The sequence below is a fragment of the Aliinostoc maniaoense genome (assembly GCF_058172895.1).
Map to the genome: position 1 here is coordinate 4,381,416 of NZ_CP187952.1, position 57,671 is coordinate 4,439,086.

43 protein-coding genes (2 of these 43 cut by a window edge) are annotated in these 57,671 nt (G+C 39.8%); 17 read left to right on the forward strand and 26 right to left on the reverse strand.

What is annotated here, in order from left to right; translation table 11 throughout:
• From ACPZ3T_RS18955 to ACPZ3T_RS18980, 6 genes are all read right to left on the reverse strand, one after another.
• Positions 1-3,015, reverse strand: the 5' portion of a protein-coding gene (locus ACPZ3T_RS18955) for a GAF domain-containing sensor histidine kinase (RefSeq protein ID WP_490271012.1). The gene continues 171 nt to the left of window position 1, outside the view; the window shows 3,015 of its 3,186 coding nt (coding positions 1-3,015); its start codon is at positions 3,013-3,015; the stop codon falls past the left edge of the window.
• A gap of 74 nt (positions 3,016-3,089) precedes the next feature.
• Positions 3,090-3,650: a molybdenum cofactor biosynthesis protein MoaE gene (locus tag ACPZ3T_RS18960; protein WP_490271013.1), complete on the reverse strand. Its 561-nt coding sequence runs from the start codon at positions 3,648-3,650 to the stop codon at positions 3,090-3,092.
• A gap of 213 nt (positions 3,651-3,863) precedes the next feature.
• Positions 3,864-5,768, reverse strand: coding sequence for a hybrid sensor histidine kinase/response regulator (locus ACPZ3T_RS18965; protein ID WP_490271014.1), 1,905 nt, complete (start codon positions 5,766-5,768; stop codon positions 3,864-3,866).
• 544 nt (positions 5,769-6,312) lie between these two features.
• Complete coding sequence (gene pyrR, locus ACPZ3T_RS18970) at positions 6,313-6,855, reverse strand: bifunctional pyr operon transcriptional regulator/uracil phosphoribosyltransferase PyrR (RefSeq protein ID WP_490271015.1); 543 nt, start codon at positions 6,853-6,855, stop codon at positions 6,313-6,315.
• A 106-nt stretch (positions 6,856-6,961) separates the two neighbouring features.
• The gene (gene cbiB / locus ACPZ3T_RS18975) at positions 6,962-7,918 is read right to left on the reverse strand and encodes an adenosylcobinamide-phosphate synthase CbiB (RefSeq protein ID WP_490277278.1); all 957 of its coding nucleotides are present in this window, start codon (positions 7,916-7,918) and stop codon (positions 6,962-6,964) included.
• Between the two features lie 247 nt (positions 7,919-8,165).
• Entirely contained in the window at positions 8,166-8,609 is a 444-nt protein-coding gene (locus ACPZ3T_RS18980; RefSeq protein WP_490271016.1) for an Rrf2 family transcriptional regulator, read from the reverse strand.
• A gap of 315 nt (positions 8,610-8,924) precedes the next feature.
• Here ACPZ3T_RS18980 and ACPZ3T_RS18985 point away from each other — a divergent pair, with 315 nt between their 5' ends.
• Complete coding sequence (locus tag ACPZ3T_RS18985; RefSeq protein ID WP_490271017.1) at positions 8,925-9,338, forward strand: AbrB family transcriptional regulator; 414 nt, start codon at positions 8,925-8,927, stop codon at positions 9,336-9,338.
• Between the two features lie 95 nt (positions 9,339-9,433).
• Here the strand turns inward: ACPZ3T_RS18985 and ACPZ3T_RS18990 are convergent, their stop codons facing one another.
• On the reverse strand, positions 9,434-11,311 hold the full coding sequence (locus ACPZ3T_RS18990) for a chloride channel protein (RefSeq protein WP_490271018.1): 1,878 nt from the start codon (positions 11,309-11,311) through the stop codon (positions 9,434-9,436).
• Positions 11,312-11,796: 485 nt separating this feature from the next.
• Between ACPZ3T_RS18990 and ACPZ3T_RS18995 the strand changes: the two genes are divergently transcribed.
• Complete coding sequence (locus tag ACPZ3T_RS18995) at positions 11,797-12,222, forward strand: hypothetical protein (RefSeq protein WP_490271019.1); 426 nt, start codon at positions 11,797-11,799, stop codon at positions 12,220-12,222.
• 68 nt (positions 12,223-12,290) lie between these two features.
• Here ACPZ3T_RS18995 and ACPZ3T_RS19000 read toward each other — a convergent pair whose 3' ends face one another.
• Positions 12,291-13,907 carry an ArnT family glycosyltransferase gene (locus ACPZ3T_RS19000; protein ID WP_490271020.1) on the reverse strand — a complete coding sequence of 539 codons (1,617 nt, stop codon included), beginning with the start codon at positions 13,905-13,907 and terminating at the stop codon, positions 12,291-12,293.
• A gap of 360 nt (positions 13,908-14,267) precedes the next feature.
• Here ACPZ3T_RS19000 and ACPZ3T_RS19005 point away from each other — a divergent pair, with 360 nt between their 5' ends.
• Positions 14,268-15,815, forward strand: coding sequence for a hypothetical protein (locus tag ACPZ3T_RS19005; protein WP_490271021.1), 1,548 nt, complete (start codon positions 14,268-14,270; stop codon positions 15,813-15,815).
• 146 nt (positions 15,816-15,961) lie between these two features.
• Here ACPZ3T_RS19005 and ACPZ3T_RS19010 read toward each other — a convergent pair whose 3' ends face one another.
• The 4 genes from ACPZ3T_RS19010 to ACPZ3T_RS19025 form a co-directional block, all read right to left on the reverse strand.
• On the reverse strand, positions 15,962-17,251 hold the full coding sequence (locus ACPZ3T_RS19010; protein WP_490271022.1) for a recombinase family protein: 1,290 nt from the start codon (positions 17,249-17,251) through the stop codon (positions 15,962-15,964).
• A gap of 150 nt (positions 17,252-17,401) precedes the next feature.
• Positions 17,402-17,761, reverse strand: a complete 360-nt coding sequence (locus ACPZ3T_RS19015; RefSeq protein WP_490271023.1) for a VOC family protein — start codon at positions 17,759-17,761, stop codon at positions 17,402-17,404.
• A gap of 128 nt (positions 17,762-17,889) precedes the next feature.
• A complete protein-coding gene (locus ACPZ3T_RS19020; RefSeq protein ID WP_490271024.1) occupies positions 17,890-19,479 on the reverse strand; it encodes a B12-binding domain-containing radical SAM protein in 1,590 nt (529 codons plus the stop codon).
• An 865-nt stretch (positions 19,480-20,344) separates the two neighbouring features.
• Positions 20,345-20,710: an ArsR/SmtB family transcription factor gene (locus ACPZ3T_RS19025; RefSeq protein WP_490271025.1), complete on the reverse strand. Its 366-nt coding sequence runs from the start codon at positions 20,708-20,710 to the stop codon at positions 20,345-20,347.
• A gap of 120 nt (positions 20,711-20,830) precedes the next feature.
• Between ACPZ3T_RS19025 and ACPZ3T_RS19030 the strand changes: the two genes are divergently transcribed.
• From ACPZ3T_RS19030 to ACPZ3T_RS19045, 4 genes are all read left to right on the forward strand, one after another.
• The gene (locus tag ACPZ3T_RS19030; protein WP_490271026.1) at positions 20,831-21,520 is read left to right on the forward strand and encodes an MBL fold metallo-hydrolase; all 690 of its coding nucleotides are present in this window, start codon (positions 20,831-20,833) and stop codon (positions 21,518-21,520) included.
• 150 nt (positions 21,521-21,670) lie between these two features.
• On the forward strand, positions 21,671-22,198 hold the full coding sequence (locus ACPZ3T_RS19035; RefSeq protein ID WP_490271027.1) for a rhodanese-like domain-containing protein: 528 nt from the start codon (positions 21,671-21,673) through the stop codon (positions 22,196-22,198).
• 190 nt (positions 22,199-22,388) lie between these two features.
• Positions 22,389-23,237 carry a sulfite exporter TauE/SafE family protein gene (locus ACPZ3T_RS19040; protein WP_490271028.1) on the forward strand — a complete coding sequence of 283 codons (849 nt, stop codon included), beginning with the start codon at positions 22,389-22,391 and terminating at the stop codon, positions 23,235-23,237.
• A complete protein-coding gene (locus ACPZ3T_RS19045; protein ID WP_490271029.1) occupies positions 23,191-23,544 on the forward strand; it encodes a hypothetical protein in 354 nt (117 codons plus the stop codon). The genes ACPZ3T_RS19040 and ACPZ3T_RS19045 overlap by 47 nt, the downstream gene beginning before the upstream one ends.
• On the opposite strand, the gene ACPZ3T_RS19050 is transcribed toward ACPZ3T_RS19045, so the two are convergent.
• Positions 23,541-25,700, reverse strand: a complete 2,160-nt coding sequence (locus ACPZ3T_RS19050) for an AAA-like domain-containing protein (RefSeq protein WP_490271030.1) — start codon at positions 25,698-25,700, stop codon at positions 23,541-23,543. The two genes, ACPZ3T_RS19045 and ACPZ3T_RS19050, sit on opposite strands and share 4 nt — an antisense overlap.
• Before the next feature lie 254 nt (positions 25,701-25,954).
• On the opposite strand from ACPZ3T_RS19050, the gene ACPZ3T_RS19055 reads away from it, so the two are divergent.
• On the forward strand, positions 25,955-26,362 hold the full coding sequence (locus tag ACPZ3T_RS19055; RefSeq protein ID WP_490271031.1) for a hypothetical protein: 408 nt from the start codon (positions 25,955-25,957) through the stop codon (positions 26,360-26,362).
• Positions 26,363-26,635: 273 nt separating this feature from the next.
• On the opposite strand, the gene ACPZ3T_RS19060 is transcribed toward ACPZ3T_RS19055, so the two are convergent.
• Entirely contained in the window at positions 26,636-28,030 is a 1,395-nt protein-coding gene (locus ACPZ3T_RS19060) for an AAA-like domain-containing protein (RefSeq protein ID WP_490271032.1), read from the reverse strand.
• Between the two features lie 52 nt (positions 28,031-28,082).
• On the opposite strand from ACPZ3T_RS19060, the gene ACPZ3T_RS19065 reads away from it, so the two are divergent.
• Positions 28,083-28,235: a hypothetical protein gene (locus ACPZ3T_RS19065; RefSeq protein ID WP_490271033.1), complete on the forward strand. Its 153-nt coding sequence runs from the start codon at positions 28,083-28,085 to the stop codon at positions 28,233-28,235.
• Positions 28,236-28,330: 95 nt separating this feature from the next.
• Here the strand turns inward: ACPZ3T_RS19065 and ACPZ3T_RS19070 are convergent, their stop codons facing one another.
• From ACPZ3T_RS19070 to hemE, 4 genes are all read right to left on the reverse strand, one after another.
• Positions 28,331-34,117 (reverse strand): AAA family ATPase, encoded by a 5,787-nt coding sequence (locus ACPZ3T_RS19070; RefSeq protein ID WP_490271034.1) that lies wholly within the window; start codon positions 34,115-34,117, stop codon positions 28,331-28,333.
• A gap of 552 nt (positions 34,118-34,669) precedes the next feature.
• Positions 34,670-35,641 carry an NAD-dependent epimerase/dehydratase family protein gene (locus ACPZ3T_RS19075; protein ID WP_490277279.1) on the reverse strand — a complete coding sequence of 324 codons (972 nt, stop codon included), beginning with the start codon at positions 35,639-35,641 and terminating at the stop codon, positions 34,670-34,672.
• Positions 35,595-35,807: a hypothetical protein gene (locus ACPZ3T_RS19080; protein WP_490271035.1), complete on the reverse strand. Its 213-nt coding sequence runs from the start codon at positions 35,805-35,807 to the stop codon at positions 35,595-35,597. The genes ACPZ3T_RS19075 and ACPZ3T_RS19080 overlap by 47 nt, the downstream gene beginning before the upstream one ends.
• A gap of 6 nt (positions 35,808-35,813) precedes the next feature.
• Positions 35,814-36,866, reverse strand: coding sequence for a uroporphyrinogen decarboxylase (gene hemE / locus ACPZ3T_RS19085; RefSeq protein WP_490271036.1), 1,053 nt, complete (start codon positions 36,864-36,866; stop codon positions 35,814-35,816).
• A 77-nt stretch (positions 36,867-36,943) separates the two neighbouring features.
• On the opposite strand from hemE, the gene ACPZ3T_RS19090 reads away from it, so the two are divergent.
• From ACPZ3T_RS19090 to ACPZ3T_RS19110, 5 genes are all read left to right on the forward strand, one after another.
• Positions 36,944-37,093 (forward strand): histidine kinase, encoded by a 150-nt coding sequence (locus ACPZ3T_RS19090; RefSeq protein WP_490271037.1) that lies wholly within the window; start codon positions 36,944-36,946, stop codon positions 37,091-37,093.
• A 59-nt stretch (positions 37,094-37,152) separates the two neighbouring features.
• Positions 37,153-37,899, forward strand: coding sequence for a hypothetical protein (locus tag ACPZ3T_RS19095; RefSeq protein WP_490271038.1), 747 nt, complete (start codon positions 37,153-37,155; stop codon positions 37,897-37,899).
• 47 nt (positions 37,900-37,946) lie between these two features.
• Positions 37,947-40,022: a S9 family peptidase gene (locus ACPZ3T_RS19100; RefSeq protein WP_490271039.1), complete on the forward strand. Its 2,076-nt coding sequence runs from the start codon at positions 37,947-37,949 to the stop codon at positions 40,020-40,022.
• A gap of 370 nt (positions 40,023-40,392) precedes the next feature.
• Positions 40,393-41,232 carry an Rpn family recombination-promoting nuclease/putative transposase gene (locus tag ACPZ3T_RS19105; RefSeq protein WP_490271040.1) on the forward strand — a complete coding sequence of 280 codons (840 nt, stop codon included), beginning with the start codon at positions 40,393-40,395 and terminating at the stop codon, positions 41,230-41,232.
• Between the two features lie 132 nt (positions 41,233-41,364).
• Entirely contained in the window at positions 41,365-42,264 is a 900-nt protein-coding gene (locus ACPZ3T_RS19110) for an aspartoacylase (RefSeq protein ID WP_490271041.1), read from the forward strand.
• Here ACPZ3T_RS19110 and ACPZ3T_RS19115 read toward each other — a convergent pair.
• Together ACPZ3T_RS19115 and ACPZ3T_RS19120 are read right to left on the reverse strand one after the other, a co-directional pair.
• Positions 42,261-43,142 (reverse strand): succinate--CoA ligase subunit alpha, encoded by an 882-nt coding sequence (locus ACPZ3T_RS19115; RefSeq protein WP_490277280.1) that lies wholly within the window; start codon positions 43,140-43,142, stop codon positions 42,261-42,263. The genes ACPZ3T_RS19110 and ACPZ3T_RS19115 overlap by 4 nt on opposite strands.
• 134 nt (positions 43,143-43,276) lie before the next feature.
• The gene (locus ACPZ3T_RS19120; RefSeq protein WP_490271042.1) at positions 43,277-44,653 is read right to left on the reverse strand and encodes an ATP-grasp domain-containing protein; all 1,377 of its coding nucleotides are present in this window, start codon (positions 44,651-44,653) and stop codon (positions 43,277-43,279) included.
• Positions 44,654-45,432: 779 nt separating this feature from the next.
• Here ACPZ3T_RS19120 and ACPZ3T_RS19125 point away from each other — a divergent pair.
• Together ACPZ3T_RS19125 and ACPZ3T_RS19130 are read left to right on the forward strand one after the other, a co-directional pair.
• Positions 45,433-47,217 carry an AAA family ATPase gene (locus tag ACPZ3T_RS19125; protein ID WP_490271043.1) on the forward strand — a complete coding sequence of 595 codons (1,785 nt, stop codon included), beginning with the start codon at positions 45,433-45,435 and terminating at the stop codon, positions 47,215-47,217.
• Between the two features lie 595 nt (positions 47,218-47,812).
• Complete coding sequence (locus tag ACPZ3T_RS19130) at positions 47,813-48,010, forward strand: NblA/ycf18 family protein (RefSeq protein ID WP_490271044.1); 198 nt, start codon at positions 47,813-47,815, stop codon at positions 48,008-48,010.
• 450 nt (positions 48,011-48,460) lie between these two features.
• Here ACPZ3T_RS19130 and ACPZ3T_RS19135 read toward each other — a convergent pair whose 3' ends face one another.
• The 4 genes from ACPZ3T_RS19135 to mnmG all read right to left on the reverse strand — a co-directional run bounded on the left by ACPZ3T_RS19135 (position 48,461) and on the right by mnmG (position 54,637).
• Positions 48,461-50,020 carry a serine/threonine-protein kinase gene (locus ACPZ3T_RS19135; protein WP_490271045.1) on the reverse strand — a complete coding sequence of 520 codons (1,560 nt, stop codon included), beginning with the start codon at positions 50,018-50,020 and terminating at the stop codon, positions 48,461-48,463.
• A 396-nt stretch (positions 50,021-50,416) separates the two neighbouring features.
• Positions 50,417-50,869 carry a hypothetical protein gene (locus ACPZ3T_RS19140; RefSeq protein ID WP_490271046.1) on the reverse strand — a complete coding sequence of 151 codons (453 nt, stop codon included), beginning with the start codon at positions 50,867-50,869 and terminating at the stop codon, positions 50,417-50,419.
• 231 nt (positions 50,870-51,100) lie between these two features.
• Positions 51,101-52,414 carry a hypothetical protein gene (locus ACPZ3T_RS19145; protein WP_490271047.1) on the reverse strand — a complete coding sequence of 438 codons (1,314 nt, stop codon included), beginning with the start codon at positions 52,412-52,414 and terminating at the stop codon, positions 51,101-51,103.
• Positions 52,415-52,717: 303 nt separating this feature from the next.
• Positions 52,718-54,637: a tRNA uridine-5-carboxymethylaminomethyl(34) synthesis enzyme MnmG gene (mnmG, locus tag ACPZ3T_RS19150; RefSeq protein ID WP_490271048.1), complete on the reverse strand. Its 1,920-nt coding sequence runs from the start codon at positions 54,635-54,637 to the stop codon at positions 52,718-52,720.
• A 174-nt stretch (positions 54,638-54,811) separates the two neighbouring features.
• Here mnmG and ACPZ3T_RS19155 point away from each other — a divergent pair, with 174 nt between their 5' ends.
• Positions 54,812-55,648, forward strand: a complete 837-nt coding sequence (locus tag ACPZ3T_RS19155; RefSeq protein ID WP_490271049.1) for a D-alanyl-D-alanine carboxypeptidase family protein — start codon at positions 54,812-54,814, stop codon at positions 55,646-55,648.
• A 206-nt stretch (positions 55,649-55,854) separates the two neighbouring features.
• On the opposite strand, the gene ACPZ3T_RS19160 is transcribed toward ACPZ3T_RS19155, so the two are convergent.
• Entirely contained in the window at positions 55,855-57,150 is a 1,296-nt protein-coding gene (locus ACPZ3T_RS19160) for a hybrid sensor histidine kinase/response regulator (protein ID WP_490271050.1), read from the reverse strand.
• On the reverse strand, positions 57,147-57,671 hold the final stretch of the coding sequence (locus ACPZ3T_RS19165) for a hybrid sensor histidine kinase/response regulator (RefSeq protein WP_490277281.1). It continues 1,911 nt past the right edge of the window; the window shows 525 of its 2,436 coding nt (coding positions 1,912-2,436); its start codon lies beyond the right edge, outside the window; its stop codon occupies positions 57,147-57,149. The genes ACPZ3T_RS19160 and ACPZ3T_RS19165 overlap by 4 nt, the downstream gene beginning before the upstream one ends.

Sequence of the window (57,671 nt, forward strand, 5' to 3'; positions counted from 1 at the left end):
GGTAGTAAAAAATGGATCAAATAGTCGGGAAAGTAACTTTTCATCCATGCCGATACCATTATCAGCAATGCGAATGCTAATCCAATCATGATTGAGCATAGAGGTAGAAATGCAGATTTCGTTGGGGTTAGCAGCGATTGCTTCTGGAGTATCTTGTGCATTACGCTCTTCTAAAGCATCAATAGCATTAGATAGCAGATTCATAAATACTTGATTCAGTTGACCAGGATAGCATTCTATTGGAGGTAACTGGTCATAATTTTTCTTTAAATGAATAGCGGGACGATCAGATGAAGACTTGAAACGATGTTCCAAAATCATCAATGTACTATCAATACCTTCGTGAATGTTGGCGACTTTAAAGTCTGCTTCATCTAGGCGCGAAAAGTTCCGCAATGATGTGACAATTTCACAAACACGCTCCGTACCAACTTTCATAGACTGGAATAATTTGGGTAAGTCGTCAAAGAGAAACTCGATTTCGGCTTGTTTGAGAAACTCTTGTATCTCAGGTACAGTATCAGGATAATAGTGGCCATAAAGTTCTACGCAACGCAGCAAATCTTGTGTGTATTTGTGGGCGTGTTCCAAGTTACCGTGAATAAAATTAATCGGGTTATTAATTTCGTGGGCAACACCCGCTACCAGTTGTCCCAAGCTAGCCATTTTTTCAGCTTGGATGATTTGCATTTGGGCAGTGCGTAGTTCTGTCAAAGCCTGTGCTAGTTGATTTGCTTCTGCACGAGTTTGACCCAGCAAACTAGATTGCTGGAATAAGTTAGCTTGATGTAGTGCTACGCTGAGTTGAGCCGCTATTTGGGTAACAAATTCCAATTCATCTTCTTCCCAATGACGGGGATGGGTGCATTGATGAATACACAATAAGCCCCACATTTTATCACCTTCCATCAACGGGACAACAATCTGGGCTGTAATATGAAATCGTTCAATCACTTCCAGATGAGGCACTTTCGAGCCAATGCTGTTGATATCAGAGATGACTTGCACTTGCCCTTGCCGATATTGTGGTGCGAAATTTTCACCAAAACAATAATCTTGCACCTTAACAGCCAGAGCAGAATCGAAATTGGGTATGACATCTTCTGCGATAAACTCACCACTGCACAAACCAGCATCAGAATCAAATTGGAATATACCAACTCGATCAGCTTGTAGCGATCGCCTAACTTCCTGTACTGTAGTCTGAAAAATTGTCTCTAAATCTAAAGATTCGCGGATTTTAACGACTAAATCAAATAAAATGCGGCGTTGTTCTGCTGCTTGATGCAGTTCATCCGCACGAGTTTGAATTTGCGCCATCATTTCGGAACTTTGCAATGCTACTCCTAATTGGCTGGCAACTTGTCCCAAAAATTCTACTTCTACACTATCCCATTGACGGGGTGCAGAATGTTGATAAGCCGCCAGCAATCCCCACAGCTTTCGACCAACGAAAATGGGTGTCAACACATAGGCGCGAATCTTAAACTGTTTCAAAATATCTAAGTGACAGCGTGAGTGTCCAGCTTGGTAGATGTCATTAACAGCAAAAGTTTCATTGTTGCGGTAGCGTCCGCCTTTGGTTTCTTGTAGATGAGTATCTTCCCAAACGAGATTTTTGCCAAAAGGATTAATACTGTCCCACTGCGCTTCCACCATACCGAAATGACTGACAAATTCACCACTCCAGTCTTCATTGAAGCGATAAACACCAACTCGCTCCACGCGGAGTAATTTGCAGACTTCCTGACAGGTGGTTTTCAAAATTAAATCAATATCTAGAGAGGAGCGAATTTTACCGACAACCTCTGTGAGCGCGCATTGCCTAGCGATCGCATCTTTGAGAGCAATCTCCTGTTGTTTGGATTGATACAAATTCTCGGCTTGCTGAATTGCTACCCCCAGTTGCGCCCCCACCTGTCCCAAAAACTCAACTTCGTAATTTGCCCATTGACGAGATCCAGAGTGTTGATAAGCTGCAATCAGTCCCCACAGTTTTGAACCGATGAAAATCGGTGCTATGGTATAAGCCCGAATTTTAAATTGCTCTAGAATATCAATGTGGCAGCGTGAGTGACCAACTTCATAAATGTCATTGACAGCAAAACTTTCATTATTACGATAGCGTCCACCTTTGGTTTCTTGTAGATGAGTATCTTCCCAAACGAGATTTTTACCAAATGGATTGATTCTATCCCACATTGGCTCTACCATGCCGAACTGGCTCACAAATTCGCCGCTCCAGTCTTCATGGAAACGATAAATCGCCGTCCGTTCTAGCTTCAGTAGTTGACAAAGTTCCTGACAGGCAGTGTCTAAAATAATTTGGGTTTCCACAGACGAGCGAATCTTTCCCACTACTTCTGTTAAAGCTCGTTGTCTAGCAATGGCATTTTGTAGTTCTACTGTACGTTGTTTAGTTTGTTCTAAGTTTTCTGCTTGCTGCATAGCTATGCCAATATAGGTGGCGGCTTGCGCTATAAATTCAACTTCATGAGGATGCCAGTATCGCGGTGCAGAATGTTGATAGGCAGCCAGTAAACCCCAAAGTTTTGCACCAACAAAAATCGGAGCGATCGCATATGCCTGAATCTGGAATTGTTCTAATACTTCAATATGACAACGAGCGTGTCCAGCTTTGTAAATGTCTGCCACAGCAAACGGCTCATTTTGGCGATATCGCCCTCCCTGAGTTTCTTGCAAATGGGAATCTTGCCATACTAAGTCTTGACCAAAGGCGGTTAAGGTATTCCAAGGTGCTTCTGCAAAGCCAAGACGATTCATGAAACTACCACTCCAGTCAGCATTGAAGCGATAGATTGCCATTCGCTCAATCTTCAATTGCCGACAAATATCTTGACAAGAAGTAGAACACAAGGATTCTAGGCTAACAGATGCACGAACCCTAGCCATAATCCTCGCCAAGATTTTTTGGTGCTGCTGGAAAAGCTGTAGCTGTTGATGACATTCTTGCCAGTCCAAATGGTTTAGCGTTTCATAATCGTTTGTTGTCATATTTTTCAGGGAAACTGAATTACTTAGTTGTAGTATTCCCTGATTTATATTTTGATTATAAGTTTAAGCACAAACTACAAAGAATCATTAGTATTATGGTGTGAACCAGTCTTCAAACTTGACGCATTATGTTGTGGGGTATGACTGATTTCGCTTGACTGTTCACAAGCTCCAATACTTACCCAGGTGCTAGAACCATCTGCCCAATGTTCCTTTTTCCAAATAGGGGCATTATGTTTAAGGGTATCAATAGCATAACGGCAAGCGGCAAACGCCTCACTCCGATGAGGACAACCCACCGCCACTAACACGCTAATTTCTCCAACTTGTAACCGTCCAATGCGATGATGAATTACTACCCGATTCACATCAGGCCAGTCAACACGAATATCAGCCGCAATTTGATAAAACACCTGTAACGCCATTGGTTCGTATGCTTGATATTCTAGAGAAACTACAGGCTTACCATCAGTTTGATTCCGAACCATTCCACTCATAACCACCACTGCGCCATTCGCTGGGTCATTGGCTTTACTATAAATCTCATCAATAGATAATGGCGCAAAGCTGATAGCAAAGCTATCTTCAATTCTGGGTTTAATAACGACAGGTGTAGTTGTCAACACTGATTTCATCAAAATATATTAATTTACTCATTAAGTAGAACGGCGTGAATAATTCAAGGTTTGTAGTAGGGACTTTAGTCCTCTCTTAAGGGCTAAAGCCCTTACTACAAGCTAATTTAATTAAATTTTACATTACTTAATGTAGTTTGTTTTTTTCTCGCCGACTTACTTACTCATTACTTATTACTCATTACTTATTACTCATTACTTATGCTCCCCTACTCATTTGCTCAAAAGTTTTTCACTTTTAACTGTACTGATTGTTTGTAATAATTGCTTGGCGGTGTAAGGTTTGGGTAAAAAGGCTTGGATACCTATATTATGGGCTGCACTCACTTTATCATTAGTAGCTAGCCCACTAACAGCAATAATTTTGACTTGGGGATTAATTTTCTGTAATGTGCGAATTGTAGTCAGTCCATCCATTGAGGGCATGACCATATCTGTCAAAACAATAGATATTTTTTCGTGGTATTCTGCATATAAAGCTATAGCCTCAATCCCATCACTGGCTGTAATCGCTTTGTAGTTATGGCTTTCTAGAGACGCTTTGGTAATGTCTCTAATTGTCTCTTCATCATCTACAACTAAAATTAATTCTCCATTCCCTGGCGATAATTGTATTTCTGCTTCTTCTACAATTTCTTTAGCTTCTTGTGCTGGTAGATAGACTTTAAATTGAGTACCTTTGCCTAGTTGTGTATTCACATTAATAAAACCGCCATGACTTTTAATAATACCAAGCACAGTGGAAAGACCAAGACCTGTACCTTGACTAATTTCTTTAGTGGTAAAAAATGGCTCGAAGATCCGATCTAAGTTTTCTGGACTAATACCAGTACCAGTATCTGTAACTGTCAAGACTACATAGGGGCCTACTTTCGCATCTAGATTCATGCTGGTGTAGTTTTCATCTATTAAAAAATTATCGGCTAAAATGTGCAAATTACCACCATTTGGCATGGCATCACGGGCATTGACACACAAATTCATTAGCACTTGATGTATTTGGGTGGCATCACTAAAAACAGTCCAAAGATTGGGGGAAATTTTGGTGACAACTTCAATGGATTTAGGAAAGGTTTCTTGAATTATTTGTTTAATTTCTAGAATTAAATGCTTTAGTTGCAATAGGGTACGCTCACCTTCCAAACCACGAGTAAAAGAAAGTACCTGTTTAACTAAATTTGCTCCCCGTTTAGCATTGCTAATTAATATCGGTAATAATCTTAAAGAACGTTGATCTTGAATTTGGGTTTCTAAAAGTTGTGCTGTCATCAAGATGGGAGCTAAGACATTATTCAGGTCATGAGCAATACCACTAGCAAGAGTGCCGATACTTTCTAATCTTTGAGCGCGGAGAAATTGAGCTTCTAGGAGCTTTTTTTGAGTAATTTCTGTATTAACAACTAAAATAGAGTGAGATTGCTGATTGAATTGATTGACTAGCGTCCACTTGCTTTCGACAATAATATCTTTACCAGTCTTAGTTTTTTGCTGTAATTCTCCTTCCCAAGCCTGATTTTTTTGCAGATATGCAAATGCGGTTTGTAAGATTTGTAAATTTTTGTCTTGCCAAAGTTCTTGGGTTTTCTTGCCAATAGCGGCTGCTTTATTCCATCCGTAGAGTAACTCGGCGGCTTGATTCCAAAATAAAATTTCTCCGTCTAAGTTTTGGACAAAAATAGCATCTGTGGCTATATCGAGTAAAGCTGCTTGTTGCTGAATTTGCTGTTGTTTTTGTTGGTTCTCAATGGCATAACGGATAGAACGTTCTAGTAAAGCCGAGTTTAACAGACTTTTTTCGAGATAGTCTGCTGCACCTACTTGTATAGCTTGCAAGTGAAGTTCTCTGTCTGGTTGACCTGTCAGCAGAATCATCGGCGCATTGCAACCATTAGCAATTGTCTCACGGATTAATTCTAGTCCACTAACTGTCCCTAGATGGTAGTCTACAAGATATATATCATGTTCAGCTTGAGCGATCGCTGTTTGAGCCGCCTGATAATTATCCACCCATGCCAACTCACAACCAGGGAGTTGAAATTCACTCAACCAACTGCAAGTTAATATATAATCGTTTTCATTATCATCAATCAACAAAACCTTAATGGGATTTCTGTTCATTGCTGCCTCCCATTCTTTTTAGTGGCAGTTTTGCGACTGCAACCCTGTATTTTGTTGCTAAGTTTTTCATCACCTCAACAGGATCTGAAAGGTTTTAGTTTGATGTTGGAGGAATTTAGATTCCAATTGTAACTATGATATCTATCTTCCTTAAGCTTTGATGCTGTCAGGACGATAACAGTAATTTATCATAAACATCTGATTATACAATAATAGATATCAATAGTTATGAGTTATCAGTGATCAGTTAATACGCGCTTAATCATTTCACCCTGCCCCCTGCCTGACAGGTGTAGGTTTTTTAATCTATGTACCAAAAACCTTGGTTTTGGGGTGTAGGGGTGTAGGGGTGTAAGGGTGTAGGGGTTAATAAAACGATGATTCTTTCGTTAGTCTGAGAGTCATTACTCACTGCTTGGTAAAAAACCTACACTTGTGAGGGGGAGTGTGGAGGGTAATTTTTTGGATACTTAGCTAAAAATCCCACACAAAATTTCGTTCACCCCTGCCCCCTGCCCCCTGCCCCCTGCCCCCTGCCTCTTGCCTAATAACCAATTAACTCTACTGCATCCTTACTATCCCAATCTTGCAAATAAACTTTCACAACTTCTTCTTTCGCGGTGGGTAACTGTTTACCTACAAAATCAGGATGAATTGGTACTTCTCGATGGCCTCTGTCAACTAATACAGCTAAACGAATGACTTCTGGTCTACCATATTCATTGACGGCATTTAAGGCAGCGCGAATTGTCCGCCCTTTAAAAATCACATCATCTACTAATACAACCGTCTTATCTGTTAAATCAAAAGAGATGTGAGTTTTTGCTGGAGTTCGCAAACCAATTTGGTCGAGATCATCCCGATAGAAGGTAATATCTAATGCTCCCACAGCTACATTAATACCTTCCATTGCTTCAATTTGACGTGCTAATAGTTCCGCTAAAGGTACTCCACGAGTATAAATGCCAATTAGTACCAATTGGGATAAATCACGGGTTCTTTCAATAATCTGGGAAGCCAAACGATTGACAGTCCGGCGTAAGTCTTCGGAGGAAAGGATTTCAACGACTTTAGTGGGTGTGGGCATGATAGGGATTTAGGGAAAGTGGAGGAGGGGTGCAGGGGGCAGGGGGCAGGGGGCAGGGGTGCAGGGGGCAGGGAGATGAGGGAGATAAGGTCAAGAGAACTAATAACTAGTTTATGAGTATAGCGATCGCAATTCCCAACCATAGTAAAAAACAATATCTTGTTAGTTGTAAGGCCTGATTAATGTGAGTTGGTTGGATGGGATAAATGGGATCTCCTAACAGTGGTTTCGGTTTGGGAACTCCCCGATACCAATTTGTACCTCCCATTTGTACACCTAAAATGGCTGCATAAACACACTCACTCCAACCAGAGTTGGGACTAGGATCAGCAATTGCATCCCGGCGACAAATTCGCCAGACATCCACAGGTTTTTTTGAGATTAAGCCTAAAGTTAGCACCATGAGGCGACAAGGCAACCAAGTTAAGCCATCTTCTAACCGCGCACTACACCATCCTATATATGTATAAGGTAGTTCTCGATAACCTACCATTGAATCAAGGGTACTGCTAGCTTTGTATGCCAATGCTAAAGGTACTGCCCCCACCCCAGGAATGCAAGCACCAACAATGGCATAAAAAAGTGGTGCGAGAACTCCATCGGTAGCATTTTCTGTGACTGTTTCTAAAATAGCCCGTAAAATTTCTGATTCTGAGAGGTTTTCGGTATCTCTACCGACATATTGACTTAAAGTTTGCCGAGCTAAGGGTAAATCTCCGGCTGTTAATGGTTTTAAAACATCAACGGCAGCATTTTGCAAACTTGTCAAAGCAAAACAACTAGCGACAAGAATACCTTCAATGGCGATCGCTAATAGTGGATGTAACCATCTGGCTAGGTAAACTATTAACCAACCTACACCACCACTACCAATAATTAACACCAAAGCTAGTATAATTCCAGCTATTCTTTGTGTGAGAGGTTGGCTACTCACTTGCAGCAAAAATTTACTCAAGCGAGAAATCGCCCATCCCATCACTTGCACTGGATGAGGCCAACCCCAAGGATCGCCTATTAAATAATCTAAAGTTGCCGCAATTAGGAGAACAATAGCTGATAACACTTTTGTATCGAGACAAGGGAGACAAGGGAGACAAGGTAGTCCAGTAGGGTGTGTTAGGCGTAAGCCGTAACGCACCAAAGGCCTTAGTGCTAGTAGATGTAGGTTGGGTTGAGGAACGAAACCCAACATAAATATTGAAAACTTAACATAGATGCTGGTGTTGGGTTTCCTCGCGTCAACCCAACCTACAATTTTTTTGCAAGATTTTAGGCTTGTGAGTCCACTACGCTAGTAATTTCAATAATAGTTAAACTACAAAACTCGCTTCTTCTCCTAGAGATGCTTGCCAACTCCGAGCATCATAATATAAATCTGCCAGAGTAATGCTGTACAAAGCCTCTTTGAGTTTTTGATTGAGTCTTTGCCAAAGGCTAAATGTTACCCAATCTTCTGTTTGGGTGGGGGTGGGGGTATGATGGGGTACATTAGTAATGGTTTCACCCACTGCTTCCAAAATTTGTCCTATAGAAATCTGGACTGGTTTCTTTGCTAGTTGGTAGCCGCCAACACTACCACGAATTGATTTTACAAGTCCAGCACGACGCATTTCAATTAGTAATTTTTCTAGATATGGAGCGGGGATATCTTGGCGTTTAGATATCACTTTCACTGATGCCGGGCCGTAACCTGGTTGTAAACTCAAGTCAAGTAAAGCCTTAACGCTGTAATGGCCTTTAGTAGTTAGTTTCATGTCTCCAAGGATCAGTTTTGCTTATCACTTTATGCTCCAATGATCAACCTCAGTAAATAGACAAGTCGTTTGCACCACTTTAGAAAACTTAAATAAATATAGTTTACCAGTAATCAACAAACTAAATATAGTTATCACCATTATCAAAAATAGATTGTTTGATCAATATTGAAAATTTTGCCACATTTTTACCTGTGAATGTAATATACTTGGCTAGGCTGAGATAAAAACTAAAGGATATTGTTCCTATTAGCTCAAGTCAGCTAAAATAAAATCGATTCAACTACCTTAAACCTTGATTTTTGACCTAAGTTGATGCCTAAACAGAAAAAAATTGAACCCCTAGTCGGTGAAGAACTGCTCAAAAAAGTTAAAGAGCTAGAGAGCCTCAGTAAAGAAGAAAAGGCAAAGCAGTGTGGCTACTATACCGTTACTAAAAATGGTGTAGAGCGTGTCAATATGATGAAATTCTTGAATGCTTTAATTGATGCTGAAGGCATTCAGTTAGATACTTCATCCAATGCCAATGGCCGTGGTGGACGCAGTGCTAGCTATAGAATTAGTGTGCAGTCAAATGGTAACTTGTTAATTGGTTCAGCTTACACCAAGCAGATGAACCTCAAACCAGGCGATGAGTTTCTGATTACTCTAGGTAAGAAGCACATTCGTCTACGACAAGTAGATGAAGATGAAAAGTTAGGCGTAGAAGCGGAAGAAGCTACAGCATAAATAATCAACAAGTTCAAAGTCAATAGTCAAAAGTCCACAGTCTGAAGATGGGATATGAAAGTTATCCGATCACTGAATGAGCTAATGACCATTGACTATTGACTGTTGATTAACCCATAAATTGCTTTGCGTGTAACTGCCAAGTCACAGGTTAGTGCTATTTGCTCTCGATCTAACAAACCTAAAATCAGATCATGGTTATCTTTTGCTACTACTGGTAATTGATGCAAACCTCTGAGAGTCATTCGAGCAAAAGCTTCTGATAAAGGTTCATCACGCCAAGCGTAAAGGATTTCAGTGGTACAGATATCTATAATGGTTTGAGTTGCTAAATTACTCTGGCTTTCTGTGGAGGAATTAGTGTAGCTTTGCCATAGAGAAAGAGTCCGATTGAGGTCTTCGAGAGAGAGGATACCAACTAATTTTTCGGCTTCATTAACTACTAAAGCACTACGGGTGCGATCGCGCGTCATTTCTTTTGCTGCTTCTAACACGCCTAAATTAGCAGGCAGTTTCTTGGGGCAAGAAAGCATTGCATCCTCTACTAAAATTTGCTGCAAAATTTCGATTTTTTCGTCTTTGAGTTCTGAAAGACCAATTTGTTGCAGATTGGAATTAGAGTTAGCATTTGGTTTGATGCGCTCCACTAACCATACACTTAAACTCACAGCCGCCATCAAAGGTAAAACAATTCTGTAGTCGCGGGTGAGTTCAAACAGCATTAAAATCGAAGTTAATGGCGCGCGCGCACTACCAGCCAACACGGCAGCCATCCCCACCATTGCATAAGCTGGGGGTGCAGCCATGTATTCACCAATCCCAGGAGCAATCAAGGGTAAAATTTTAGCGTATGCTGAACCCAAAGAAGCACCGAGAAACATTGCTGGTGCAAACAAACCCCCCACAAAACCACTACCTGCACTAACAGCAGTCATCAGCAACTTTGCTACTAGTAAGGCTAGGAGTAAATCTACAGAAAATTCCACATCTTGCAGCATGGCTTGGATAGTGCCGTAACTAGTACCCAAAATTTGGGGAAACTGCAAAGCCACTGCACCGATAATCACACCACCAATAATAGGATGTATTGGCCGAGGAATTTTAGCTAAAAATTTCACCCCAGGAATTGAGCCAGCAAAACCAGCTTTGGCTAGACGAATTAATTGTGTATAAATCAAAGAAACTACACTTGCGCCCAAACCCAAACCTAAATAAATAGGTAACTCCAAAGGGCTACGGACTTGGTATACAGGTAAAGCAAAAGCAGGTTGCGCCCCCAAGCCAATTTGAGCAATTAAAGCTGCAACTACTGCTGCTAGTAAAACAATACTCACCGCAGAAGTAGCAAAAGATGTTGCCCCCATCACCACTTCTAAAGCAAAAAATACCCCAGCAATGGGGGCATTAAAGCCAGCCGCTAACCCCGCCGCCGCCCCAGCCCCCAACAACAAACGCCGTCTTTCTTGTGATACTTGCAAAATTAAAGACAGCAACATCCCAAAATTAGCACCAATTTCCACACTTGGCCCCTCTGGCCCCAAAGAAGCACCACTGCCTAAAGAAACCGATGCTGCTATCATTTTAGTGACTGGGCGTAGTTGCCGCTTGATTTCCGTACCATCAGCAGCAGCAATCAAAGATGATAATCCAGGGCCAAAATCTTGAGTCCGCCAGCGCATTAATCCTACAACGAATCCGCCTAAAATCGGCACACCAGCTAGAGTCCAAGCACCCCAACCCGCGATCGCACCCATGAAGTTCTCTAATAATAGATCATGAATTAACTCGATCAAATAGTGAAACGTTACCACCCCCATCCCAGTACTACCGCCAATAAATAAAGCTAAAAACAGTACAACGGTTTCTGGAGACAGTTGAAAACGGTTAACGAAATTTAATAAACGGCTAGAAGGTGTGGCGAAGGCGAATTGTTCCTTTGCCTTGCCCACCTCAACAGGAGGCAATAAAGTCATGGGAAAAAACAGGTAAATCTAGAAGTTAATTTAAATTTTTATCTGTTGCTCTTATTGTGAGACATTATTTATCAACCAGACAAGTAGATTGGTTTTGACAAACTACTCACCCCAGTTTCCCTTGTAAAACTTTCGTGTAAAGTTAAAAAAAAATTTTGCTACTCCAAATGTTTCTGGAGATAATGGTTAAATAAGAGAGAACTAATGGTTAATGAGCAATGCTCAATAGCAAGGTATGAGTAATTACTATTTTTACTGTTTAAACCATCAGGTATTGTCCAAACAAAAAGTCGGTAAGAGTAAGCATCCTTGCCTGAGCATAGCTATCCCCCTGTGGCAGCCATTGAGTCATTCTCAGTATCGATAGCTAAGTGTGTAATTAATGTTTGTCATTATACATACTTCCCCAGGTTATGCGCCATGATTTGGGAATGGAACATAAGTATATTAGTACAGTGCATAAATGGACTAAGCGGACAGGGTAGATGAATACACACATCTTTGATCATCATTATGTTACTTGCCCTATTTGCCAAAGACATACTAAGGCAAAAGCAATTAAAACTTATATTGGTTTATTTAGTTGTCCCTATTGTCAAGAACGATTAGTAGTATGTCAAAGTGGACATTATGTGCGTGATCCGTTTGTTCTGAATCAAATCATGATTTGTTCAGCACTACGTCGTCAAAGCAGTCCTTTAGCCAGAATTATCCGTGACTTTGTTGTATTTAAGCGTCCTTTATTAGCTTTGGCAATCGGTAGTGCCATTGTCTTCGGGATGATTGCCATTACTCAAAAAGCGGCAAGTTATGAAGCAGAAAGCATAACTGTGGAATTGTCAAATGGAAGGGAGACGGGGGAGATGGGGGCAGGGAGCAGGGGGCAGGGGGAGACAAGGGAGACAAGGTAGACAAGGTAGTTAAATTGGTGGTGGGTTAGTTAATAAATGACTGATAACTGATAACTGATAACTGAATACTATAGCCGCTTGGTGTCTTTCGTGATTAGTTTCCAGCCTTCGGCTTCGCCAAGGGTTTTGACGGCATCTAAGCGTAGGCTTTTGATGGTAGAGGTGTTGAGGAGTAAGTAGGGTTGTTGGTGATATTGCCAATGGTGTTGTAGTTGATAATTGGAAACGGGAATGATGGTGCGATCGCTATAAAAGTTTAATGATGGGCGATGCTGGGGAAAAGATGTATAAATATCTGTGACGCGGGGATTGACACGGTTAATCATTGCGGCTACTGGTTTGACTGGATAAGCTTCCCATAACTCCCATACCCAGTAATTAGATTTCATTAACAATAATAGGGAAATATAAGTTCCCCAAAATAACACTCTCAGGAATTGTCCATCACCCCGTTCCGCTAAAATTGCCGCTAGTGTCATCGTCAAAGCCACTGCGGCAAAAATTAGCTGTAAGTCAGTTTTCGGATGTGTCCCCCAACTAAAATAAATGCTACCAAAGGAGGCAACAACAGCCAGCATTGATAAACCAGCTACCCAAGTCCGGGGATAATTGGAAAATAAAGGTAAGTTTTCTATTTCGGCTAATTGATTACCGAAGGCTAATGCTAAACAGGGGTAAATCGGTAAGATGTACCAAGAATATTTAGCACCTATTAGGGAAATTAACAGTAAGTAAACTCCACACCATACTAGTATGAGTCTAGCCCAACTCAGGTTACGATTTTCCCAGACTAAATTAGCAGTTTGTGGTAAAAAAATTAACCAAGGCCAAGTCCATTTGAACAGTTCTACAAGATAAAACCAAGGTGGTTGAGAAGTTTCTGGGGTAAGGTGACTGGGGTTAACGGATTGATTTAACCAACCATATTGGATAAATTCTTGACCATAATGGAGTATTTGGGCTGTGTACCAACCCGCTACAGGTAACATTCCCAAGCCAATAGCTATCCACAGATAGCGACTATTGAGTAAACGGGGTGTGTCCCAAAATAAAAATGCGATCGCCACAGCACCGAATAAAATACCTGTAAGTCCTTGCGTGAGGCAAATTAAGCCAAAACTTAAGCCTATACCTAAGCAGTAGCGTAAATCTCGGCGCGATCGCAAGATACACAACATCATTACCAATAAAAAACTTACCACTACGCCATCTAACATAGCCAATCTGCCATGCCGCACCACAGGCAGCATTGTCAGATAAACTAAGGCACTATAAATTGCTGCCCAGCGATGGCGAAAGATTTCTCTACTCAGACAATACAGTAAAGGTACTGATAAGGCTGTAATCATTGCTCCCGGTAAGCGGGTTGTCCACTCGCTTACGCCACCTAGAGAATAAGCCAGAGCAATCAAGTTATGCAGCAAAGGCGGCTTGTTATGGTAAGCTTCCCCGCCTAAAGTCGGGTATAACCAACGCATTTCCTCGGCTGGGGCGCGCCAAATTTCCTTAGCAACCTGTGCTACAGTCCCTTCATTCCAATCCCGTAGAGGTAAGTCCCCCAAATTAACACTAAACAATAGTACTGCTGCAATCAGCAACACTACTAGCCATAACCAGTCAATCCATTTTTCAGCAGTGCGGTGCTGTTTTTCTAGATGACCCCAAATAAAGCTTCCTTCTCGCATATTCTATAGATCATCATTTTACTAAACTCCAGACTGAGTAATGAGTCAGGGTACACTCACTCATTGTTGATGTACTTCCTACAAGTCCCGCTTTGACAGTGGTTTGTCTTTTAACTCTCTACTCAACACTTTTGATCTGCTTTAGAGACTAAAGATCATCTCTAAAATTCCCACCCAGTTCTAACCTTTGTGCTGAACAAATACTAAATTTCAAGGTTAGCTCAATTTTTCCTGGACAGCGATAATTTTTGAGAAAATTCCCAGAAATTTTGTTCAATTTAATTAACAATTATTTTTTGCTAAAAATGATACAAATATTCCCAACCAGGATTTGCTGTTTACCAGTCGAGGAATTTGTCAATGACACTACCATTTATACTTGATATCACCATTGGATTAGTCTTTATTTACTTAATTTTAAGTTTATTAGCCTCGGAAATTCAGGAACTAATTACTACTGTATTACAATGGCGTGCTGTTCATTTAAAAAAATCAATTGAAATTTTGATTGCAGGGGATGCCAAGCATTCAGAAGACGAAAGCATTATCGAGTTTGTCAATAACTTATACAATCATCCGTTAATTAAAAGTGTTAATCAAGAATCCAAAGGATTTCTCAGCATTTTACCTCGGAAGTTGATTTGGTTTATATCTAATCTTCCGGTGAAGTTATCCCTATCTGGAAAAAATCAGCAATTAGCATTACAAACAACACAACATAGTGCGCCTTCATACATTCCTGCTGATACCTTTGCTACTACGCTCATGGAAACTTTAGGCATTCCGAAGCTGGTACAAAAATTAACTGAGTCCAGATTAATAAACTTTGCTCATCAGCAATTACATCATATGCAGAGTATATTAATTAAATTACAGGAATGCTCATATAATGAAGATGAGGAATTACGTAAATTTTCAGATAATATTATTCAAGATTTCCGAGAAAAAGTAGAATATCAATTTGCCATTATCATCAGTGACTACCAAAAACAGAAAACTGACTTAATTACTAGTATCAATCGCATGGCTAAAAGTTTCGATAGATTTATCGAATTATTTGCCTTAGAAATGCCAGAACATGAATTAACTCAAAAATCCCTCCAGCGATTAAAACTATTCAGAACAGACATTTTTGACGATGTTGAGCAAACTATTTGTTTGCAAGGATTAAAACCGAATATTAATGAAGTTGTACAATTAATTAATGTCGGTAGTGAAATCCAGCAAGAATTTATCAAGGAATTTCAAGACAAAGATAGTGAAGCTTATCAAACATTTCAATCTTTGTGTGAAAAACTAGAAAATTTCAGTAAACAACTACCGCCATCTGTCATAGATAATATCTCAACCTTGGCAGCACGCGCTCAATTAAAAGCGAAAACCACAGAGGAAGGTATTCATATACTCCGCCAAGAAATTGCCGAAACCTTTGATAATTCAATGGAAAGAGCCTCTGGCGTTTATAGAAGAAATGCCAAAGGTGTAGCACTGTTAATTGGTCTTAGTCTGGCTGTAATAGCCAATGCCGATACATTTCATATTGTGAGTATTTTATCTAAAGATGCAGCTATTCGTACCGCAATTGTTAATAATGCTGGGCAAGTAGTGCAGACAAATAGTGTTAATTCACCTGAAGAAGTTAAAATTTTGCGAGAAGATACAAAGAATATTTTAGAAGAACTTACTTTACCAATTGGGTGGAACAAGGTAAATTTAGAGCAGCAACTTGGCTTAACACCAGATAATAAAAATCCGGTGTTAATTAATAATTATTTAACAATGGTTGTTGGTTGGTTAGTCAGTGGTGTAGCGATTTCAATGGGTGCGCCTTTTTGGTTTGAGTTAATTGGTAGAGTTGTCAATGTGAGAAATTCTGGTAAACGTCCTAAACCTGCCGATAATTCGTAATTCGTAATTCGTAATTCGTAATTCGTAATTCGTAATTCGTAATTCGTAATTCGTAATTCGTAATTCGTAATACCGCTACGCGGAAGCAAGCTACGTAATTCGTAATGATTAAAGGACTAAAGTCCTTACTACGAACGTTTAATTGATTAGAAAATAAAAATTACCTGTAAATCCCAATCTGGATTTTGGCGTATGATCTCTACTTGTTTGATGAACTCTCGAAAGTAAAATCTGCGTTCTGCTTCTGATAAGTCTAACCAAAATTGGGGAATTGACACTGCTTGAGCTACAGATAACAAGTTGACTGGGGGGAGAGTTGCTAACTTGGCTTGGAGTCTAGATATTTCTGTACGGAGTTTGTACGCTCTTAATTTTGCGGTTTCTGTATCTAGTACCCCAGTTTCTATCAATGTGGGTAATTGTTGGAGAATTTCTTGCTGATGAGCGATCGCATCTCCTAAACTATTTTTAACTGCATCTAACTGCGGCGAACTTAACCCGGCGACGGCTGGAGCTAAATCACAACAGACTTTGTCAATGGTGCGTTGTAAAATTTCTTGGTAAGCAATAGCCCGACACTTGGGAGTTTGGAGACAACTAATAGGACGTAAATACAGATATTCTTTATCTTGACGGGGTTGAGTTACACGGGTAATTGTCATGTGTGACTGACACTGCTGACAGACAACCAGCCCCGCCAAAGAACGAGGCGCACTAGCAGCACGAGGGGATAAACGACTATTACGCCGTAAAAGTCTATCAACTTGGGCAGCTTCTTCTCTAGAAATAATCCCCATGTGGGTATCAGAAATAATTTCCCCATGTTGATAGGCAGTATCACCCCGATAAACCGGATTAGTCAACCACCGCCTACCCGTAGTTACAGAAATTTTCTTACCATACTTTTTAACTAGGTGACGCACAGCACCCCGCAGAGAACCGTAAAGTAAAAAATGGTCGAAAAAATCCTTAACTACTGGCGATGTACTGCGGTCTATAATGTATTTACCCTTACCTCGACGATAACCGTAGGGAGTTTTACCTGGAGGTGGTGCAGCTTCCAGACGGTTACGGGCATGACCTTGACGGATGCGCCGACTACGTTGTTCAATTTGAATTTCATGCAGTAACTTCAGTAAATCTGCACGCAGATGAGCAGTTTGGGAATTATAGCCTTGTTCTGTAGCAATGACAGTCACACCTAAAGATGTTAGTTGATTGAGGCGATCGCTAACTTCCTCTACATTATCCCCCAATTCTTCCAAACGACGCACCAGCAAACAATCTATAGATTTATTTTCACAGTCTACTAATAATTGTTGCATCTGCGATCGCATCCCCAAATCCGCATACACAAAATCCACCTCCCGCCCCCAATCAATTGACACAGGAGCAGTTTCTAATAAAGGATCAGTGTAGATGTAGGCTATGGGCATTGGGAATGGGGCTAATCAATTCAAAATTCAAAATTCAAAATTCAAAAATTTTGGGCATGGGGAATTGGGCATTGGGCATTGGGCATGAGTTATTCTCTACCTTGTCTCCCCTACACCCCCACACCCCTACACCCCCACACCCCCACACCCTCACCCTTGGCTAATTTCAATCACATTGCCATCTGGATCTTTAACAAAGAGAGCAGCCCGACCGGAGGCACTAGCTTGTATGGGATAATTTTGATTGAGTAATTGTTGCTTGGCTGCATCTAAGTCTACAACAGAAAAAGCAACATGGGGATTGCGTCCCCATTTGTCGTTCAGTTTTTCTGTGGGTACATCTGATGCAACTATCAAGTGAAGTTGATAGTTACCCACTTGATACCATGCACCAGGATATTTTAGAGTACGGTCGATTTTCGATAATCCTAAAACTTGGCTGTAGAACTTTTCCGCCCGTTCTAAATCAGTTACAAGAATAGCAGTGTGAAGACTTTGAGTAATCTGCATGGGAATAGGGAATGGGGAATGGGGAATGGGGCATTGGGCATAAAAAAGTCAAAATTCCAAAGGCAAAAGTTCTTTAATTTTGAATTTTGAATTTTGAATTTTGAATTAGTTTGCCCCCTGCCCTAATCTTAACTAACCACCGCTTCCGCCTTAGTCTCTACAACAGGTACATAGGGTTTTTCTGCACCTTGGGCTAGGTAGTCGGCTACTTGTTTTTCAATTTGGTCGCGCACAATTTGGCGATATTCTAGAAAATGCTCGTTGTGAGCGCACACGGAAATGTAATGTTCTAACACTCCTGGGTTACGCTTGAGAATACTAAATAGATGATGCCAGAATTTCCAACGGGTTTCGCGTTTAATACCTTGCCGCCAAATGACAATTAGTAAGGCTCTGACTACTAACCACTCTGGCATTTTAAAGGGGGTTTTGTAAGGTGGCGCACCCAACATCAGAAAACACCGATAGGTGCGATCTAAGTATTTCACAGGGTCATATAAACTACAAAATGCCTCAATATATTCTCTGGCAATATCTTCTAAGGGACGGGTGGGAATAAAGTTCATCAGTGTGGTTTGGTTGATGTTCCCGTCTTGATTTTCCCGGAGTCTGCCTTCTTTCTTCAGACGATGCCACAATGCTGTGTTAGGTAAAGCTTGTAACATGGCGAAGGTAGTAGAAGGAATCCCGGCTTGTTCGGCAAATCTGACAATGCGATCGCCTGCTCCGGCTTTTTCACCATCAAATCCAATGATAAACCCAGCCATTGGACGCAAACCCGCTTTAATGATGGTTTGCACTGCATCGGTTAAAGAACTCCGAGTATTTTGGAATTTTTTCGTCAGTTGTAAGCTATCTTCGTCTGGGGTTTCAATTCCCAAAAATACTGCCGAGAAACCAGACTCCACCATTAAAGTTAACAGTTCTGGGTCTTGTGCTAAATCTACTGAAGCCTCAGTATCAAATTTGAATGGATACTGATGCTCTTGCATCCAAACTTTCAACTCTTTCAGTAACAATTTGACGTTGCGTTTGTTACCGATGAAGTTGTCATCCACCATAAACACCGCTCGCCGCCAACCCAAATTGTAGAGGTACTCTAACTCAGCTATTAATTGGGCTGGGGTTTTGGTGCGGGGTTTACGTCCATATAATACAATGATGTCGCAGAACTCACACTGGAAAGGACAACCACGGGAAAACTGCACCGACATCATGTCATAGGCATCAAATTCTAGTAAGTCAAAGCGGGGTATGGGTGTAGTTGTGACATCTGGTTTTTCGGCAGTGCGGAATGTTCCAGAAGTTTCCCCTCGTTGAATAGCTTCTACAAACATGGGCAAGGTGATTTCCCCTTCATCCAAAATCAGGAAATCTGCGCCAACGTTCTGCACTTCATGAGGTGTAGAGGTGGGATAAGGGCCACCCACAGCTACTAATTTACCGCGCTGTTTCGCTTCTTGAATTTGCTCTAGTAAATCTTGTTTTTGAACAATCATCGCTGAGAAAATCACGAGATCAGCCCAAGCCCATTCTTCCTCTGTAGCTGGGCGGATGTTGCGATCTACCAGCTTAAATTCCCATTCTTGGGGCAGAATCGCCGCCACTGTGACTAAACCCAATGGTGGTAATAGCACTTTGCGATCGACTAAAGCCAGAATCTTTTCGTATGACCAAAAGGTTTTGGGAAATATTGGATATACCAGTAGAACACGCATTTCGTATCATTCCTCACGGTGTGATTGTGATCCCAATTTAACGAAAATAATTACTTATTGACTTTTAAACGGTATGCAATTATCACAACAATACATCAACCGTACTGATTTGGAAAAGATGTATGGGGGATAATGATACCAAGTTGCAGTCAAAGATAGTAACCTGGGGTGGGGAGTGTGGGAGGTGTGGGGAGTGTGGGGTGTAGGAATACTATTTCGGAAAGCAACTTAGTATGAGATGTACTCCGGTTTTTGGCTTGATGCGCGGATGGGCAGGTGTCAAAAATCGCTGTTCAACAAAAATGGCTGTATGCTTTACTGTACAAGCTTTTGCAAAAAAAATAAATTTAAAATAACCGCGCACCTTACCCAGTCTATGTTTCAGCAATTTGATGTAAATCAACTGACATTTTCGCGTGTTATAGTTATAATCAACCCATCCGCTTAAATTTTTTCAAAAATCAATAGGATTCCTATATATGGAATTTCCTAGTATACTGAAGTAAAAATCTCTGCGTACCTCTCTCTTGAAAAGTTTCCTACGGAGGGAAACCCTCCTCCAGAACTTTTCGCTGCGCTTTACTTTGCGTACCTCTGCGTTTTAAAATATCATCCATAACTCACTTAATTGGTAATCGCTATAGTTCCTATTAACCAAGCTGTTTCAAGTGATATAAAAATACTAAAATTCAGTTAGTAGTAAGGACTTTAGTCCTTATTTGAGAACTAAAGTTCTCACTACAAACCTTGAATTATTTACCCTATTCTATTTACAGATCAACGTTGATGAGAAACTTTGCAATTTAAAGTTTCTCATCCCGTGATGATTTTGACGAATTATCTTATAGATTTTATCTTCTCAAAATTAGCGACGTAAGCCATCACTTAAAGCTAATGCACTATTTTCTAACTGCTTGAGTTGTTGGGACTGTTGAGTTAATCGGACTGATAAACTCTGACAGACTAACTCACACAAATCAAAAATAATCGGATCAGCAATTTCATAATACACGCTCACACCCTGGGGTTGTCGCTTGATAATGCCTGTCTGTGCCAAAATTTGCAGGTGCTTGGAAACATTAGCTTGTTTGAGTTGGGTAATTTCCATAATTTCACTGACATTTTTTGCACCTGTTTTCAGCGCACATAAAACTTGTAGGCGACTCACCTCAGATAAAACTTTGAAGTACTCTGCAATGGGTATAAGTGTCGTAGGAGAGGATTCGAGCATAGTGCAATAATTTCAGTAAATTTTTTCTTGACACTTTCTAGTTTACCATGTTTATATTATATTACTATATAGTAGTATAGTAAATATAAAGTCATTGAAGATTGCTAGGGAGTTAAAATTATGCTTTTTCGGCAACTATTTGATCCAGAAACCAGCACGTACACCTATTTAATTGCAGATGAGACAAGCAACACAGCAATTTTAGTTGATCCAGTGCTAGAACAAGCCGAACGCGATCAAAAGCTAATTGAGGAACTGGGTTTGAAACTTGGTTACTGTTTAGAAACCCATATCCATGCTGATCATATTACTGGTTCAGGAAGACTGCGCGAGTTAACAGGATGTCAGACGATTGTACCGATGGGTGCAAATGCAGTGTGTGCTGACAGAAAAATTCAACATGGTGAAGTCTTGGAAATTGGATCAGTTGTGATAGAAGCGATCGCTACTCCTGGACACACTGACAGTCATATGACTTATTTAGTCAACAAAACCCATTTACTCACCGGAGATTCCCTATTAATTCGGGGGTGTGGACGCACAGATTTTCAAAGTGGTAATGCAGGCGCGCTCTATGACTGTATCACCCAAAATTTATTTACTCTACCTGATACCACACTAGTTTACCCAGGACACGATTATCGGGGACATATGGTTTCTACCATCGGCGAAGAAAAAAAATTTAATCCCCGATTTGCAGGACGCGATCGCACAGAATTTATCCAATTGATGGGTAATTTAAACCTACCCAATCCGAAAAAAATTATGGAAGCAGTACCAGCTAATCAACGGTGTGGACAGGCGGCTTAGAGTTGTAGGGGGCAGGGTGCAGGGGGCAGGGTGCAGGGAGACAAATATTATCTGAATAAATTGGGGAATTTATTCTCTGGACGTTTCTTAAAACTTCAAAATTCACGCATACCCTAGGGTATTTTACTAGAAAATTCACAAGGAAAAATTATGGTTCAAGCTACAAAAATCTCTGAAATTGATGCACTCACACTCAAACAGTGGCTCGACTACAACACCATCTTATTAATTGATGTGCGTGAACCTTCAGAATACGCCGAAGAACATATTCCAGAAGCCAAATTACTTCCTCTTTCTACTTTGCAACCTCAGCAAGTTGCCGCAGAAGAAAAACCCATAGTTTTATATTGTCGTTCCGGGAATCGTTCCGCCCAAGCTGGTAAAAAATTGATTGCAGGTGGAATTGACAAGGTTTATCATTTGCAGGGTGGATTACCAACCTGGAAAGCGGCAGGTTTACCAACTCAAATTAATCCCCGTGCGCCAATTAGCATTATGCGGCAAGTGCAAATGGTTGCAGGTTCATTAGTTGTGATTGGAACTGTATTAGGCGCATTTGTTTCACCTTGGTTTTTAATTTTGAGTGGGTTTGTAGGTAGTGGATTAGTCTTTGCTGGGGTGACAAATACCTGTGCAATGGGAATGTTATTAGCCAAACTACCCTATAACCGACGCTGAGGAGGGAAAGGGGCAGGGGGCAGGGGGCAAGGGGCAGGGGGGACAAGGGAGACAAGGGAGACAAGGGGGCAGGGGAGGTTAAGTAACTCAGAGTATCTGAATTACTTACCTTTCCCAATTACGAATTACGTAGCTTGCTTCCGCGTAGCGGTATTACGAATTACGAATTACGAATTACGAATTACAAATTATGACTTGGATATTGGGTCATATACTGGCCGTTGTTATTGGTATGAGCTTAGGATTATTAGGTGGCGGTGGTTCGGTGTTGGCTTTACCTGTATTGGTATATGTCATGGGAGTTGCACCGAAAAATGCGATCGCTATGACCCTAGTAATTATTGGTACAGTCAGCATACTGGGATTAATTCCCCACTGGCGAGCGGGAAATGTTTGGTTAAAAACAGCATCGATTTTTGGTGGGGCAACAATGATAGGTGCATTCTTCGGCGCGAAGTTAGCCACCTTACCATTTATTACCGATGCTCTACAAATGTTGTTGTTTGCGTTGTTAATGCTGGTATCTAGTCTCTTGATGATTCAGCGTGGCGCACGTACTAAAAAATCTGCTGATGATACACCTTATCCGCCCCCTGTCTGTAAATATTGTTGGCTATGGTTGATGAGTGAGGGAATTGTTGTAGGGACTTTGACGGGTTTGGTGGGTGTTGGGGGTGGATTTGCTATTGTTCCAGCTTTGGTATTACTTGGTAAAGTGCCGATGAAAGCAGCCATTGGTACATCATTACTAATTATTATCATGAATGCGATCGCTGGCTTCATCGGTTATTGGGGACACGTCACCCTAGACTGGGGTTTAATGCTGTCTTTTATCTTGGCTGCTAGCGTGGGAACTGTGTTAGGTGGGTATTTATCTCAGTTTGTCCCGGCGACGAGGTTGCAAAAGAGTTTTGGTTATTTCTTACTAGCAGTAGCAGCATTTGTCATGTTTCAAAATCGTGACACATTCTGGCAATGGCACACACCAAAAAGTGCCGCCTCTGCTAAAGCTCAAGTTACACCAATTCAAATGGAATAAGGCAGGGGGCAGGGGGCAGGGAGCAGGGGGCGGGGAGCAGGGAGCGGGGGGCAGGGGGCAGGGAGCGGGGAGACAAGGGGGACAAGGGGGACAAGGGAGACAAGGGAGACAAGGGAGAAATATTTACCCCAATGCCCAATGCCCAATTCCCAATTCCCAATGCCCAATGCCCAATGCCCAATGCCCAATGCCCAATGCCCAATGCCCCATGCCCAATGCCCAATGCCCCATGCCCCATGCCCCATCCCAATGCCCCATGCCCAATGCCCAATGCCCAATGCCCCATGCCCCATGCCCCATGCCCTAATATGATGCAAAATATTGCCGATATAATTCACAACTTGGTATGACTTTATCTCTTAACTGTTTGATTAATCCCATGCTGCTGAGTTTATAAGTCATAATTGGATCTAACAATATTGGTTCTTGAGCATGGATGACTTTTTGTAATGCTTTTGCTAATTCGGGTTGTGCTTGCAATATTGCTTGATGACGCTGTAAGTGATGTGAATAAATACCGCTTAATGTTGCTGCTGTATCGAGGAATTGAGCAAAGCTAATTTCCCCACGACTGAGATGATAAATAGCCATATGCACTAATGCGGGATGTCCTTCTACCATCGCCATTAGTTGTTTAGCTTCTTCTGTCTGAGTCCATTTAAGTCCATAGCGTTGAGCTAACTGCTCTATCTGCTCTAAACTAAAAACACTTAACTCTATTGGCAAACCTACATTAAATGGAGATTGCTTTAACTGGAGAGGGACATAAATTTCTGTAGAGTGAACTATAATCAGCCGTAACTTTTGCCAGATAGGTTCTCTCTTGGCTTCCTCATACCACGAACGAAATAGAGGTAAAACATCTTTTGCTACCAAAGGATGCTCAAACAAATATTGCAGTTCATCTAAAGATAAAACTAAAGGACTATCAATTTGCTTTAATATATGGTTGCGGAAATAAAAAGAACAACTAATTTTGCTACCAATATCTTCATCCCAATAATCGTCTAGTCTCAATTCCAGTTGTAGTTGGCGAGTAACGTTAGCACATAGCCAGCGCAAAAATCGATTCAAATCATTCAAAATTACATCGTCAATTTGTTCTAGATTTAAGCTGACAGTTTGATAGCCTTGACGGGTGGCGTAATCTAGGGTTCTCAACAATAAAGAAGTTTTACCCATTTCTCTAGGGGCTTTAATGCGGATTAAAGCCCCAGGCTTGATCATTTCTTCGCAAACTTGAGTTTCTAGGGCAACTCGTTCTATGTAAAATGGAGATTCTAGAGGAATTGCACCATTTGGATAACAGGAAGAATTAACGGAGTGGGCAAGTTGTAGTGCTAGCTTTTGATTTACCCAATCAAAGTTGAAAATCTTGCTATAGATGGGGTTCTTGACTGTTAAACTGTCTTGATGTTGGGTAACAAGTCCTGATAAGCATAATTCTAGGTACTCAGGTGAGTTATCCCACGGGATTTTGCCATGTTGTAGAATTTGTTGATATAGTTGCAATAATTGTGTACTTTTAGAAGTATTGCGGAGGATGCGATCGCGGATTGTTCTTAAATGCTCTGGTTCGTCTTGAGTCTCCCAATTATTGATAATTTGTTGCTGCACAATTCGCTCTACCCACAGCGATTCTTCACCAACTTCAGGGAAGCAATCTGCTGGGTTTTTATCGCAGTAATTAACAATTAACCAACACAATTTTTGAGTCAGAAATGGTTGTCCATTCGTCCAATATAAAACCTCTTTTAAGACTGCTTCCGGCTTGCTCACCTTTCCTATTAAACCTTGTACCAAAGGTTTGCTATCTTGAATTTGGAATCCTTGTAGTTCAATAGCTCGACCAATATTAAAGGGAGTAGAATAATGTTTATCTTGAATCAAATCTGAAGGTGAAGCCACTCCCAACAGAGCAAAACATAGTCGTCTATAAGCTGGTTTAATGGCTCGACTTTCATAACAGTGGCGAATCAACCCAAAAAATTCATCTGTGGAAAACTTCAAACCTAGGACATTATCAATTTCATCAATAAATATGACAACTTTTTGCTGAATTTGAATCAGTAACACAGTTTCAATAAATTCATTTAAGCATTGGATAGGAGATAAATCATCCCGTGCGCTTAACCAACTGCGCCGATGTATTTTTAATTGAAAACCGCTTACCAATTCCTGAATAATTCCGCCATACCATTGGCTAGCTGTAATTTGCTGGCTACCAATCCCGCTTAATTCAATTTCAGCACAGGCAATACCTTGAGTGCGTAACTTATCCATCGTTCTGACTCGTAAGCTAGACTTTCCCATCTGTCTAGCATTGAGAACATAGCAATACTCAAGAGCTAATAACCCTTGGTAAAGTTCTGTGTCAGCCTGTCGCATGACATAAGTAGGAGCATCCGGTGGCAGACTACCACCTAGTTGATATTGATAGGTGGTGTTGAATTTATCAAACATTGATATTTGGGGAGATGCTGACAAAATGCTTCAGTATCAATTTTCACATGATTTGTTGTGCTTGTATACTCATAATACCTGAATTTAACTGAATTTAACTGAGTTTTGAAATCCTAAATTTAACTCAACTATTGACTTGAAAGTTCAATCATAGTTAAGAAACCCGTTAATTCTGCTATTTTGATGTAGCAAGCAAACAATATCAATTAGGAGCTTTTTAAGATTCTGTTTAAATTTTAAGGATTGATATATGTATGGTTCGTAAAATTATTCTCCATACTCTCAGATGTGATAAAACCGAATACTATTTCGGCAATGACAAAACTCTTTTAGAAGTCTTCACTGATAGTAAACCCCGTGTTCAACTCAGACATGAGATGAGGCAAGGAGATACCTGGTTATTAGGTAAATCATATGAGTTCAATCATGATGCTGTAGTCAAGATATGGCATGAAGACAACTCATCATTAGTAGATAGTTATGACTTGATTGGTGAGTTTGAAGTACCTACTCTTAATGTGAATTTGGGAACTGCCAAATTTACTAAAGGTGCTTATTACACTTTGACATATAGCATTACTACGTCTCCCTCATCCTACAATGTTCCTGATCCCCCATCTGATATCACTATGGAAATGCAAACTATTTTCATATTTAATTGATGAACAAACTTAGTTACATAGGAAAATTTTCTATATAAAACAATATTTATATTTTCATTTTATCTAAAAATTAAACTAATAATATTATAAATGCTGTACTAGTTATAGCCTAAATCTGATACTTACAAAGTATCAGATTTTTTTTCATCATAAAGCAAATTCGACGTTGATAAATAACAATCAAGAAATTCACTTATCACTTATCACTCATTACTCATTACTCATTACTCATTACTCATTACTCATTACTCATTACTCATTACTCATTACTCATTACTCATTACTATGATTTGCAATCACATCAGCAAAATAATGACAATACAACTGACAGCGCGGCTCAACATCATTACCCGCAAGCTTAACCAATCCCATACTTTGCAATTGATAAGCTGATATAGTTTCTAATCTCACAGGTTTATCAGAATTAATCACTGTTTGAAATGCTGCCATCAGTTTTGGTTCTTGTTGCAAACTCAACCAATATTCTCGTAAATGATGGCTATAAATTCCCGCATCTGTTACCGCTTCTAATAACAATTGTTCCAAAGTCAAATCAGGATAACTTGTGAGGTAAGAAAATGCCATTTTTAGCAGGTAAGGATGACCCCCTACCAATTGCATTAAGGAATCTACTAAATATGAATCGCCTGCTAATCCATATTGCCTAGCAAATACCTCAACTTCTTCTCTAGTTAATTCTGGTAATTGAATGGGTAAGCCTACATTAAAAGGTGACTGATTAATATTCAACTGGATATAAACATCTGTGGCATGAGCAATAACTAATCGTAACTTTTTCCAGTTTGGGCGACTTCTGGCTTTTTCGTGCCAAGAACGCAATAATCCAAAAAAGTCTTCATAAACTTCAGGATAAGGGAAAAGCACGTCCACATCATCTAAACACAGAACTAGGGGGGTTTGGGCATCAGCTAATAGATATTCTTCTAAGTAGGTTGTGCAGCTGACTTTAGCACCCATCCCCTGTTCATCCCAATATTCATCCATCTGACTAGGTAAGTGCAGTTCTCGACTGACATTAAAACAGAACCAACGCAAAAATTTATTCAAGTCGGTGCAGTGAGTTTTTCTGTCTACCATTTCCAAACTTAAACTGACTGTCCGATAGCCGTGTTTTGCTGCTTTGATTAATAATCGCTCTATTAACAATGTTTTACCCATGAGTTTAGGTGCTTTGATTCGCATCAGAGAACCAGGGTGTAACAAGTGTTCATAGCATAGGGATTCCAGAGGATAGCGAGGCACATAAAATTGTGAATCTACACAGCTTTTTTGCTCTTGGGATAGATTAAACTGAGGGTAAGGCTGTTGGGATTTATTTATCCTTATTTCTTTAGTTAATAAGTGGGATTGAGATGTAAATTGCTGATGCCAATATTTTTTTTCCCAATTGCGTTTTAAAGCCTCTTTAAAATTACTTTTTTTAACTTTTTCTCCTAGAGAATCTGTTAACAATTTCCACAACTTGGGTGCAACATCTTGACTAATATAACTGGTTGTATATTGGTTTTTAGCCGCTATTTGATCATATTCTTCTCGTTTCCAAGCTCCTTTTAGGACAATAATTTCAACATCAGTTAATTTTCTGAAAAACTTTTTCAACACTACTTCATTAGCAATTTTAATTGCCTCGTCCAAGTTAAAAGCCATAATTCATAAATTTGAAACAAGTAGCTGTCATAAACTGCGTACACCATAAAAGATGAAAAATTCTTTCCCTTACACACGCGAGTTGCTACAAGTCGGCAAAGCCGCCCAACGCACTCGCTCCCCTACACCCCTTTTTCAAGTCAGCCATTCACGCCAAGTTTTGCCACAACCAAGGATGAAAATCTGTCTTTCCCATGCCCCATGACGGCAGTCCGCTCAAGTCGGGAAACCCGCCCACGCGGCTGCCTCCCCCATGCCCTATGCCCATTTTCAATTCAGCTTATAATCATCTAAGATTTATTATCTATTAGCTGCAATCCAACTATTATTAAAAATTAATTCATAAATTCGGTTATGAATCTTTAAGTAACCTTGCTGCTTAATCAATAATCCTGATAAGATTAGTTCTCTGGCTTCTGGAGTATCAACCGAAGTTACTTGTCCAAGCTCTAAAATTTGCTGGTATAGTTCCAGTATTTTGGTAGATTTTGTATCACCTTTGAGAATGCGATCGCGTATTGTTCTAAAATGCTCTGGTTCATCCTGAGCTTCCCAATTTTCGATGATATTGGTACGGATCAAATTCTCAATCCAAGCTTTTTCAGTTTTTTGGGGGACAGAAGATGGTGAAGTACGAATCATCTGGCAAATCTTTTGGGTTAAAAATGGCTGGCCGTTAGTCCAAAATAACACTTCTTTCAGCACGGCTTGAGGATTACTCACTTTGTCTGCTAGTCCGTGCAGCAGAGGTTGAGCTTCGTGCATTTGGAAACCATGCAGTTGAATTGCTTGGCCAATATTAAAAGGTGTTTTGCGATAATCAGTGATTAAATCACTAGGAGTAGCAACTCCAAATAAAGCAAAACACAATCGCTGATACTCTAAATTAATATTGCGGTGATTATAACAGGAGCGAATTAAAGCAAAGAAGTCGTTAACTGGAAAATCTAAACCTAAAACACTATCAATTTCATCTAAAAAGATAAATATTTTTGGTGGAAGATTATCGTTTGGTAATCTAACTTTAGCTAATAAAACTTCTTCTAAAAATCTACTCAATCGCTGTACAGGAGAAATGTCTAGTTTTTCTTGCCACCAAGCTTTTAAATTCACCTGATCTAGCAAGTCAAAACTTTGCCACAATTCCACAGCTAATCCCTTATACCATTGCTCAGGGGTGATGTTTTCATTGCCAATTCTTGTCATATCAATGGCAGCACAGCAAAAACCCTGTTGTTGTAAGTGGTGCATCATCCGCACCATCAAACTTGATTTACCCATTTGTCGGGTATTTAATATATAACAAAACTCGCCATTTTTTAATGCTTTGTAGAAGTAACGATCTGCCGATCGCACTACATAAGTCGGTGCATCAATTGGCAAACTACCACCTACTTGATAATCATAATTTGAGGCTGATTCAGCACTTTTTAATAGAGCATTTTCAAATTCTAATTTTGCTTGAGTGGCTTTTAGAATTTCGAGAGTTTGTGATAGTTCTTGGGTACGTTCTTCTACTTTCTGTTCTAGAGTGGTGTAGATGCGAGAATTTTCAATTGAAATGGCAGCTTGGCTAGATAAAATATTTAAGATGCGGACGCGCTCTGGTGTAAATGCGTCTGTAGTCAGGTTATTTTCTAAATATAAAATGCCGTTTAATTTGCCTTGATTGACTAAGGGAATACAGAAAATTGATTGAGGTTGGGTGGCGATAATGTATTGATCACTGATAAATTGTTCGTCTTTAGTAGCATCATTCAGCACTACATTTTCTTGGGTGCGGGCGACGTAGTTGATAATAGATAGGGACAGTAAAGGAGTTTGACTCGCTTCATCTAGTGTATCTACTGGTATTGATTGTAAAACTTTAACATTATTGGTATTAATAGTGGCGATCGCTTCAATTACCCATTTATCCTGAGAAGATAGCAACAATAAGCCTTTTTCCGCCCCTGCGTTCTCAATCATAATTTTCATTAACTTCGCCAGCAAATTCTCTAGAATAATTTCTTCGGCTAGAGTTTGAGAAGCTTTAATGACTGTTGATAAATCGAGAACTTCTGCATTGCTACCGACAGTAGACGTAGTTGTGCTTAAATTTTTAGCTATCCCTGGCTTGGTAATTGCCATCAAATATTGGGGATATTCCGCTTCTAACTGTTGTAGTTTAGCTTTAGCTCCCCAGCGATCGTAACAATGATAGGCATTTCTCAAATATAACTGGCCAATTTCTTCCCGTTTCAGATTTAAGTAAAATTCTGCTGCTAATTCATAAGCTAGTGCTTCTTCTTGGATAAATTCATATTTTTTCGCATCTTGAATAGCTTGTTCATAAAGTTCTTCAGCTTCCCAATTTCGCCCTAATATTCTTGCTTTTTCGGCTGCGACTAAATCATATTTATGCTGAAAATTGGCAGGGCAGGAACTAGCCCATATTTTCATCGTTGCTTGATTTTTATCTACTTGCTCAATAAATTCTTTTTGCTGATTTATTTCACAGTCTTTATATTGAGCAAGTAGCGAAAGAGAAAAGTAAAAATTATGTAAAAATCCACCTATACTTCCACTAGAAGTATATTTTTCAGTCAATATTCCATGAGTAGCAGCATCAAAACTCTTTTTAAAATAAAAATAGTAAATAGTCTTCGCCAAATATATAAAAAATAGTAACCATTGATTATTTATTGCAACCCAACTGTTGATTAATTCTTGTTCTTCTTCTCTGGAATCACCAATAATTAATCCATCAATTTCGTTACTTACCAAGAAATTAGTTATGACTTTATGCAATACTTGGTGAGCATAAATAACATAAGTAATTTTAGTTGATTTAATAAAATCAAAATACTTCCTGTAATCATTATCAATATCTGGCAAAGTTTCTCCACCTGCAAATTTTATCAGACAATAATTAATTGCCAAATAACAAGGAAACTCATGCTCTCCAATATTTATACTTGTTTGAAAGGTATATATAATCTTTTCTTGTGCGTCTATGTTTCGGATATGCTCTTTCCAATACCATATACTAGCATAATAGATATTTATAACCATAACTTCTATTTTTTTACTGCTAGATTTCTCAATTAAACTCAGAGCCAATTTACCAAACTCATTAGCATCATCAATATCTTGATTTAGGCACAAAATATAAGCATAAATTACATAGGTATAAGCAGCAGTAACCGGATTTCCATATTTAAGACAAAGCTCGATCTGTGTTAAGATTATTTGAGCATTTAAACTAACACTTATTGTGACTGTTGCTATAGTTATCTGCTGAAGTATTAAATTGACTGCAATTTGAGTTTCGTCAGTCATTGCAGGTAATTCAGCTAAATCTGCAATTGTTTTACCCTGCAATAAATTTTTAACTATTTTTTGTTGTTTTTTAAGTTGATTGTCTATATCACTGGGAAATTTATTAATATTTACACCCATATCTAATAAAGCTTTAAGAGCGATGTCTATTGCTTTCTCGTGCTGAAAGATTGTAAAATAGTAAGTGATTTTATTTTGAAGTACTTTAGTTTTATCAAGTATATTTTTAGTTTTTGTTAAAAGATACTCGCATAATGTTTCAAATTCATCGAATTTAGTAATAACATAGAGAGTTTCTAAGATTTCTATATGAAATTCAAAGGTTAATTCATACTGTATTTCCCAACTATTAGCAGGTAAGAGATTTAATCCTTTTTGTAAATATTTAAGTGCTGGTTCATAAGCAGTAGATGCCTTAGATTTTTTGCCAGCTTGCAGAAATAATTTAGCTAAATTATCTTTTTCTGATTGCTCAGTAATTAATTCTGCCCCTTCATTAAATTGATTGACAATATTAAAAATATTGTTTTCTAAATACTTGTCTTTGGTATTTTTAAGGAGAATACGACCTATTTGTAGATGTACAAACTTCTTATCTTCTAAAATTAGACTATAAGCAGCTTGCTGCACTCTATCGTGTAAAAATTTATAGGGAATAGATTTAGGATATTTCGGTGTAAAAGCTGAGGATATTTCTGAAGAATTGCGAGAAATTTCCTCCCCATTCCATAGTAAAGGTATTTTATAATCATTGCTTAAAGGAACAATCAATCCTTCCTCAATGGCTTGCTGTAGTTGTTGAGCAGTCAATGTTTGGGATTTTTTATTGACAATAGAAAGAATTTCTAAATTAAATTCATTACCTATACACGCTGCTAATTTTAAAATATTCTGTGTATTTTCATCTAGCTTTTCAATTTTATTGACCATTAAATCAATGACATTATTAGTTATTTCCAGGTTTTTAATTTCCTGAAAATCCCATTGCCACAACATTCTTTTAGCTTCTTTATTCTTATTTTGCAATTCTGTATAGTTAAAAACTAAAAGTTTCTCTTTATACAAATTTTGCAGTAATTGAGTTAAGAAAAAAGAATTTCCACCAGTTTTGTAAGCTATTAAATCACCTAGAGGTTGAGCATTTTCTATCGAACAATGTAGGGTATCGGCAATTAATTGGTTAACATGGTTGAGTTCTAAAGGTGGAAGTGTGATTTCATTAACATTAGCTTCTGCCTTGATGATTTTTTCTAATGTTTGCATTAAAGGATGAGTAGGAGTAACTTCATTATCCCGGTATGCACCTATGATTAATAAATATTGATTTTCAGAATTGCTCGTTATTAACTCAATAAAATTTAAAGATGCTAAATCTGCCCATTGTAAATCATCTAGGAAGATTACTAAGGGATGTTCTTGGCGGCTAAAAATGCTAATAAATCGTGCAAAAAATAAATTGAATCGATTTTGGGCTTCACTTCCTACTAATTGCTCAATAGCTGGCTGTTTACCGAGAATTTTTTCTAAATCAGGAATTACATCAATAATAATTTGAGCATTATTTTCTAAAGCTGCTAATATTTTCTGTTTCCAAGCTTGTAAGTTAATTTCCGGTTCACTCAGCAGTTGGCGTACTAAATCTTCAAAAGCCTGGGTAATTGCTGCATAAGGAATATCTCTTTGTAACTGGTCAAATTTACCCTGAATAAAAAATCCTTTTTGGCGTGTAATAGGTTTGTAAATTTCATTAACTAAGGCAGTTTTACCAATACCTGAATAACCACTAATCAGCATTATTTCTGTACTACCTTGGCTATTGACACGCTCAAAGGTAGTTAGTAGTTGATTAATTTGCTGCTCTCTGCCATATAGTTTCTGTGGAATATGAAACTTATCAGAAATATCTTGACTGGCTAAAGGAAATCGAGAAATTTCTCCGCAAGTTTTTAACTGCTGGAAACAGATTTCTAAGTCTGCTTTAATTCCCCAAGCACTTTGATATCGCTCCTCTGGGGTTTTAGCTAACAATTTCATGACAATATCAGATATTGCCAAGGGAAGAGAAGAAATCAATTCCTGGGGTGTTTTGGGAACTTGTGCGAGATGACAATGAACTAACTCTAAAGGATCATTAATTGGAAAGGGGAGTTGATGAGTCAAAATTTCATAGAAGGTAACACCCAGCGAATAAAAATCACTGCGATAATCTATACCTCGGTTCATTCTACCCGTTTGTTCTGGAGCAATGTAAGCTAATGTTCCTTCTAATTGGTTGAGGTTACAAAGTTTCTGATTTTCTTGAGAAAGATTACTAGAAATACCAAAGTCAATAATTTTAAGGTTGCCTGTTTTTTGGTTATATACTATGTTGCTGGGATTGATATCTTTGTGGATAATATTAGCAGTGTGAATGGATATCAAACCTTCAGTAATTTTAATAGCTATGGTGAAAAATTCTTCTAATGTAAAGTGATATTTTTGTATCAAATTGTTTAAAGATTGACCTCCAAAATCTTCCAGCAGCATCACCAAACTATTCTGATATCTTTGTAAGTCATAAGCTCGGATAATGTTGTCTGTGTTTAATGAATGGGTAATTTCATATTCCTGTTTATATCGTGTTAGTTCTGAGGGGGTGGGGTAATTTTCTTTCAGTAACTTCAGAATGATTGGTTGTGACTCTGACTTGATAACTCCTCGATAAACTATTGAGTTAGCACTTTCGTAAATTTTTTCAATAAATTGGTAGTCTATTATTGTATTCATAGGATATGGTAGATTTTTTTATACGTTAAGTGAGAGGCTGTTTGTAAATATTAAGTAGTGGCGTATTAGATTTAGATAAAAAACGCAGATGTACGCAGATATAGCTTGCTTCTCTAACGAGACGCTACCGCGAAACCGCAGGGTACGCTGATGAAATGAATTTTTTATTGCTACATTTTAGCTGTGTTAGTCCAGTAGGGTGTGTTACGACTATGCAAAGATTTCAGAAGTCAGAGAGTGAGAATTAGCCGTAACGCACCAATATTATACGGTGCGTTAACCATTGTTATAATTTAACGTGAGTTCGACAAGTCTTTTGTGACCTCTCCCCCAACCCCTCTCCGACGCGGAGAGGGGAGTAAAAAGCATTATATATCAAGGAAGAATCCAGGGTTTAAAGCCTCTCTCCTTACAGGGGAGAGGTTTAGAGAGGGGTTTTTTCCAGTTGTCGAACTCATGTTAATGTATCTAACAATTTAAGGTTTACTGTATAAATCATCTCTAAGTGCAAGCCTGCTCTACAATAGCATTAGCTTATTTATAGGCTTGGTGTTAATTTTGACGTGATTTAACACCACTAATTTTGAGTACATCACTCATAGTGGCACAGTAATTAGGTAGGTCAAAACTACTAGGATTAATTACAATTTTATAGGTAAAATGGCGATAATTCATGCAGAATCTATCCCAAGCTGCCATTTGAATGCGAAAGACGGCGATAATAAAATTAGCTAAGGATAAAGATAAGGGAATACGGAAGTAAATCTTTTTCCCTAAATAAGAGCAAAGTTCTTCTATTGCTTGGTTGGCTGTTAGTCTTGCTTGTCCTAAAACTAGTCGGCGTGGTGCATCGCTTGGGGAAGGATTCAAGATTAAATATTTTACTACAGTGGCGATATCTTGACCGTGGATAAAGTGAAAGCTACCGTCAGCTTTTAAGAAGCGAATTAAATTAATATATTTAGTGACTTCGGGAATACCGGATGTAAGATGTGAATAGGGTTTTTTGGCATCACCACCTAAAACTAAAGTCGGGAAAACAGTGGTAATTTTAGGTGCGATCGCTAATTGTGATATTTTGTGTAAGCATTCATATTTAGAACGGATATAATCTGTACCAATTTCTCCCGCTTCTTGGAGTGGTTGATTATGAGAATCTAAAACACTAGCTGTAGAAAAATAAATAACTTGTTGACAACGTTCAGGATTTAATAGACTGAGTAATTCTAAAGTTTTAGATACATTAATATCAAAAGTTTGTTCACCACCCCAAGCAGTAGCAGTCAGAACTGCGACATCAATTGTGGGAAGTAAATCAGCTAATTGGCTAATATTTTGCATATCACCTTGCAAAACATGAATACCAGGGCGAACCGTGGTATCAACTTGTAATTTTTGAGGGTTTCTGACGAGTAAATATAATTCAGCTTGTGTTTGTTGAATTAAGATTTCACTTATATAGTGACCTATACAGCCACTAGCACCGGTGACTAAAATTCGTTGATTCATAAGGGCATGGGGCATGGGGCATGGGGCATTGGGCATGGGGCATGGGGCATGGGGCATGGGGCATTGGGCATGGGGCATGGGGCATTGGGCATTGGAGTAAATATTTCTCCCTTGTCTTCCTTGTCTCCCTGCTCCCTGCTCCCTGCTCCCTGCTCCCAGTCCCCAGCCAGTCCCCTTTCATCCTCAACTAAACCAAAACATTGAGTTGCTTGGCGGTTTCAAAGAAGAAAGCCACGTTTTCTTCTGGGGTATCTGGGTGTACACCATGACCGAGGTTAAGAATGTGACCCCAGTTACCAGCTTTGCGAACAGTATCGAGAATGCGATCGCGGATAAATTCTTTTGAGCCGTATAATACACCGGGGTCAAGATTACCTTGCACTTTGACGTGTTTACCTAATCTGGCTCTCGCATCGGCCATGTCTACTGTCCAGTCTACGGTGACGATATCCGCACCAGATTGTGCCATGCGCTCTAGTACGCCTGCACTACCACTAACTAACAAAATCAATGGTGTGTCTGGGTGAGTGGCTTTGACTTGCTGGAATACGCGTTTTTGGTAGGGCAGTGCAAACACATCATAGTCTTGGGGGCTGAGATGTCCTGCCCAAGAATCGAACATTTGTACTACTTGCGCCCCAGAATCGATCTGATACCGGACGTAATCTGCGATCGCATCTGCTAATTTAGCTAAGAGTTGATGTAGTAAATCTGGCTGTGTGAAAGCCATATTTTTGATGATGGAGTAGGTTTTAGAACCTTTACCTTCCACCGCATAGGCGGCTAAAGTCCACGGCGCACCCACAAAGCCCAATACCGTTGATTTGTTGCCTACTTCTTGACGTAAAGCCTGCAAAATAGTTTTGATAAACGGTAAAGCCGCTTCTGGTTCTAGAGGACGTAGCGCGTCAATTTGTGCTTGAGTGCGAATGGGCGCATGAATGATGGGGCCTTTACCTTCCGCAATGTCCATGTCAATCCCCAAACCGGGTAAGGGGGTAACAATATCGGAAAATAAAATTACGCCGTCTGGTTGAAAAGCTCTCCAGGGTTGGAGGGAGACTTCAATTGCCACTTCAGGAATTTCGGAGCGATCCCGAAATGAAGGATATTTCTCCCTCAAATCCCGATATGCTTTCATATATCGTCCTGCCTGGCGCATCATCCACACGGGGGGACGATCTACGATTTCACCACGAGCAGCCCGCAAAAGATGAGGAGTCGTTGACGCAAAACCCATTTAACACTTCATCCTAAGTCACTTTTTTATGTCAATGTTTAGCTTATCATTCTGGGATTACGCATGATCAAAGGGGAATGGGAGGAGGGGGCAGGGGAGCAGGGGGGCAGGGAGACAAGGTAGACAAGGGAAGGGGGACAAGGGGGACAAGGGAGAAATATTTGCTCCAATGCCCTATGCCCTATGCCCTATGCCCTATGCCCCATTCCCCATTCCCATTTTCCTAATTGAGTTACAAATGTTTTGATTGAGATTATTTTTTGTAAATTTCTTAACGTAAATTAATATGAAAACTAATTCTAATCATCCTGCTCATTTTGGAGCTAATCATCATAAATCGCAACCAGTCAGGTTATTGATCCCTCGTTCTCAACGTCGGGTATTCTTTGTGCAATTTACCTTGATGACAATTGTGGGTTGGGTGGTGGGTGGTATTGTCAGTATTGCTATTGAAAAAATTCTCTGGCAAGGTTTTCTACCTATTTTTGCTGATCAGCCGCAAGTATGGAGTTTTTGGGTAAGATTGCTTGGTAATATTGTCTTTGCGGTAGTTTTCGCTGCTGATCAAGCATTAGTTATGCGCCGTTACCTGTCTGGTTGGCTATGGACAGTTGCTACCAGTATCGGTTGGCTACTAGCTAATGGTGTGTCCACCGCTTGGATTAACTATATTGGTACTCTGGCTCAATCATCTGCTGAAACTGTAACTGCTGAAATTACTTTGGCATTAGGATTTTTGTCAACATTTCTCTACATTATTGCCGGGATTTGGCTAGGGTTTTTGCAATGGTTAGTTTTGCGGCGTTATACAGTCAAAACTTGGTGGTGGAGTTTTTTCCCCTCTGTTTCCTTCTTTTGTATTAGTCTGGTAGTCTGGTTACTTTCTTTCATGAAAAATTTGATGCCAGTTGGTGGAATGTATTGGATTGAACAGGGATTTACAGCTATGATTCTCGGAGTTATACCAGCAATTGGCTTGTGTACTTTGAAAAAACAATTACAACGTCAGACTGGAATTTCTAGCTCATCCTAAATTTTTGGGTAGCTATTGGTTGACATGGGATAAAAGGTTACAGAAGGATGACAAAAGATCGGGTGTTACAAAAAAATATTCTGCCACCTGTGGCAAACAAACAGCCCCAGGTTTTAGAATTACATGGCGATCGCCGCATAGACAACTACTTTTGGCTGCGCGAAATTGATAACCCCAAAGTAGCTGCATATCTAGAGGCGGAAAATGCCTACACTACAGCCATGATGCAGCATACAGAGACGCTGCAAACTCAGCTTTATGATGAAATGCTCTCCCGCATTCAAGAAACCGATCTCTCTGTGCCTGATCGCAAAGATAATTACTATTATTATGCACGGACGGAAGCCGGAAAAGCTTATCGGATTTATTGCCGCAAACAAGGCAGTTTAGATGCACCTGAAGAAGTGCTGTTAGATGAAAATGAATTAGCAGCCGGACATGATTTTTTTGAATTGGGTGTATTTGCAATTAGTCCTAATCATCAAATACTAGCCTACTCATTTGATACTACTGGCTCTGAAAGATATACACTGTTTTTTCTGGATTTAAATACACGTCAGTTATATCCAGAAACTATTGCTGATACTTATTTTTCCTTTGTTTGGGCTAACGACAATCAAACAGGTTTTTATACCAAAATTGATCATGCTAATCGCCCTTTTCAATTATTTAGGCATACTCTCGGCACACCAACAAATGCAGATCAATTAATTTATCATGAGCCTGATGAAGCTTATGCTTTATATGTTGATAATACGCGCTCTCAAGCATATATTTTGATGACTTTACGGAGCAGTATCACAACAGAAGTTCACTATCTCGATGCTAATCATCCTAGGGGTGATTTTGAGGTTATTTACCACCGTGTTCCAGGTATAGAATATGATGTAGACCATCACAGTGATTACTTTTACATTGTCACCAACGAAGCAGCCACTAATTTTAAATTGGTGAAAACTCCCATAGCTGCACCCTCAAAAGACAACTGGCAAACAGTAATTCCTCACCGTGAAGATGTTCTCTTATCAGGAATTAGTTTATTTGCTAATCACTTGGTAATTTATGAACGTCAAGATGGACTACCAACCGCCAGAGTACAGAATCTATCTACAGGAGAGGAAAGTAATATTATCTTTCCTGAACCTACCTACGCATTTTCAGAAGGAAATAATCCAGAATTTAACACTAATATCTTGCGGTTTAATTACACCTCATTAATTACACCGCCATCGGTTTTCGATTATGATATGGACACACAACAGAGGGAATTAAAAAAACAAACCCAGGTACTAGGCGGCTATGATCCCCAGCAATATTGCAGTGAATGGTTAATGGCTACAGCCCCAGATGGTACACAAGTTCCCATATCAATTGTTTACAAACGAGGCATTAAAAAAGACGGCAAAAATCCCTTATTGCTCACAGGATACGGTTCTTATGGAGCTTCTTACCCCGCATCATTTTCTTCCACTAGACTAACATTATTAGACCGAGGCGCAGTATTTGCGATCGCTCATATTCGCGGTGGCGAAGAAATGGGGCGCAAATGGTATGAAAATGGTAAATTTTTACACAAGAAAAACACCTTTACTGATTTTATTGCCTGTGCCGAATATTTAATCAATGAAGGTTGGACAGCAAGCACACACCTAGCCATTACAGGCGGGAGTGCAGGGGGTTTATTAATGGGTGCAGTGATTAATCTCCGTCCCGAATTATTTCAGGTAGTCGTGGCTAATGTGCCGTTTGTTGATGTAGTGACTACTATTCTAGATACCTCTTTACCCCTATCGGCGATGGAATGGGAAGAATGGGGAAATCCTAACGATCCAGTCTACTATCACTACATGAAATCTTACTCACCTTACGATAATGTCACAGCCAAGGATTACCCTGATTTGTTAATCACCGCCGGTTTAAATGATTCCCGTGTCAAATATTGGGAACCAGCTAAATGGACAGCCAAACTTCGAGAACTGAAAACAGGTAATAATATTCTCCTACTCAAAACTAATATGGATGCTGGACATAGCGGCGCATCTGGACGTTATGAAAGCTTAAAAGAGTTAGCTTTTGAGTATGCCTTCATTTTAGATCGTTGGGGATTGGTTGGCAGAAGTTAGAGAGATAGGAGAAATTTAAGTCAGTTATCAGTTATCAAGTAAGTAGAACGAGTTGAAAAAAACGAACTATGTTAAGTAATGTAACAAGACTAAAATTGAGTTCGTAGTAAGGACTTTAGTCCTGATTTGAGAACTAAAGTTCTCACTACAAACATTTAATTATTTACTCTGTTCTACTTAATTGCTGACTGATAACTTTTTACCAAAAAAACCTTAAATTGTAGGGTGCGTTTAAGCAATGCGTAACGCACCGTATAATATTAGTTGCCTTAAGGGTAGATATCATTGGCTAAAATCCTCCAATCCTTACATAGCCTTACAAACCCTACTTAATGTTTATTTTATAAATAGGCTCTTAGTTAAAGATTTTATGCGGCGAGATTCAATATTTTATCAACTATTTCAACAACATCCTAGCTTACTATTTGAACTATTGGCAGATAAACCGACAAATGCGGCAGCCTATCGATTTGATTGTGTAGCTGTCAAAGAACCAAAATTTGAAATTGATGGGGTATTTCTGCCACCTGAAAATGAAAGTCCAGGGGTGGTATACTTCTGCGAAGTGCAATTCCAGAAAGACGAACGACTCTATGAAAGGATATTTGCAGAATCATCATTATATTTTTACCGCCAACGTGACAGATTTAATGATTGGCAAGCAGTAATCATTTATCCTACGCGCAGTATTGAACAAAGCGATATTTATCCTCACCGGGGATTACTTAATAGTAATCAAGTGCATAGGGTGTATTTGGATGAATTGGGAGATATGCGTGAACTACCATTGTGGGTAGCATTGATGGTGTTGACGACTATAGAAGAAGCACAAGCACCCGAAGAAGCAAGATATTTGTTAGAGCGTGTTAGTTTAGAACAACCAGAAACTACAAGTCGCGCCATAATTGAATTAATAACTACAATCATGGTGTACAAGTTTGAACAATTAAGCCGAGTGGAGGTAGAACAAATGTTGGGAATTAGCCTCAAGGAAACACGCGTTTACAGGGAAATCAAGGAAGAAGGAATGGAAGTAGAAGCGCGATCTTTAATTATACGACAATTAACTCGTAGAGTAGGAGAATTATCTCCGGCAGTGCGTCAACAGGTGGAAAGTCTCTCCCTAGAACAATTAGAAAATCTCGGCGAAGCACTACTTGATTTTACTAATTTGGCTGATTTACAAGCTTGGCTGTCAACGATTAAATGAGTAATGAGTGATGAGTGATGAGTAATGAGTAATGAGTAATGAGTAATGAGTAATGAGTAATGAGTAATACCAATTACCTATTACTTCAAAAATAATTATTTTCCTAGGGGATGGGTTTCTGGTAAAGATGTTATGACTAAAATTAATCGTGTCGCTGTTGTTGGTGGAACTCATGGCAATGAATTTACAGGTGCATTTCTGATTAAAAAATTTGAAAAATTTCCCCAATTTATTCAAAAATACAGCTTTGAAATATTGACATTACTAGGCAATCCCCAAGCCTTTGCCGCAGGTAGACGCTATATAGAAAAAGATTTAAATCGTTGTTTTTTCACAGAAGATTTACAAAATAGTACCCTGTCTAGTTATGAAGATATTCAGGCGAAAAATATATCGAAACTTTTAGGTGAAGATGATCAAACTAAGGCAGATGTCATTATTGATTTACACAGTACAACTGCTAACATGGGCTTGAGTATTATCTTAGGCAATCAACATCCGTTTTTATTACAATTAGCTGCTTATTTGAGTGCCATTAATCCTTTAGTCAAGGTTTGTCATACCATACCAGAAGAAGGTAGTAATTTTCTCCGTTCCCTGAGTGAGTTAGGGTTTGTCATTGAAGTCGGTGCTGTGCCACAGGGTGTATTAGATGCCGAATTATTTCAAAATACAGAAAATTTGATTTATGAAATTTTAGATTATTTAGAAAAATATAATAGCGGTGATTTTTTGGCAGTCAAAAATACACTCACACTGTATAAATTTTTAGGTGCTATAGATTATCCCAGAAATGAACAAGGGGAAATTCAAGCGATGATTCACCCTCAATTACAGTCTCGTGATTATGAACCACTGCATCCGGGTGATCCGATATTTTTAACATTTGATGGTCAAGCGATCGCCTACACAGGCACATCAACAGTTTACCCCATTTTTATTAACGAAGCTGCCTATTACGAAAAGGGAATTGCTCTGTGTATCACCGAAAAACAAGAACTGACTATTGACAATTGCACAGTCAATATTTAACTAATCGCCTTTTTCAATAATTCAGGAATTAAAGAAGGACGTTCTGCCACCGGCACTTCTGCGTCTTCAAAGGCTGTGATTTTGCTTTGTGCAGTGCCGAAGTTGGGTGGACGACCAACAACAGTGACTAGTGTGCCGGTTTGTCGCCAAGTTTTGCCGGGTCGTGCTTGTCTACCTGCGATGTAAGCTATAACTGGTTTATCAATGGCTTCAGCAATGTACCTGGCGGCGGTTTCTTCACTACCTCCCCCTGGTTGACCAACCAAAACAATTGCCTCAGTTGTATCATCTTCATCTAATATTTGCAGCCATTGCAAAAAGGAAGAACCGACAATGGCATCACTGCCAATACTGACACTAATTGATTGTCCCAAACCTGCTTTTGTGAGTTCCCAAGCTACCTCATAGGTGAGGGTGCTGCTACGGCTCACGATTCCTACTGAACCAGGGGTATAAAATTCACTTGGTTGTGTGCCTAAAAGAATCTTTCCTGGCACAATAATTCCGGGACTGTTGGGGCCGACTACGAGAGTTTCACCGGTTTCGGCTTTGCGGAGTAATTGCACCATATCTAAAGGTGGCACACCCGCCGAGATAATGATAATCTGACTGATACCACAGGCGATCGCTTCTAAAGCTGCATCCAGAACTTGATAGGGATGTACGCAAATAATTGTGGTGTCAATTGTGCCAAATTTTGCTACTACTTCCTCTACCAAGTCAAATACTGGTAGATCATAAATTACCTGTCCACCACATCCAGGATCAACACCAGCCACTAAATTTGTACCATAAGCTTTCATTTGAGCAATATGAGTGGCTGAGATAAATTCACAAAAGCCTTGAATAATAACTTTGCTATCTGGGGTTAAGTTCATAAAAAATGGGAATTGGGAATTGGGAATTGGGTTAAGGGCATGGGGCATGGGGCATTGGGCATGGGGAAATTTATGAAAGCTGAAACACCCCAACCACAAAGGGTGGCTGTATTTAGTGCCAAAATTTTGTAGCTTTAGCTTCCCGCAGGGTATTTTGAATTTTGAATTTTGTTCGCCCTTGGCGTTACGGTTCGCGTAGCGTCTCCGATAGGAGAAGGGTATGTTGAATTTTGAATTGATTCATCTCTTGTAGATGGTTTTTCTCCCCTGCTCCCCTGCTCCCCTGCTCCCCTGCTCTTCTCCTTTTTATAGGCGGGTGATTTGACTAGACTAACGGCGGCGGCCACAGCTTCATCTAAATTTTCCACTACTATCAAGCCATCATAATTAGTTTCTAATGGTGCTAAAACGTCTTTAGCTGCCTTCAATTCTGAACCAGCTAGACGAATCACTAACTTTGGCAACGTATGCTCTCGTTTACTGCCATTAGTGCGTACTATCGATGATGACACTTCCCCTTGATGGCCTAAGACAAAATCAACAATTGCTGTGGCTGCGGCTTCAGGTTGGGGAATACTACCGAGAAGATTAATCAGTATCACCTGAATAGTTTGATCAGCAGCTAGGATATTTAAACCTTTAATTAAGCGATCGCTAAACGTAGTCGGTGATGTATCTATAATCGAAGCGTGCCGGAGATTTAAACACATCCCTGGTTTGCCGCCCGCACTAGCCACTAAATCACAGGTTGCCATCATTGAACCTGTACCATTGCCTAAAATCCCAATTCTGCCGTGCATCGCTAAACTATCCCACTCACCAAACCGGGAATTTTTGGGCTGATAATGGGCGATTTTGGCTGCCATAGCCGCAATTTCGGGATGTCGCCCAATTGCCCGTTCATTCACTCTGACTTTACCATTGAGTGCCATCAATTCCCCAGATTTATTGATGGCTAAGGGATTAATTTCCACTAAATCTAGGTCTTTCTGAATAAATAACTGATACATCTTTTCTAAAACTGTACTTACCGACTGCATCAGTGTCCCTTGCAAACCCATTTTTAAAGCCAGCCTACGAGCATAAAAAGGGGAAAATTCCTGTTCTACAACAACGTGCTGCATTTTTTCCCCGGCTAGTTCCCAGTCAACATCCGGTTCTTGGCAACCTAAAAGGATGGGTCGGCAAATAGCGGTATCTAAAACGACTGCTAAATAAAACTCTTGACTTGCATCATACTTAGATTCTGCTAGCACAACTTCTGGTAATTCGCCCCAAATAGGCAAATTAAAGATATTTTGGGCAGCCGCAACAGCATCAATGGTGGTTTCCACAATCCTGACTCCTCCGGCTTTCGCTCTGTCTCCAGCGTGTACTTGCGATTTCAACACAATGGGATAGCGAATTTTCAACCGTTTTAAATCTGTCGGATGGTCTATCCGTTGGGAGGGCAATACCGGAATGCCTATTTCCCCAAACCATTCTTTAACTTGATATTCCAATAAATCCATAGGTTACGCACCTGATATTTATACTTTTAGAGAATTATTTTGGTGCTGTTTTTTCGGTTTTGATTGCACCCTAATTAGATAATCAAGCCTTGACCTACTATAAAAACTTATTTTTCAAGTATCAATTCTATCGAATCTAGTCAATACACGACATTTAATTTTTAGCACTAACTCCTGAGTGTTGTGTTGGACGTTCATCATGGATAATATCAGTAAATTTACTAATATATAATCAAACTAGCTTTTACTGCCAACTTTTTTATATCACGATGGAGAATTGAGGGAATTACAGATCAAAAACTATCCAAAATGTAGGATGCGTTAGTTTGAGAAAACCTAACTATACCTGTTAAAAACCGGGTTTCTGACAAAAAACCCGGTTTTTGACCGTCAAGTTGGGATAATTTATTTTCTAGTGTTCCCTGAGCATTGAGTAATCAAAATGCTGATGCAATTAATTTAATAAGCAAAAGTTAATCAATTATTAACAAATCAAAACTTTTATTATTCCCAATTTTGCTCTGCAATTTCTACTCAAGCTCAGATTATAAAATTTAGGGTCGGGTGTCTAGTAGTGTTGCTCAGGCCAAGTTACTATATTGAGCCGTTGAGTATTGAATTTTTGGTGACAACTGCAAATTGTGTGTTAAAAAGTTGGTCTATTGGATTTTATGATTATGGTTGGTTAAACTGTGCATCTGCATTCAATCCATGAGCAACCTTCATCGGGGTCGCTCAAAGATAAAAAATATAATATAGATAACCAGCAGGAAAGCTCTATGACAGTAGCAGTCCAGCAGGAAGATTTGCAAATCTTAGACAGAACCTTGCAGGAACAATTCCTAGCAGAAGTCCCATCTGGTGAAGCTTTTCAGATTAAGTGTGCTGTCAACAAAGACGAATTGATGATTCTTGCTCAACATCCGGTTAGTATAAATGTTGACACAGAACAAATTTTTGCTGTGATTGAGGAAGTTCTTCAGTCCTTAGCACCTTATCGGGAGCAAAAAATTCGCTGTTTTTTGAGAATATTGGGGGAAAAACTTCCTTATGCTAAACGTTCCCTGATGATGCAGGGTCATGAGCAGGTAGAAACCCCCGTCTATGAGGAACATCAGGAAAGCGAGAAAGATGAACTAGCTGAAGAACCAGTGCCTTTCTCATCGGCAGAGTTTCCCCTGGCTTATTCATCAGGAGTTAGTCATACTGGAGATGAAATTGCAGAAGAAGTGTTTGACCCTTTGGCGGGTACACCAGATTTATTAACAACCCCACGCCACCGACCAATTTCACCGATGTTTCTGGGTGTGGTTTTGCTGGGAGTTGTGCTATTGGGGGGTGGGAGTGCTTATGTACTGACTCGTCCTTGTGTCATGTCTGAGTGTAGGGAAATTGAAGCCGCCAAGGAACTAAAAACCCAGTACAGACAGCTTATCAGCCGTGCTAAGTCAGATAATGAATTGGCTGCTATTACCAAGCAGCTAGAAACTATCAGTGCGGACTTAAGAGTTATTCCCTGGTGGTCTCCCCATTATCAACCGGCACAAGAACTTAAGTCGAGTTTGTCTGCACAGTCCGAAAAAATTACTCACGTGCTAAAAGCTTTAGAAACGGCGGCGGCAGCAGAACAGAAAATGCAAACACCTGCCAATAGCCAAGAGGAATTAAAAGCTAGACAAAATCTGTGGCGGCAGGCGATCGCACCGTTAGAATTAGTTAATCCCAATAATGAGCTTTACCGTCTGATTTCACCTAGATTAGTTAGGTATCGCAATAATTTAAAAACCGTTAATCAGCAAATAGTCGCACAAGAAAAATGGCAGAAAAAACTCATGGATGCCAAAGCTGTGGCGGTTGTGGCTACCAGGCGAGAAACCACGGCTAAAAGTTTTCAAGATTTGCAAAAAGTACAGTCCACTTGGCAAATAGTAGTAAATGCTTTGAATGTGATTCCCCAAAGTAGTCCCGCATACCCAGAGGCACAACAGCTATTACTAGAATATAAACCTAAATTAGCCAGAGCGCGCGATCGCGTTACCATAGAAGAACTAGGAGCTAAAAGCTACCAACAACTTACCAATATTGCCAAACAAGCCAAAGCCTACGAACAACAACAACAATGGCAAGCCGCCGTCATGTATTGGGAACAAGCTCTACAGGCTGCTAAACAAATCTCTAATGATAGCTTGTACTACAATCAAGCTCAAAGTCTCATAGCACCATATTCAGCATCTCTCAAGCAAGCACAAGAAAAACTACAATTACAAAATGCTTGGCAGCAAACCCGTGCAGATTTAGAGAAAACCTGTTCTAGTGGTATGAGAATTTGCAACTTCACGGTAGATGAAAAGGGGATTATGGTCAAAATTACCCCTGAGTATGAACAAATCCTGCAAAATAGCATCTCTGATACTACTAACAATACTACTACCATTGTGGATATTGCCAACCACTGGCAAACTTTACAGGAAGCTTTAACAGTAATTAGTGAAAACGCCAATCTACCTTTGTTTATTTACAACAATCAAAATCAGGCAATTTATATCCGTTCCCCACAAGGTTAAATCAATTCGCAACGATGCCCTCGCTTCGCTCTAAGCCCAAAAACTCCATCCCCTTGTGGGTGGAGTTTTTCATTAAAATCCCACAGCAAGTAGAGGATAGAAGACATATTTAGTAAATATACTCAGCATTTTGTTCAGTCTGAGCATTTTTCCTGTTTACAACTTGATACAAATACTTTTAGCCACCAAAATTCCCAGTTGGCGGCTGAAATTACACAATTTAGTTGATTGACATGTTGCACATCATAATGTAAGCAGCATATAATGCGATCTTAATACCTTCCAAGTTCACTCTTCTCTGGCAATGTTCCTTAAGGACAATTTCCAGACAGATGCACGAACTGGAGGTGAAGGAAGATATTCTAGCTACCTAAAACGCACCCCAAACCTGTCCAGACAGACTTGGGTTCTATCTCATTAGGTTCTAGTACAGAAAATCCCCGCCTAAATCTCCCCTCTCAGGATATGGGCAATCTGTCTAGATAGTTGTTATCTTTCTTAATACAGAGACTTGGTAGCAAATCCCAACTAGACCTATTTTATAGGACTGGTGTTACCAAAATTAACTTTACGCGTTGCCTTTTAGGAGTCTATTATGAACCAACCAATTAAACTTTCCTTGGAACAGCAATTCAGCATCCGCTCATTTGCCACTCAAGTACAGAACATGAGCCATGACCAAGCTAAAGACTTTTTAGTCAAGCTCTATGAGCAGATGGTCGTGCGTGAAGCAACTTACCAAGAGTTGCTTAAGCATCAGTGGGGCTTAGATTCTGGTTCCACTTTGGCATAGAGTAAGTTGTATGTCGCAGTGGGCGACCTCCTTCTCTTGCTCACTTCCACGGAGGAAAGGAGCTGGGGATGCTGGGGCGTCAACTTAAATCGCAACTCAACTTATTTCTAAAATACTTACCACGAACAACCGATAATACTTTGTCTTCCTTCTAAGCCCCGTGCTTTTGTAAGTTAGGTTTGGTTGATTTGTCAACCCCTTAGCTAGTAATTTTGTGAATTTACTTATAAGCCAATAGGAAACTTGACATTGCTGACCGAAACACACATTACTAGTGTAACAAGCAAGAAGAGTTATTTCGTTATATTTGACTAAGCACTTGCTTATTTAGGCAGCACTGTTGACTATTATATTTATTCTGAATACTACTTACAACTAGATAATATATATTGTTTATAAAAGTTTACAATGTTTGAAATAGGTTAGAGATAACTTGTACAAATGTTTTGGCTAGCCAGAGATATCAAAGGCGGAATCAGTATCAATTGCATCTAGCTTGGCCAAAATTTGGGGTTTAATTTTTTCATACTCTTGTTTGAGCAAGTTTTTGCTAATTTGGGGATCAGCCGCAGATACAAAGGTTTTGGCAGCTAGCATCCATTGTTGTAGTCGTTGACATTGAGCCGAGGCAATACTAGTAACTAGGACATGAGAGCAGGTATGGGGTGATTCCCGCGCAAACAAGAGTAAATGATAGTAACCTGTTTTCAACATTAATTTAGCCATCTCTTGACCGAGACTGGTTTTAAGGTCAAGGTAGTAAGGCAACCACTTAGCTCCATATTTGCGATTGTAGAGAACAGTAATCCACAACATCATGGGGTGGGGAGCAGTGATAAACAAAAATTGATTGTAACGGCTACATATCAGACGTTGAATAATTTCTCGTTGTGGTAGCATTACCCATAATGCTGGTATCATCTCACCATTAACTGGGATGGGCTGAGGAAAAACAATATCAGCAATTGGTTTATTTTTTGGCCAAGCAGCTGAGAAAGTAATTTCATGCTTTCCTGAATTTAACTGTAATGGCACATTACCATTTGTCTTTTGTTCAGAGTCGGGTGAAAGAGTGACACTATCAGTAGATGGATGATGTTCCTCTGGACTTGACTGTTGATGATGTTGCTGTTCAATAGATTCTAAAGTTTGTAGGATGTCACTAATACTTTGGGGGCGATCCTTGACTTTTTTAGCTAAACAACTCATCACTAGACTTGCCACCTCTGGAGGAATCACCAAGCTAGGAGCGACTTCAGTAAAACTACGCGGTGCTTGATTGTGATGGGTTTTATACCATGCACCAAAAGAGTGACTTGAGGCGACGAGGGGCATTTTACCCGTTAACATTTCAAACATCATCACACCCAAACTATAAATATCAGAGCGATTATCTAATTCTTTGCCTTCCATTTGTTCGGGAGAAGAATAGGCTAGTGTTCCCAAATAGTATTTTGTCTGATCACCGTTAGCCTGTAGTAATTTAGCAATACCAAAATCCAAAATCTTGAGCAATTCGCCAAAACTGGGATCTTGAATCACTAGCATATTGCTAGGTTTAATATCCCGATGAATAATTGGGTAAACTGAGCCATCAACTGGAATACCATCATGAGCGCATTTTAAACCCAGGCAAATTTGCCGTGCCATACTCAAAAATCGGGGTAACGATAGATTTTGCTGTCGAATTATCTGGTTAAGCCCTTGCCCTTGTAGATATTCCATGACATAGTAAGGAGTCTTATTTTCATCTACGCCATAGTCCATCACCCGAACAATATGAATACTTTTTTGCCCTAGTAAAGCACAAGTTTTCGCTTCTCTTTCAAATCTATCTTGCAGTCGCATCTTTTCATTATGTATTGAGAGAGCAAGAAACTTCACAGCAACAGGTACACCTCCCAATAAGACATCTTTAGCGCGATATACTTTACCCATTGCGCCAGTACCAATTAATGCTTGCAATTGGTAGCGTTTACTGAGAAAACGGCCAATGTTGGGGTCTGACATAGAAACTTCGACTCCAATGTTTAACAACTGTGAATTACACTTAACTCTCCGGTAGGTTTTATAGCAGTTGATAGAATTGAACGCCTTTTTTTTGTCAGGGTTTTATCCGCTATAACTCTTGGAATAGAAAAGTGCAATGAAATAAGGAGGTAGATGTATCCTGATGCTGTGGACTTGGGTTTTGATTTAGTGTTAGTTTGCCCAGTTTTTCTCACCTAGATAACTTAAGCCCAGAAAACTTACATATTATGAAGAAAGCAAACTATGTTAAATCATGTTAAAAGACTAGAATTGAGTTCGTAGTCAGGACTTTAGTCCTGATTTTGTTCCCTGCGGGACGCTATGCGAACGTAGAGAGAACTAAAGTTCTCACTACAAACCTTTTAACTGAATCTGTTAATTCTTCGGTGGCTGGAGGTTTAATTTGGCTTCCATTGTACTGATGAGAGAGTGAGCAGCCATGATACCGCTACTGAGGTAATATGTATCGTCTGCAATTCGGTGCATAGTTTCAAAGCCAGTACGACGCTGCCGATCGCTAATTACCCAATAACGTTGTATGATTGCTTCTAAACCAATCCAACCTTCACCTTCAACCTGACCTAGTAGACTATGGTGGAGTAAAAAAGTATATTGACGTTCACCTTCGTGCAAACGCCCTTTGTATTGTAAACAGATATCAGGGCGATCGCTATCAACAAAGATGAGTTTTGTGGCCATGGTGAACCAGTTATCTCGATTCCAAGCTATCAAGCTCATGCCCTTAAAACTGATTGGCATTCCATTCCGTTCTAACCAACTGCCTTGAATTACCCACCGTCCTGGCTCTAATAAAAAAGTGTGTGCCACTTTGTATATTTCCTCATCTTAATTAATATAGCCGTAGCCAGGTAATACCAATTCTCCAAAATAAACCTACACATAGACGGCAGGGGGCAGGGGGCAGGGGAAGAATGATCTGTAGCCGGGATTTAGAGAAATGGTATAAAACGCTGCTCATCAGGGATTTGCAACTGACGAAATAGCTATCACCCTGTAGGCAAGGGGGTAGGAAGCAAGGCAGATACACAAAAGATCAAGTTACAATTTTTGTCCAGCAAAAATAGAACGTACTTCACCATTACGGCGGACTATAGCTTCACCGTTATTAACATCTACTAATGTCCAACCGCTAGAGCCTATACTTTCGCCAATGTGAACACGACGACTAACACCGTTGACTTGAAACAGTGCTACAGATTTATTACCCAACTCTAGCAGTCCTTCTAAAGTATGGGTGGGAGCAGGGGGGGTAACAGAGAGGGATGATACTGATACAGCTTCGCCGTTGGTAGATGGCCTGGGTAAACTTGCACCAAAGGGAACAACTGGCAAGTTAGGTAAAGAATTGGGTGACTGTTGAACTTTGATAGGGGCATTTCGCACAGCCACTGGTTTGATGTCTGAACGCACAGATGCAGCTAACATATTGACTGTGCTGGGTTTAGCGGCTGGTGGCACTTGATCTAAAGTATTTTTAACTACATTTGGTTGGCTGGCAACTGGTGGTAAGGTTGCAGGAAGACTGGGAATGACTGGGAGTGCAGAGCGCATGGGTGAAGGTGGTTGGAACGGGATATAGATGCGCTCGACAACATTGGTGATGTTGCTAGATGCTGGTGGTGTGTTGTTGGCGGTTAGGGGTGATGGTAGATTACCGATAGGCTGATTGTTAGATAAAGCTACAGATGTCGGCTGAGAAATTACTCGATTAGCTATTGGGGAACGGGCTGTACGTTGGGTTATGCTATCGTTTTTATCAATGATGGCTAATGCTCCCATCATGTAATTAACTAACTCAGTCTGTACATCTGGTTTTGCTGGTAATTGTGTTTGAGCTACATAAACAGTTGGTTGGGTGGGTTGAGAAGTCAGAAGCACTAACACCCCAGATTGGACTATATATAATACACCTGCGATCGCTACTCCGATAGTTGTACCTGTAATCAGGAGTTTACCCAAGGTTTGTTTAGCTGTTTGAGTAACTTGACTGATGGGTTTAATCTGGGGTTGATCGATAACAACGGAACTCACTTGCTTGTTGCTAATGGCTGCAACAGTCTGTAAAGGACGTTTGGCTGTATTGGGTAAAACAATTTGCGGGATTTCTACGGTTTGCACATGGTCATATTCTAAGGTTCTGGGCTGAGAGTTATATGACCAGTCCCGCCCAGATGCAGCTACTTGACGTAGTGGTTGCCGATAATCAAAATTGACATCAAGTATTTCGTCAATACTGGCAAATAGTTCATCCATTAAGCCATCAGCATAAAATTCTATTGACCAAGGCTCGTTAACAATCAGGTCTTCTGATGGTTCGGGGATAATCAGATTGGTGCTAGCTTCTCTTAACATAAGCAAATTTTGGGTGGTAGTTGCCAGGATGGGGCAACACCGCCCCTTTTACCTGGGTATCAGGATTTTTATTCAGTTATCAGTTATCAGTTATCGGTTTTCCAAACATTTGTTAGTGGCGGGTATAAATCCCGCAGGATTTGCTTGACACTGGTAACTGTTTACTGTTTACTGATTTACCAATTGGTGGATGTATGAAATTCAACTCCAGATTGGGGATCGTTGATGATCCCAAGGCTGGATTGTTGTCATCTATCATACCCATCCCACTATCTACTATACTCACCCTTCATAAAAATCAAGTTAAGATAAAGCTGCAAAACCTGATGTTGGTTGGGATTGACGCAATTCTAAAAAAATTAGTAAGGCGTTGACATCAGCCGGATTCACCCCACCAATGCGGGCTGCTTGACCGATGGTGAGGGGTTTGACTTGAGAGAGTTTTTCCCTTGCTTCCTTAGAAAGAGTGTCAATTTTTGTGTAGTCTAAATCCGGTGGTAATGGGCGGTTGGCTTGACGGGCAATCTGTTCGATTTGGCTTTGCTGTCTAGCCAAATAACCAGAATATTTAATGTCAATTTCTGCCCCTTCTGTTTCTGCTTGGGTAAGTTCAGGGTTGCCGAGTCCGTATTTATGCAGGTCTAGATAATGAAATCCGGGACGACGCAACAAGTCGGCTAGGGTAATCGAACCTTTGATGGCTTGTTGGGTATCAGAGGCGATCGCTTTTCCTATTTCATCATGTTCTTTGACTCTGGTGGCGTAGAGGCGTTCTTTTTCTGCTGTAATTTGTGCCTGTTTGTTAGAGAATAATTGCCAACGGCGATCGTCAATTAAGCCTATTTCCCGTCCTAGAGGTGTTAAGCGTTGGTCAGCATTATCAGAACGCAGCAACAAACGATACTCAGAACGGCTAGTTAACATCCGGTAAGGTTCGCGTAAATCCTTGGTACACAGGTCATCTAACAATGTACCGATGTAACTTTGCTCACGGGGGAAAATAATCATTTCTTGACCACGCACAAACCGCGCCGCATTAATTCCTGCCACTAGTCCTTGGGCGGCGGCTTCTTCATAGCCTGTTGTGCCGTTAATCTGTCCCGCACAGAATAACCCCGCAATTTTTTTCGTCATCATCGTTGGGTAGCACTGGGTAGCAGGCAAATAATCATATTCCACCGCATAGGCTGGCCGTAGCATGACGCAGTTTTCTAACCCAGGGAGACTACGTAACATTTGCAGTTGCAAATTTTCTGGCAACCCTGTGGAAAACCCCTGGATGTAGAGTTCGGGGATATCTCGTCCTTCCGGTTCAATAAAGATTTGATGGCTTTCTTTATCGGCAAAGCGCACAATCTTATCTTCAATACTGGGACAGTAACGCGGCCCTTTAGCTTCCACCCAACCACCGTAAACGGGGGATAAATGCAAGTTTTCCCGAATTAACCGATGGGTTTCGGCAGTAGTACGGGTCATATAACAAGGCATTTGTTCCCGTTCCACCCATGCTTGGGGGTCAAAACTAAACCACCGCACTTCCGCATCCCCTGGCTGGAGTTGCATTTTGCTATAGTCTACTGACCGCTTGTCTACCCGTGCAGGTGTACCAGTCTTGAGTCTACCGGTTTCAAAGCCGAGACGATTCAAAGTTTGGGTTAAACCTTCCGCCGCAAATTCTCCGGCGCGTCCCGCCGCCATTGACTTGTTCCCTACCCAAATCTTGCCACCAAGGAATGTACCGGTAGTTAAAATGACGGCTTTACATTCAAAAGCAACGCCAAAGTAAGTTTCTACGCCAATTACCTCATCATTCGCACCCAAAACCAAGTCTGTCACCATCCCTTCCCGGATGCTCAAGTTATCTTGGTTTTCCACAATATTTTTCATGACTGCGGCATATTCCCGCTTGTCAGTTTGGGCGCGCAATGCCCAGACAGCAGGCCCCCGTGAAGAGTTGAGGATGCGCTTTTGTAGGTAAGTACGGTCTGCCATTTTACCAATTTCCCCACCTAAAGCATCTACTTCATGGGTTAATTGGGATTTAGCAGGGCCACCCACAGCCGGGTTACAGGGTTGCCAAGCGATTTTATCTAAATTGAGTGTCAACAGCAGGGTACGACAACCGAGGCGGGCAGTAGCAAGAGCTGCTTCGCAACCGGAGTGACCTGCACCGACAACGATGACATCAAAAGCGTCTTTGGCAACGGAATTGTGCATGGTCATACGTACAGGATTAGCAAATTGAGAATTACTACTAATGTTAACTTAATTCAGTGATTGTATTGATGTATGTGTTTGTATTTCAATCGTTATGTAAATTAGTAATTAAAAAACACCAACCATATATACTTTAATAATCACACAATATAGTTAAAACTTACAAGCTAACTTATTGCCATGAGATTAATTATAAGAAAAAGAATTTATATTTTTATATTAATATTGATAATTTGTGCAGTGGTAGTTATTATCAGGATGAATTATCCTCAAACCAATGTACAAACATCAAATGCGTGTAATACAGTAGATTCTGTATCCTGTGTTCCTGTGGAGTCAACACCAATATTACCCACACCCAATTCTAGCATTCCGCAGACAGATCAAGAGCGTTTTTTAAGTGCGATCGCCAATAATTTATCTACCATTCCCCAGCCGGGTACTTATGAATATATTTTGCTCAAAGCCTACGGAGCAGCTTTCATTACTCACAACAAAACAGCTAAATTACCGCCAACAGTGCTGCTAAATAATGAGGAGGAAACCCAAGCATTTCAAGATTCTTTAACAATGGTGAAAATCGAAGGTACAAATGATTGTTATTTACAAGCTGTAGCTGGTGCTGCTTTAAATCAAGCCCGACTGCAAGAAAATATTCCTTTAAAATCAGGCTATGGTTCTGGTGATTGTACTCGCACTTATGCGACTAATTTAAGATTTTGGTATAAGTATGCTAATCAAAATACCTTAGAACAAGTCAGAGAAGGAAAAGAAACAGCAATTCTGAGTGTAGTTGCACCCCCAGGCACATCACAACATCTTTGGGGTTTAGCTATTGATTTGCGAATATCTAATGAAAAACAAAGGCAGACTCTTAATGAATATGGCTGGTTTCAAACTGTAGTGAATGATGTACCACACTGGACTTATTTAGGTTTAATTGAGTCAGATTTACCTAATTTTGGCTTAATAAATAAAGTGGAAAAGGGAATTAGCTATTGGGTAACACCGCTTTAACAGTTATCAGTTATCAGTTATCAGTTAAAATGATGTGTTTATCGTTGGCTTTAACAGTTATCAGTTTTTTTTGATAACTGTTCACCCAACACCCAGCACTGATTTTAACTCATCTAAAGACACTATGATTAAGTTCGTAGTAAGGACTTTAGTCCTTTCTTGAGAACTAAAGTTCTCACTACAAACCTTTATTTATGCCGAATATATTAATCTATGGGTAATTCAATTATAAACTCTAGACCTGTCCCTGGTTGGGAATGACATGATATTTTACCGTGATGATTAACGGTGACAATTTGATAAGCTATCGATAGACCTAAACCAGTACCTTTACCGATGGGTTTAGTAGTGTAAAAAGTATTAAATATTTGATTTTGGCTTTCTTCACTAATACCTGCACCATTGTCAGCAATTTTGCAAATAACTTGCTCTCCCATTAGCTCAGTTGTAATGCGGATAACCCCAGGATTTTTAGCAATTTCGTAATAATTTTGATTTTTTTGTGTTTCTTCAATAGCATCAATGGCATTGGCGATTAAATTCATAAATACCTGGCTAATTTCACCGGGATAGCATTCAATCAAGGGTAAATTACCATAGTTTTTCACAATTTCAATGGCAGGACGAACAGAATTTGCTTTGAGTCGATGTCCAAGAATTAGTAGTGTATTTTCTATAGCTTCGTGGAGGTTAGCTAGTTTTTTGCCTGGTTCTTTGTGTCGAGAAAATTTGTTTAATGAGGAGACAATTTCTTGAACGCGCTCTGTACCGACTTGCATTGATTTAATTACATTAGATAAATCATCTAATAAATACGTTAAATCAGTTTGATTAATTGCATTTTGAATTTCAGCAGGTGGATTGGGAAAATGCTTTTGATACAGAGAAAGTAAATCCACTACTTCTTTTACATACTGTTGCACAAAATTTAAGTTACCCGCAATAAAGTTGATGGGGTTATTCACTTCATGAGCAATTCCGGCTGCCATTTGACCTAAACTCGCAATTTTTTCGGTTTGAATTAGTTGAGTTTGAGTTTTTTGGAGTTCAGCATTTTTGGCGATTAAACTTGCTGTTAAATGACGCAATTTTAGCTGGTGTTCTATTCTCACCAATACTTCTTCGTGCTGAAAAGGTTTGGTAATATAATCTACTGCTCCTAGTTGAAATCCTTTGACTTTATCGGCGGTTTCTGACAGTGCAGTCATGAACACTACGGGAATATCACAAAAACGCTGGTCACTTTTAAGACGTTGACAAGTTTCAAAACCGTCCATACCCGGCATCATTATATCTAGCAAAATCAAATCGGGTAATAAATCATTTTCTAATCTTTGTAAGGCTTTTTCACCACTGCGCGCCGCCCAAACTTCAAAACTAGAGTTATCTAGAAAACTCGATAAAACTTGTAAATTGTTGGGATTATCATCAACAACTAAAATTATGCCTTTGATTGGTGCGCGATCGCTAAAATAATTCTGGTTGGGTACAGTCGCTCTCATGCCATTTCTACCTCATATTGTGTCAAAAAATCAAGGATTGCATCCTCGTCAAATTGTCTGGCTAATTGTCTGATATGATGAGCGAAAGTACCAAAGTTTGTATCTTCTGCCTCTAATTGATCTGCACACTTGATAATGGCGTTAAAGTTCCCCTTTTTCGCTAATGTCATCAGTTCTTGTAATACTTCTGATGGGGGAGTAATTAATTGTGCTGATGGACTATTGTTTTTAGTTACTACATCTGAGATTGCTTGATTTTCAGACTCAGAAGGTTCATAAATCCAGACTAAATTTAAATGACGTTCTAATTGACGCAATAATTCATCTGCTTGTATGGGTTTGCTGAGGAAGTCATCACCACCGACTGCCAAGCTGCGATGTTGGTCAGATTCAAAGACACTAGCGGAAGAAACAATAATTTTGATATTCTCAAACTGGGGTATCTTTCGCAGATTTTTAATTAACGTAAACCCATTCATTTCTGGCATGAGTAAATCTGTGATAATTAGGTCTGGTGGCAT

Coding starts and splice junctions, on each gene's coding strand:
- ACPZ3T_RS18960 (WP_490271013.1), bottom strand. CDS start 3,650: ATGAAATCAGTGTTGACAACTACACCTGTCGTTATTAAACCCAGAATT.
- ACPZ3T_RS18965 (WP_490271014.1), bottom strand. CDS start 5,768: ATGAACAGAAATCCCATTAAGGTTTTGTTGATTGATGATAATGAAAAC.
- pyrR (WP_490271015.1), bottom strand. CDS start 6,855: ATGCCCACACCCACTAAAGTCGTTGAAATCCTTTCCTCCGAAGACTTA.
- ACPZ3T_RS18980 (WP_490271016.1), bottom strand. CDS start 8,609: ATGAAACTAACTACTAAAGGCCATTACAGCGTTAAGGCTTTACTTGAC.
- ACPZ3T_RS18985 (WP_490271017.1), top strand. CDS start 8,925: ATGCCTAAACAGAAAAAAATTGAACCCCTAGTCGGTGAAGAACTGCTC.
- ACPZ3T_RS18990 (WP_490271018.1), bottom strand. CDS start 11,311: ATGACTTTATTGCCTCCTGTTGAGGTGGGCAAGGCAAAGGAACAATTC.
- ACPZ3T_RS18995 (WP_490271019.1), top strand. CDS start 11,797: ATGAATACACACATCTTTGATCATCATTATGTTACTTGCCCTATTTGC.
- ACPZ3T_RS19000 (WP_490271020.1), bottom strand. CDS start 13,907: ATGCGAGAAGGAAGCTTTATTTGGGGTCATCTAGAAAAACAGCACCGC.
- ACPZ3T_RS19005 (WP_490271021.1), top strand. CDS start 14,268: ATGACACTACCATTTATACTTGATATCACCATTGGATTAGTCTTTATT.
- ACPZ3T_RS19010 (WP_490271022.1), bottom strand. CDS start 17,251: ATGCCCATAGCCTACATCTACACTGATCCTTTATTAGAAACTGCTCCT.
- ACPZ3T_RS19015 (WP_490271023.1), bottom strand. CDS start 17,761: ATGCAGATTACTCAAAGTCTTCACACTGCTATTCTTGTAACTGATTTA.
- ACPZ3T_RS19020 (WP_490271024.1), bottom strand. CDS start 19,479: ATGCGTGTTCTACTGGTATATCCAATATTTCCCAAAACCTTTTGGTCA.
- ACPZ3T_RS19025 (WP_490271025.1), bottom strand. CDS start 20,710: ATGCTCGAATCCTCTCCTACGACACTTATACCCATTGCAGAGTACTTC.
- ACPZ3T_RS19030 (WP_490271026.1), top strand. CDS start 20,831: ATGCTTTTTCGGCAACTATTTGATCCAGAAACCAGCACGTACACCTAT.
- ACPZ3T_RS19035 (WP_490271027.1), top strand. CDS start 21,671: ATGGTTCAAGCTACAAAAATCTCTGAAATTGATGCACTCACACTCAAA.
- ACPZ3T_RS19040 (WP_490271028.1), top strand. CDS start 22,389: ATGACTTGGATATTGGGTCATATACTGGCCGTTGTTATTGGTATGAGC.
- ACPZ3T_RS19050 (WP_490271030.1), bottom strand. CDS start 25,700: ATGTTTGATAAATTCAACACCACCTATCAATATCAACTAGGTGGTAGT.
- ACPZ3T_RS19055 (WP_490271031.1), top strand. CDS start 25,955: ATGGTTCGTAAAATTATTCTCCATACTCTCAGATGTGATAAAACCGAA.
- ACPZ3T_RS19060 (WP_490271032.1), bottom strand. CDS start 28,030: ATGGCTTTTAACTTGGACGAGGCAATTAAAATTGCTAATGAAGTAGTG.
- ACPZ3T_RS19065 (WP_490271033.1), top strand. CDS start 28,083: ATGAAAAATTCTTTCCCTTACACACGCGAGTTGCTACAAGTCGGCAAA.
- ACPZ3T_RS19070 (WP_490271034.1), bottom strand. CDS start 34,117: ATGAATACAATAATAGACTACCAATTTATTGAAAAAATTTACGAAAGT.
- ACPZ3T_RS19075 (WP_490277279.1), bottom strand. CDS start 35,641: ATGCCCCATGCCCTTATGAATCAACGAATTTTAGTCACCGGTGCTAGT.
- ACPZ3T_RS19080 (WP_490271035.1), bottom strand. CDS start 35,807: ATGAAAGGGGACTGGCTGGGGACTGGGAGCAGGGAGCAGGGAGCAGGG.
- hemE (WP_490271036.1), bottom strand. CDS start 36,866: ATGGGTTTTGCGTCAACGACTCCTCATCTTTTGCGGGCTGCTCGTGGT.
- ACPZ3T_RS19090 (WP_490271037.1), top strand. CDS start 36,944: ATGGGAGGAGGGGGCAGGGGAGCAGGGGGGCAGGGAGACAAGGTAGAC.
- ACPZ3T_RS19095 (WP_490271038.1), top strand. CDS start 37,153: ATGAAAACTAATTCTAATCATCCTGCTCATTTTGGAGCTAATCATCAT.
- ACPZ3T_RS19100 (WP_490271039.1), top strand. CDS start 37,947: ATGACAAAAGATCGGGTGTTACAAAAAAATATTCTGCCACCTGTGGCA.
- ACPZ3T_RS19105 (WP_490271040.1), top strand. CDS start 40,393: ATGCGGCGAGATTCAATATTTTATCAACTATTTCAACAACATCCTAGC.
- ACPZ3T_RS19110 (WP_490271041.1), top strand. CDS start 41,365: ATGACTAAAATTAATCGTGTCGCTGTTGTTGGTGGAACTCATGGCAAT.
- ACPZ3T_RS19115 (WP_490277280.1), bottom strand. CDS start 43,142: ATGAACTTAACCCCAGATAGCAAAGTTATTATTCAAGGCTTTTGTGAA.
- ACPZ3T_RS19120 (WP_490271042.1), bottom strand. CDS start 44,653: ATGGATTTATTGGAATATCAAGTTAAAGAATGGTTTGGGGAAATAGGC.
- ACPZ3T_RS19125 (WP_490271043.1), top strand. CDS start 45,433: ATGACAGTAGCAGTCCAGCAGGAAGATTTGCAAATCTTAGACAGAACC.
- ACPZ3T_RS19130 (WP_490271044.1), top strand. CDS start 47,813: ATGAACCAACCAATTAAACTTTCCTTGGAACAGCAATTCAGCATCCGC.
- ACPZ3T_RS19135 (WP_490271045.1), bottom strand. CDS start 50,020: ATGTCAGACCCCAACATTGGCCGTTTTCTCAGTAAACGCTACCAATTG.
- ACPZ3T_RS19145 (WP_490271047.1), bottom strand. CDS start 52,414: ATGTTAAGAGAAGCTAGCACCAATCTGATTATCCCCGAACCATCAGAA.
- mnmG (WP_490271048.1), bottom strand. CDS start 54,637: ATGACCATGCACAATTCCGTTGCCAAAGACGCTTTTGATGTCATCGTT.
- ACPZ3T_RS19155 (WP_490271049.1), top strand. CDS start 54,812: ATGAGATTAATTATAAGAAAAAGAATTTATATTTTTATATTAATATTG.
- ACPZ3T_RS19160 (WP_490271050.1), bottom strand. CDS start 57,150: ATGAGAGCGACTGTACCCAACCAGAATTATTTTAGCGATCGCGCACCA.